Annotated in this window: 47 protein-coding genes, 1 tRNA gene and 3 rRNA genes (2 of these 51 running past the window's edge); 20 read left to right on the top strand and 31 right to left on the bottom strand. The window is 54.2% G+C overall.

From position 1 onward, the window contains the following. From pstB to pstS, 4 genes are all read right to left on the bottom strand, one after another. On the bottom strand, positions 1 to 630 hold the 5' portion of the coding sequence (pstB, locus tag SERAS12_RS25085; RefSeq protein WP_369982368.1) for a phosphate ABC transporter ATP-binding protein PstB. The gene continues 141 nt to the left of window position 1, outside the view; only the first 630 of its 771 coding nucleotides appear in the window; it begins with the start codon at positions 628 to 630; the stop codon falls past the left edge of the window. A gap of 54 nt (positions 631 to 684) precedes the next feature. Next, positions 685 to 1575 (bottom strand): phosphate ABC transporter permease PstA, encoded by an 891-nt coding sequence (gene pstA / locus SERAS12_RS25080; protein WP_013815072.1) that lies wholly within the window; start codon positions 1573 to 1575, stop codon positions 685 to 687. 1 nt (position 1576) lies between these two features. After that, the gene (gene pstC / locus SERAS12_RS25075; RefSeq protein WP_006321788.1) at positions 1577 to 2533 is read right to left on the bottom strand and encodes a phosphate ABC transporter permease PstC; all 957 of its coding nucleotides are present in this window, start codon (positions 2531 to 2533) and stop codon (positions 1577 to 1579) included. An 89-nt stretch (positions 2534 to 2622) separates the two neighbouring features. Then, positions 2623 to 3663, bottom strand: coding sequence for a phosphate ABC transporter substrate-binding protein PstS (gene pstS / locus SERAS12_RS25070; protein WP_004950502.1), 1041 nt, complete (start codon positions 3661 to 3663; stop codon positions 2623 to 2625). Positions 3664 to 3880: 217 nt separating this feature from the next. Here pstS and SERAS12_RS25065 point away from each other — a divergent pair, with 217 nt between their 5' ends. After that, the gene (locus tag SERAS12_RS25065; RefSeq protein WP_013815071.1) at positions 3881 to 4261 is read left to right on the top strand and encodes a hypothetical protein; all 381 of its coding nucleotides are present in this window, start codon (positions 3881 to 3883) and stop codon (positions 4259 to 4261) included. 48 nt (positions 4262 to 4309) lie between these two features. Here SERAS12_RS25065 and glmS read toward each other — a convergent pair whose 3' ends face one another. From glmS to asnC, 15 genes are all read right to left on the bottom strand, one after another. Continuing rightward, the gene (gene glmS / locus SERAS12_RS25060; RefSeq protein ID WP_006321790.1) at positions 4310 to 6139 is read right to left on the bottom strand and encodes a glutamine--fructose-6-phosphate transaminase (isomerizing); all 1830 of its coding nucleotides are present in this window, start codon (positions 6137 to 6139) and stop codon (positions 4310 to 4312) included. Positions 6140 to 6350: 211 nt separating this feature from the next. Then, positions 6351 to 7721: a bifunctional UDP-N-acetylglucosamine diphosphorylase/glucosamine-1-phosphate N-acetyltransferase GlmU gene (gene glmU, locus SERAS12_RS25055; RefSeq protein ID WP_013815070.1), complete on the bottom strand. Its 1371-nt coding sequence runs from the start codon at positions 7719 to 7721 to the stop codon at positions 6351 to 6353. 296 nt (positions 7722 to 8017) lie between these two features. After that, the gene (locus SERAS12_RS25050; RefSeq protein ID WP_004950490.1) at positions 8018 to 8437 is read right to left on the bottom strand and encodes a F0F1 ATP synthase subunit epsilon; all 420 of its coding nucleotides are present in this window, start codon (positions 8435 to 8437) and stop codon (positions 8018 to 8020) included. A gap of 20 nt (positions 8438 to 8457) precedes the next feature. Then, positions 8458 to 9840, bottom strand: a complete 1383-nt coding sequence (atpD, locus tag SERAS12_RS25045) for a F0F1 ATP synthase subunit beta (protein WP_012004485.1) — start codon at positions 9838 to 9840, stop codon at positions 8458 to 8460. A gap of 32 nt (positions 9841 to 9872) precedes the next feature. Beyond that, a complete protein-coding gene (gene atpG / locus SERAS12_RS25040) occupies positions 9873 to 10736 on the bottom strand; it encodes a F0F1 ATP synthase subunit gamma (RefSeq protein WP_013815069.1) in 864 nt (287 codons plus the stop codon). Positions 10737 to 10795: 59 nt separating this feature from the next. Further along, entirely contained in the window at positions 10796 to 12337 is a 1542-nt protein-coding gene (atpA, locus tag SERAS12_RS25035) for a F0F1 ATP synthase subunit alpha (RefSeq protein ID WP_006321797.1), read from the bottom strand. Positions 12338 to 12349: 12 nt separating this feature from the next. Beyond that, positions 12350 to 12883, bottom strand: a complete 534-nt coding sequence (gene atpH, locus SERAS12_RS25030) for a F0F1 ATP synthase subunit delta (protein WP_004950480.1) — start codon at positions 12881 to 12883, stop codon at positions 12350 to 12352. 14 nt (positions 12884 to 12897) lie between these two features. Then, positions 12898 to 13368 carry a F0F1 ATP synthase subunit B gene (atpF, locus tag SERAS12_RS25025; protein WP_004950476.1) on the bottom strand — a complete coding sequence of 157 codons (471 nt, stop codon included), beginning with the start codon at positions 13366 to 13368 and terminating at the stop codon, positions 12898 to 12900. A gap of 57 nt (positions 13369 to 13425) precedes the next feature. Next, on the bottom strand, positions 13426 to 13665 hold the full coding sequence (gene atpE / locus SERAS12_RS25020) for a F0F1 ATP synthase subunit C (protein ID WP_004093904.1): 240 nt from the start codon (positions 13663 to 13665) through the stop codon (positions 13426 to 13428). A 49-nt stretch (positions 13666 to 13714) separates the two neighbouring features. Further along, entirely contained in the window at positions 13715 to 14494 is a 780-nt protein-coding gene (atpB, locus tag SERAS12_RS25015; RefSeq protein ID WP_013815068.1) for a F0F1 ATP synthase subunit A, read from the bottom strand. 21 nt (positions 14495 to 14515) lie between these two features. Next, positions 14516 to 14899 (bottom strand): F0F1 ATP synthase subunit I, encoded by a 384-nt coding sequence (gene atpI / locus SERAS12_RS25010; RefSeq protein ID WP_004950471.1) that lies wholly within the window; start codon positions 14897 to 14899, stop codon positions 14516 to 14518. A gap of 639 nt (positions 14900 to 15538) precedes the next feature. Then, positions 15539 to 16159, bottom strand: coding sequence for a 16S rRNA (guanine(527)-N(7))-methyltransferase RsmG (gene rsmG, locus SERAS12_RS25005; protein WP_006321814.1), 621 nt, complete (start codon positions 16157 to 16159; stop codon positions 15539 to 15541). Between the two features lie 137 nt (positions 16160 to 16296). Further along, complete coding sequence (gene mnmG / locus SERAS12_RS25000; RefSeq protein WP_013815067.1) at positions 16297 to 18186, bottom strand: tRNA uridine-5-carboxymethylaminomethyl(34) synthesis enzyme MnmG; 1890 nt, start codon at positions 18184 to 18186, stop codon at positions 16297 to 16299. Between the two features lie 381 nt (positions 18187 to 18567). Next, the gene (mioC, locus tag SERAS12_RS24995; protein WP_004950463.1) at positions 18568 to 19008 is read right to left on the bottom strand and encodes an FMN-binding protein MioC; all 441 of its coding nucleotides are present in this window, start codon (positions 19006 to 19008) and stop codon (positions 18568 to 18570) included. A gap of 96 nt (positions 19009 to 19104) precedes the next feature. Then, positions 19105 to 19566: a transcriptional regulator AsnC gene (gene asnC / locus SERAS12_RS24990; protein WP_004950461.1), complete on the bottom strand. Its 462-nt coding sequence runs from the start codon at positions 19564 to 19566 to the stop codon at positions 19105 to 19107. 155 nt (positions 19567 to 19721) lie between these two features. Here asnC and asnA point away from each other — a divergent pair, with 155 nt between their 5' ends. Continuing rightward, positions 19722 to 20714 (top strand): aspartate--ammonia ligase, encoded by a 993-nt coding sequence (gene asnA / locus SERAS12_RS24985; RefSeq protein ID WP_013815066.1) that lies wholly within the window; start codon positions 19722 to 19724, stop codon positions 20712 to 20714. Between the two features lie 3 nt (positions 20715 to 20717). Here the strand turns inward: asnA and viaA are convergent, their stop codons facing one another. Both viaA and ravA read right to left on the bottom strand, forming a co-directional pair. Beyond that, positions 20718 to 22181 carry an ATPase RavA stimulator ViaA gene (viaA, locus tag SERAS12_RS24980; protein ID WP_013815065.1) on the bottom strand — a complete coding sequence of 488 codons (1464 nt, stop codon included), beginning with the start codon at positions 22179 to 22181 and terminating at the stop codon, positions 20718 to 20720. 2 nt (positions 22182 to 22183) lie between these two features. Further along, positions 22184 to 23692: an ATPase RavA gene (ravA, locus tag SERAS12_RS24975; protein WP_006329002.1), complete on the bottom strand. Its 1509-nt coding sequence runs from the start codon at positions 23690 to 23692 to the stop codon at positions 22184 to 22186. Between the two features lie 283 nt (positions 23693 to 23975). Between ravA and kup the strand changes: the two genes are divergently transcribed. From kup to rbsR, 7 genes are all read left to right on the top strand, one after another. Next, a complete protein-coding gene (kup, locus tag SERAS12_RS24970) occupies positions 23976 to 25844 on the top strand; it encodes a low affinity potassium transporter Kup (protein ID WP_013815064.1) in 1869 nt (622 codons plus the stop codon). 168 nt (positions 25845 to 26012) lie between these two features. After that, complete coding sequence (gene rbsD / locus SERAS12_RS24965; protein ID WP_013815063.1) at positions 26013 to 26432, top strand: D-ribose pyranase; 420 nt, start codon at positions 26013 to 26015, stop codon at positions 26430 to 26432. Between the two features lie 7 nt (positions 26433 to 26439). Further along, positions 26440 to 27945: a ribose ABC transporter ATP-binding protein RbsA gene (gene rbsA / locus SERAS12_RS24960; protein WP_013815062.1), complete on the top strand. Its 1506-nt coding sequence runs from the start codon at positions 26440 to 26442 to the stop codon at positions 27943 to 27945. 6 nt (positions 27946 to 27951) lie between these two features. Continuing rightward, a complete protein-coding gene (rbsC, locus tag SERAS12_RS24955; protein ID WP_004950441.1) occupies positions 27952 to 28917 on the top strand; it encodes a ribose ABC transporter permease in 966 nt (321 codons plus the stop codon). 23 nt (positions 28918 to 28940) lie between these two features. After that, complete coding sequence (gene rbsB / locus SERAS12_RS24950) at positions 28941 to 29828, top strand: ribose ABC transporter substrate-binding protein RbsB (protein WP_041416663.1); 888 nt, start codon at positions 28941 to 28943, stop codon at positions 29826 to 29828. A 61-nt stretch (positions 29829 to 29889) separates the two neighbouring features. Next, a complete protein-coding gene (rbsK, locus tag SERAS12_RS24945; protein ID WP_013815060.1) occupies positions 29890 to 30816 on the top strand; it encodes a ribokinase in 927 nt (308 codons plus the stop codon). A gap of 5 nt (positions 30817 to 30821) precedes the next feature. Further along, positions 30822 to 31823, top strand: coding sequence for a ribose operon transcriptional repressor RbsR (gene rbsR / locus SERAS12_RS24940; protein ID WP_004950431.1), 1002 nt, complete (start codon positions 30822 to 30824; stop codon positions 31821 to 31823). Here rbsR and mdtD read toward each other — a convergent pair. After that, a complete protein-coding gene (gene mdtD / locus SERAS12_RS24935; protein WP_013815059.1) occupies positions 31820 to 33235 on the bottom strand; it encodes a multidrug transporter subunit MdtD in 1416 nt (471 codons plus the stop codon). The two genes, rbsR and mdtD, sit on opposite strands and share 4 nt — an antisense overlap. Before the next feature lie 60 nt (positions 33236 to 33295). After that, positions 33296 to 33985, bottom strand: a complete 690-nt coding sequence (locus SERAS12_RS24930; protein WP_013815058.1) for a FadR/GntR family transcriptional regulator — start codon at positions 33983 to 33985, stop codon at positions 33296 to 33298. Positions 33986 to 34477: 492 nt separating this feature from the next. Between SERAS12_RS24930 and SERAS12_RS24925 the strand changes: the two genes are divergently transcribed. The 4 genes from SERAS12_RS24925 to rrf all read left to right on the top strand — a co-directional run bounded on the left by SERAS12_RS24925 (position 34478) and on the right by rrf (position 39620). Continuing rightward, positions 34478 to 36019 (top strand): 16S ribosomal RNA (locus SERAS12_RS24925). Positions 36020 to 36164: 145 nt separating this feature from the next. Then, positions 36165 to 36240: transfer RNA gene (locus tag SERAS12_RS24920), tRNA-Glu, on the top strand. Between the two features lie 246 nt (positions 36241 to 36486). After that, a 23S ribosomal RNA gene (locus tag SERAS12_RS24915) occupies positions 36487 to 39396 on the top strand. A 108-nt stretch (positions 39397 to 39504) separates the two neighbouring features. Then, positions 39505 to 39620 (top strand): 5S ribosomal RNA (gene rrf / locus SERAS12_RS24910). The 16S, 23S and 5S rRNA genes sit together here with 1 tRNA gene alongside, the layout of an rRNA operon. 73 nt (positions 39621 to 39693) lie before the next feature. Here rrf and mobB read toward each other — a convergent pair. Continuing rightward, positions 39694 to 40209, bottom strand: coding sequence for a molybdopterin-guanine dinucleotide biosynthesis protein MobB (gene mobB, locus SERAS12_RS24905; RefSeq protein WP_013815057.1), 516 nt, complete (start codon positions 40207 to 40209; stop codon positions 39694 to 39696). Then, positions 40202 to 40795, bottom strand: a complete 594-nt coding sequence (mobA, locus tag SERAS12_RS24900; protein ID WP_013815056.1) for a molybdenum cofactor guanylyltransferase MobA — start codon at positions 40793 to 40795, stop codon at positions 40202 to 40204. The genes mobB and mobA overlap by 8 nt, the downstream gene beginning before the upstream one ends. Before the next feature lie 151 nt (positions 40796 to 40946). Between mobA and SERAS12_RS24895 the strand changes: the two genes are divergently transcribed. The 3 genes from SERAS12_RS24895 (at position 40947) to dsbA (ending at position 42959) form a co-directional block, all read left to right on the top strand. Then, the gene (locus tag SERAS12_RS24895; protein ID WP_004953469.1) at positions 40947 to 41216 is read left to right on the top strand and encodes a YihD family protein; all 270 of its coding nucleotides are present in this window, start codon (positions 40947 to 40949) and stop codon (positions 41214 to 41216) included. Between the two features lie 103 nt (positions 41217 to 41319). After that, positions 41320 to 42306 carry a serine/threonine protein kinase gene (locus SERAS12_RS24890; protein WP_041416662.1) on the top strand — a complete coding sequence of 329 codons (987 nt, stop codon included), beginning with the start codon at positions 41320 to 41322 and terminating at the stop codon, positions 42304 to 42306. A 29-nt stretch (positions 42307 to 42335) separates the two neighbouring features. After that, positions 42336 to 42959, top strand: a complete 624-nt coding sequence (gene dsbA, locus SERAS12_RS24885; protein WP_004953465.1) for a thiol:disulfide interchange protein DsbA — start codon at positions 42336 to 42338, stop codon at positions 42957 to 42959. Between the two features lie 43 nt (positions 42960 to 43002). Here dsbA and SERAS12_RS24880 read toward each other — a convergent pair whose 3' ends face one another. After that, positions 43003 to 43899 carry an acyltransferase gene (locus SERAS12_RS24880; protein ID WP_013815054.1) on the bottom strand — a complete coding sequence of 299 codons (897 nt, stop codon included), beginning with the start codon at positions 43897 to 43899 and terminating at the stop codon, positions 43003 to 43005. Between the two features lie 499 nt (positions 43900 to 44398). Here SERAS12_RS24880 and polA point away from each other — a divergent pair, with 499 nt between their 5' ends. Beyond that, positions 44399 to 47200: a DNA polymerase I gene (gene polA / locus SERAS12_RS24875; protein WP_013815053.1), complete on the top strand. Its 2802-nt coding sequence runs from the start codon at positions 44399 to 44401 to the stop codon at positions 47198 to 47200. 529 nt (positions 47201 to 47729) lie between these two features. Here the strand turns inward: polA and yihA are convergent. Further along, on the bottom strand, positions 47730 to 48380 hold the full coding sequence (gene yihA, locus SERAS12_RS24870) for a ribosome biogenesis GTP-binding protein YihA/YsxC (RefSeq protein ID WP_013815052.1): 651 nt from the start codon (positions 48378 to 48380) through the stop codon (positions 47730 to 47732). A gap of 743 nt (positions 48381 to 49123) precedes the next feature. On the opposite strand from yihA, the gene yihI reads away from it, so the two are divergent. Both yihI and hemN read left to right on the top strand, forming a co-directional pair. Then, on the top strand, positions 49124 to 49672 hold the full coding sequence (gene yihI / locus SERAS12_RS24860) for a Der GTPase-activating protein YihI (protein ID WP_013815051.1): 549 nt from the start codon (positions 49124 to 49126) through the stop codon (positions 49670 to 49672). Between the two features lie 182 nt (positions 49673 to 49854). Continuing rightward, positions 49855 to 51228, top strand: coding sequence for an oxygen-independent coproporphyrinogen III oxidase (gene hemN, locus SERAS12_RS24855; RefSeq protein WP_013815050.1), 1374 nt, complete (start codon positions 49855 to 49857; stop codon positions 51226 to 51228). Between the two features lie 35 nt (positions 51229 to 51263). On the opposite strand, the gene SERAS12_RS26365 is transcribed toward hemN, so the two are convergent. The 4 genes from SERAS12_RS26365 to glnA all read right to left on the bottom strand — a co-directional run bounded on the left by SERAS12_RS26365 (position 51264) and on the right by glnA (position 55568). Continuing rightward, complete coding sequence (locus SERAS12_RS26365; RefSeq protein WP_013815049.1) at positions 51264 to 51386, bottom strand: YshB family small membrane protein; 123 nt, start codon at positions 51384 to 51386, stop codon at positions 51264 to 51266. Positions 51387 to 51499: 113 nt separating this feature from the next. After that, positions 51500 to 52912, bottom strand: coding sequence for a nitrogen regulation protein NR(I) (gene glnG / locus SERAS12_RS24850; RefSeq protein WP_006320184.1), 1413 nt, complete (start codon positions 52910 to 52912; stop codon positions 51500 to 51502). Between the two features lie 8 nt (positions 52913 to 52920). After that, positions 52921 to 53970, bottom strand: a complete 1050-nt coding sequence (glnL, locus tag SERAS12_RS24845; protein WP_013815048.1) for a nitrogen regulation protein NR(II) — start codon at positions 53968 to 53970, stop codon at positions 52921 to 52923. Positions 53971 to 54158: 188 nt separating this feature from the next. Further along, on the bottom strand, positions 54159 to 55568 hold the full coding sequence (gene glnA / locus SERAS12_RS24840; protein WP_013815047.1) for a glutamate--ammonia ligase: 1410 nt from the start codon (positions 55566 to 55568) through the stop codon (positions 54159 to 54161). Between the two features lie 370 nt (positions 55569 to 55938). Between glnA and typA the strand changes: the two genes are divergently transcribed. Next, positions 55939 to 57671: the 5' portion of a ribosome-dependent GTPase TypA gene (gene typA / locus SERAS12_RS24835; RefSeq protein ID WP_013815046.1), read on the top strand. 91 nt of this gene lie beyond the right edge of the window; only the first 1733 of its 1824 coding nucleotides appear in the window; it begins with the start codon at positions 55939 to 55941; its stop codon lies beyond the right edge, outside the window.

The raw sequence follows: 57671 nt of genomic DNA, 5'->3' as shown, positions 1-57671 counted from the left end.
GTTGTGGGTCACAATCACCACGGTGTAGTCAGACTTCAGTTCGCTGATCAGCTCTTCGATTTTTCCGGTGGAGATGGGATCCAGCGCCGAGCAAGGCTCATCGAGTAATAAAACGTCCGGGCGAATGGCGATGCCGCGTGCGATGCACAGGCGCTGTTGCTGGCCGCCGGACAGGCTGTAACCGCTCTGGTGCAGCTTGTCTTTGGTTTCGTTCCACAACGCCGCCTTGGTCAACGCCCACTGGACGCGCTCGTCCATGTCGGCACGCGACAGCTTTTCAAACAGGCGCACGCCGAAGGCGATATTGTCGTAAATCGACATCGGGAACGGCGTCGGTTTCTGGAACACCATGCCGACCTTGGCGCGCAGCAGAGCGATATCCGAGTTATCGGTCAGAATGTTCTGCCCATCCAGCAGGATGCCGCCTTCAGCACGCTGCTCGGGGTACAGCTGGTACATCTTGTTGAAAGTACGCAGCAGAGTGGATTTGCCACAGCCGGACGGACCGATAAACGCGGTGACCTTGTTCTTGGCAATATCCAGCGTGATGTTTTTCAGCGCATGGAATTTGCCATAGTAGAAGTTCAGATCGCGTACCTGAATTTTGCTGCTGGAAGCGTCAGTAACCATACTCATCAAGACTTCTCTCTTTTCATCAGCGCCGCCACGGCAGCGCTCAAAATTTTATGAATGCTTCTGCTTGGCGAAAACCACACGCGCCAAGATATTCAGTAACAGTACACACAGGGTAATCAACAGCACCCCGGCCCAGGCCAGCTGTTGCCATTCGGCGAACGGGCTCATGGCGAATTTGAAAATGGTGACCGGCAGGTTGGCGATCGGCTGCATCAGGTCGGTGCTCCAGAACTGATTCGACAACGACGTAAACAGCAGCGGTGCGGTTTCCCCGGCGATACGCGCAATGGCCAGCAACACGCCGGTGATAATGCCGGAGATCGAGGCTTTCAGCGTGATGGCAGAAATCATGCGCCATTTCGGCGTACCCAGCGCGTAAGCCGCCTCACGCAGCGTATCCGGCACCAGCTTCAACATGTTCTCAGTGGTACGGATAACGATCGGTACCTGCAACAAAGCCAGCGCGATGATCCCGGCCCAGCCGGAGAAGTGCTCCATTTTCGCCACCACAATGGTGTAGACGAACAGGCCCACGACTATCGATGGCGCCGACAGCAAAATATCGTTAATAAAGCGGATGACTTCCGCCAACCAGGATTTACGACCGTACTCCGCCAGATAAATGCCGGCCATGATGCCCAGCGGCGTACCGAACACGGTAGCCCACAGGATCAACAAGCCGCTACCGGCGATGGCGTTCGCCAGGCCACCGCCTGCGGTGTTCGGCGGCGGCGTCATTTCGGTGAACAACGCCAGCGACATGCCGTCGATGCCTTTGGTCACGGTGGAGAACAGGATCCACACCAGCCAGAACAGGCCGAATACCATGGTCGCCATCGACAAGAACAGCGCCAACCGGTTCTTCTGGCGGCGCCAGGCCTGCATTTTGCGGCGGCTTTCTAACAGCGCCACGTCGTTTTGCATTTCCATAGTCGCCACGTTAGCGCCCCTCTTTCTTGGCCAGACGCATGATCATCAACTTCGACAACGCCAGGACGATAAAGGTGATAACAAACAGAATCAGGCCCAGTTCCATCAGCGCGGCGGTATGCACTCCCGATTCCGCTTCGGCGAATTCGTTGGCCAGCGCAGAGGTAATGCTGTTACCCGGCATATACAGTGAAGCACTGTCGAGCTGGTAGGTGTTACCGATAATGAAGGTCACCGCCATGGTTTCCCCCAACGCGCGGCCCAGTCCCAGCATCACGCCGCCAATCACGCCATTCTTGGTAAACGGCAGTACGATACGCCACATCACCTCCCAGGTGGTGCAGCCGATGCCATAGGCGGACTCTTTCATCATCACCGGAGTCTGTTCGAACACGTCGCGCATGACGGCGGCGATATAAGGAATAATCATGATCGCCAGGATAACCCCGGCAGCAAGAATACCGATACCGAACGCCGGACCGGAGAACAGCTCGCCGACAATCGGAATGCCGGACAACACGTCGCCAACCGGAGTCTGGAAATATTCGGCAAACAGCGGCGCGAACACGAACAGGCCCCACATGCCGTAAACGATACTCGGGATTGCCGCCAGCAGCTCAATAGCGATGCCCAGTGGGCGTCTCAACCAGTTTGGCGCCAGCTCGGTCAGGAACAGCGCGATACCGAAACTCACGGGTACGGCAATAATCAGGGCAATCAACGATGTGACGACGGTACCGTAAATCGGAACCAGCGCACCGAACTGCTCGGCAGGCGCGTCCCATTCTTTGGTCCACAGGAAAGAGAAGCCGAATTTCTGCATGCTCGGCCAGGAGGCGAAAATCAGCGAAACAATAATGCCGCCCAGCAACAATAGGGTAATCAGCGCCGCCAGTTTGACCAGCGCGCTGAAGATGACATCACCATTTTTACTCGGTGCTTTAATGGTCGGCTTGTACTCAGCCATAGATCACTCTCTGTTTTAACCCTGGCGAGCTCAATGGGTGAGCCCTGCAAAATAGGCTGGAGCGCGGTGAACCCGCGCCCCTGCGTTCTTTAGTACAGTGCTTTACCGGAACTGTCTTTTACGTTGGTTTTCCATGCTGCACGCACCTGCTCAACCACTTCGTTAGGCAGAGAGGCGTAATCCAGATCGTTGGCCTGCTTGGCACCGGTTTTGTACGCCCAGTCAAAGAACTTCAGCACTTCTGCGCCCTGAGCCGGGTTTTTCTGCTCTTTGTGCACCAGGATGAAGGTGGTGGAAGTGATTGGCCACGCACCATCGCCTTTCTGGTTAGTCAGGTCCTGAGCGAAAGTTTTGCTCCAGTCCACGCCTTTAGCGGCGGCGCTGAAGCTCTCTTCGGTTGGGCTGACCGGCTTGCCGTCGGCAGAAATCAGCTTGGTGTAAGCCAGGTTGTTTTGCTTGGCGTAAGCGTATTCAACGTAGCCGATAGAGCCTGGCAGACGCTGTACGAACGCGGCAATGCCGTCGTTGCCTTTGCCGCCCAGACCAGTTGGCCAGTTAACGGTAGAGCCTGCGCCGATTTTCTCTTTCCATTGCGCGTTGGCTTTAGACAGGTAGCTGGTGAACACGAAAGAGGTGCCTGAACCGTCAGCGCGACGTACCACGGCGATATTCTGATCCGGCAGCTTGACGCCCGGGTTCAGCTTGGTGATTGCCGGGTCATTCCATTTCTTCACGTTGCCCAGGTAGATATCACCCAGCGTTTTGCCGTCCAGAGTCAATTCACCGGATTTGATGCCCGGGATGTTAACGGCCAGCACTACGCCGCCGATCACGGTAGGGAACTGGAACAGGCCATCTGCCGCCAGTTTGTCGTCAGACAACGGGGCATCAGAAGCACCAAAGTCAACGGTGTTGGCGATGATTTGCTTCACGCCGCCAGAGGAGCCGATCCCCTGATAGTTAACTTTGTTGCCGGTTTCTTTCTGATAAGAATCTGCCCACTTGGCATACACCGGAGCGGGGAATGTCGCACCTGCACCGGTCAGGCTGGCAGCAGCGAACGCGGACACGGCGGTCAGGGAGAAAGTCGCTGCCACAATACTGGCGACGGTGGTACGCATCAGTTTCATAATCCCTCCTAATGGGATATTCAAAAATCGACTTCAAGTCGTTTTCATCAGAGTAAGTATTGCTGCAGGAGGGAAAATAGGACAGTTTGGTGACAGTAAAATGTACGAAATATGACAGTTATATTACACGGAACCAAGAGTACAATTAACACCTTGATTAGGCTATTATTTCACCTGAAACATTCTGTTATATCTTGCCCAGGCAAAGGGACTGCATATGAAAAAAATACTTATATTGTCAACGGTTAGCCTTTGTTTGCTGGCTATGGCCAACGCCACGGCGGCGGATGGATTACAGCGCAGCAAGCAATCCAGCGGCAGTACCGATAAGATCCTTCTTTGGAGCCATTACGACCAAGGCTACATTATTTCCAATTATGAGCTTGGAGATTTAGACGGCTTCAAAGAGCAATTAAGGCTTCAGGAACAGACCATCAAGAAACTGCAAGACAAGCTGAGCGATATGGAAAGCGAGAACCGAAATCAAAACAGCGAAATAGACAATCTGAAACGTAAGTTACAAGGGCAAGACCATGCCCAAAGCGAAATCAGCGATCTGAAACGCTCGGTACAAGACCTGAATAACAAGATTAAATGATAAAAAAGCCGGCGCTCAGGCCGGCTTTTCAAACATAACAGCAGCTGATTACTCTACCGTGACGGACTTCGCCAGGTTACGCGGCTGGTCAACGTCGGTGCCTTTGATCAGCGCCACATGATAGGACAGCAGCTGCAACGGCACGGTGTAGAAGATGGGCGCCACGATTTCTTCCACGTGCGGCAATGGAATGATGGTCATGCCTTCGCTGCTGACGAAACCGGCATCCTGATCGGCGAACACGTACAGCTGGCCGCCGCGTGCGCGCACTTCTTCGATGTTGGACTTCAGTTTTTCCAGCAGTTCGTTGTTCGGCGCCACCACGATGACCGGCATATCGGCGTCGATCAACGCCAGCGGGCCATGTTTCAGCTCACCCGCCGCATAGGCTTCCGCATGAATGTAAGAGATCTCTTTCAGCTTCAGTGCGCCTTCCATGGCGATCGGGTACTGATCGCCACGGCCAAGGAACAGCGCGTGATGCTTGTCGGAGAAACCTTCCGCCAGCGCTTCAATGTTTTTGTCCAGCGACAACATCTGTTCGATACGCGCCGGCAACGCCTGCAGAGCATGCACGATTTCATGCTCAACGCTTTCCGCCATGCCTTTCAGACGACCCAAACGCGCCACCAGCATCAACAACACCGCAAGCTGGGTGGTGAAGGCTTTGGTAGAAGCTACGCCGATTTCAGTGCCGGCTTTGGTCATCAGCGCCAGATCGGACTCACGCACCAGCGAAGAACCGGCCACGTTACACACCGCCAGGGAACCGAGATAACCCAACTCTTTAGACAGACGCAACGCCGCCAGGGTATCGGCGGTTTCACCGGACTGTGACAACGTGATGATCAGGCTGCCCGGGCGCACCGCAGATTTGCGGTAGCGGAATTCAGAAGCGATTTCGACGTCGCACGGCACGCCGGCCAACGCTTCAAACCAGTAACGCGCCACCATACCGGAGTGATAGGAGGTGCCGCAGGCGATGATTTGCACATGTTGCACCTTCGCCAGCAATTCATCGGCGCGCGGACCCAGCTCACTCAGATTAATTTGACCGTGGCTGAAACGCCCTTCCAGGGTGTTTTTCAGCGCCAGCGGCTGTTCGTAGATCTCTTTTTGCATGTAGTGACGGTAAGCACCTTTGTCACCGGCGTCATACTGCACTTTGGATTCGATCTCAGGGCGCTCGATGGCGTTCCCCTGTTTGTCGAAAATGCTGACGGTGCGGCGGGTCACTTCCACCACGTCGCCTTCTTCCAGGAAGATAAAGCGGCGGGTTACCGGCAGCAGAGCCAGCTGATCGGAAGCGATAAAGTTTTCGCCCACACCACGGCCGATAACCAACGGGCTACCGGAACGCGCAGCCACCAGCACGCTAGGATCGCGGCTGTCCATGACCACGGTGCCGTAGGCGCCGCGTAATTGTGGGATCACGCGCTGCACCACTTCCAGCAGCGTACCGCCCTGGCGCTGTTCCCAATGCACCAGGTGTGCAATCACCTCGGTGTCGGTCTCAGAGCTGAAGTGATAACCGCGCTCGATCAGCAATTCACGCAGCGGTTCGTGGTTTTCGATGATGCCGTTATGCACCACGGTGATGTAATCAGAAACATGCGGGTGCGCGTTCGCTTCGGTGGGTTCACCGTGCGTTGCCCAGCGGGTGTGAGCAATACCGGTGCCACCGTGCAGTTCGTGTTGTTCTGCGGCTTCGGTCAGTTTATGGACTTTGCCTACACGGCGTAAACGGCTTACGTTACCTTCGGCATCAACCACCGCCAGACCGGCGGAGTCGTAACCGCGGTACTCGAGACGGCGTAACCCTTCCAACAGAATTTCTGCAATATCACGTTGCGCTACTGCGCCTACAATTCCACACATCAGTTGTATTCCTAATTAAACGCCTTTCGGGGCGCTTTCGATGTCTTGACCTGATTTTGCCGGTTTTTACCGTGCGTCCCCGAGCCTGTAGAGAATGGGGATTATTATGTTTTGCCCTGCACTCTGCACCAAAGCACAGGGCAAAACAGGGTGAGGAGCCGTCAGCCCCCTCACCCCGGCCCTCTCCCAAAAGGAGAGGGAGTCTAAGTTGTTACTTCTTCTTGACCGGACGCTGCCAGCCCTGGATATGCACCTGCTTGACGCGGCTCAGCACCAGTTCATCCTCGCCGATATCACGGGTCACCGTAGTGCCTGCGGCAATGGTAGAACCTTTGCCGACAGACACTGGCGCCACCAGTTGAGTATCGGAACCGACAAACACGCCGTCGCCGATAATGGTTTTATGCTTATTGGCGCCATCATAGTTACAGGTGATGGTACCGGCACCAATATTCACATCGTCGCCAATTTCAGCATCGCCCAGGTAGCTCAGATGGCCCGCTTTAGAACCTTTGCCCAAACGCGCCTTTTTCATTTCGACGAAGTTGCCGACATGGGCACCCACCGCCAGCTCAGCGCCAGGACGCAGGCGGGCAAAGGGACCCACGGTGCATTCCGCTGCCAGCACGGCATCTTCCAACACGCTGTAGGGGCTGATTTCGCAGTCATCACCGATCACGCAGTTTTTCAGTACGCAGCCGGCACCGATCTTCACCCGGTCCCCCAGCTTTACCGACCCTTCGATAATGACATTAGCATCAATAGAGATATCGCGGCCGTGCACAAGTTCCCCGCGCAGGTCAAAACGTGCCGGATCCAGCAGCATTACGCCGGCCAGCAGCAATTTTTCAGATTGTTCTGCCTGATAGATACGCTCAAGCCGCGACAGCTGCAGGCGGTTATTCACGCCTTCCACTTCGCTCAGGCGTGACGGGTGCACCGCTTCAATTTTCTTACCGTCGGCATGGGCCAGCGCAATGATATCCGTGATGTAGAATTCACCCTGCGCATTGTCGTTGTTCAACATCCCCAACCAGCGCTTAAGATCGCGCCCGTTAGCGACCAAAATGCCGGTATTTATTTCAGTAATCTGGCGCTGGGCTTCGCTGGCATCCTTGTGCTCAACGATACCCACCACATCGTCGTTCTCACGCACGATGCGACCGTAACCGCTTGGATCAGCCAGCTTCACCGTCAGCAGGCCAATGCCGCCCTGCGGCTTCGCCGCCAACAGGCGCGTGAGCGTATCGACGGAGATCAACGGCACGTCGCCGTACAGCATCAGCACGTCTTCATCATCGGCAAAATGCGGCGCAGCCTGCTGCATGGCATGGCCGGTACCCAGTTGCTCGGCCTGCAACACCCAGTTCAACGCTTCATCGGTCAGGGTACTTTTCAGCAAGTCTCCGCCGTGGCCATACACCAGATGGACGTTTTTCGCGCCCAGTTTCATCGCGGCATCAATGACGTGCTGCACCATAGGCTTGCCAGCCAACGGATGTAACACCTTGGGAAGATCGGAATACATGCGTGTTCCCTTGCCCGCGGCGAGGATCACCACACTCATTGCGCTGTTCGACATAAGCAACCTGATAACTCCATTTTGATGGACGAAAGTAGAACCCTTTGGTGACGATATTACTACATATTTTTCTGCACGAACCCGGCATAAGCCATGTGGCACTAGGCATTCCGCAGCTCAGGCTGACATCCCGTTATCCTGGGTATAACTGTCGGCAATCGGAGACATTTTTAGCCTGTGCCGGGTGTTATACATCACAACGCCCACCGGGTAGAAATGCTTATTTTAAAGCAAAAAAAAAGCGACCCTATAGGCCGCTTTCTTAATTTTAGCTGCGTTATGCACGCGCCAAAATATTACATCGATCTTCTGGTAAGCTCGATAACGCGCAGTTTCGCGATCGCTTTCGCCAGTTCTGCAGATGCCTGAGCATAGTCGACATCGCCATGAGAGCTGCTGATATGCTCTTCAGCTTTACGCTTAGCTTCCAGCGCTCTCGCTTCGTCGAGGTCCGTTCCACGGATAGCAGTGTCAGCCAGCACGGTTACCACGCTCGGTTGTACCTCAAGGATACCACCGGACAGGTAGATGAACTCTTCTTCACCGTGTTGTTTAACAATACGCACCATGCCAGGCTTGATGGCAGTCAGCAGCGGCGCATGGCCAGGGAAAATCCCCAGTTCGCCTTCGCTACCTGTCACCTGGATCTTTTGCACCAGGCCGGAAAACATATGTTTTTCCGCGCTGACTACATCCAGATGGTAAGTCATAGCCATATCACCCTCCTCTCAAGACGTTACAGTTTCTTGGCTTTTTCCACTGCTTCTTCAATGGTGCCAACCATGTAGAACGCTTGTTCAGGCAGGTGGTCATAGTCGCCGTCCATAATGCCTTTGAAACCACGAATGGTGTCTTTCAGCGATACGAACTTGCCCGGAGAACCGGTAAAGACTTCTGCCACGAAGAACGGCTGAGACAGGAAGCGTTGGATTTTACGCGCACGGGATACGACCAGTTTGTCTTCTTCTGACAGCTCGTCCATACCCAGAATTGCGATGATATCTTTCAGTTCCTGGTAACGTTGCAGAATGGACTGCACGCCACGCGCTACATCGTAGTGCTCCTGGCCAACTACCAGCGGATCCAACTGACGGCTGGTGGAATCCAGCGGGTCAACGGCCGGGTAGATACCCAGAGAAGCGATATTACGGCTCAGTACCACGGTTGCGTCCAAGTGGGCAAAGGTGGTGGCTGGTGACGGGTCAGTCAAGTCATCCGCAGGAACGTAAACGGCCTGTACGGAGGTGATAGAACCGGTCTTGGTAGAGGTGATACGTTCTTGCAGAACGCCCATCTCTTCCGCCAGCGTTGGCTGATAACCTACCGCAGATGGCATACGGCCCAGAAGTGCGGACACTTCGGTACCGGCCAGGGTATAACGGTAGATGTTATCAACGAACAGCAGAACGTCGCGGCCTTCGTCACGGAATTTCTCCGCCATGGTCAGACCGGTCAGAGCAACGCGCAGACGGTTACCCGGTGGCTCGTTCATCTGGCCGTAAACCAGGGATACTTTGTCCAGTACGTTGGAGTCGTTCATTTCGTGGTAGAAGTCGTTACCCTCACGAGTACGCTCACCCACGCCCGCAAACACGGAATAACCGGAGTGTTCGATCGCGATGTTACGGATCAACTCCATCATGTTTACGGTTTTACCCACGCCCGCACCGCCGAACAGACCCACTTTACCGCCCTTAGCGAACGGACAGATCAGGTCCATAACCTTGATACCGGTCTCCAGCAGATCCTGGGAGTTGGCCAAATCTTCGTAGCTTGGCGCTGGACGGTGAATTGCCCAACGTTCTTCTTCGCCGATGTCGCCTTTCATGTCGATTGGTTCACCCAATACGTTCATGATACGGCCCAGGGTAGCTTTACCTACCGGTACTTCAATCGGGTGGTCCAGGTCAGTCACTTTCAGACCGCGACGCAGACCATCAGAGGTCCCCATCGCGATACAGCGAACCACGCCACCGCCCAGCTGTTGCTGAACTTCCAGCACCAGCTTATTGGCACCGTTTTCTACCTCAAGAGCGTTGTACACTTTCGGTACGGCATCCTGAGGGAACTCGACGTCCACTACGGCGCCGATTACCTGGATAATCTTTCCAGTAGCCATCTTGAATCCTCTACGTAATTCGTAAACCTAGCTTAAACCGCGGAGGCTCCCGAAACGATTTCGGTGAGTTCCTGAGTGATGCTGGCCTGACGAGCCTTGTTGTATACCAACTGCAGCTCTTTGATCAGGCTACCGCCGTTATCGGTTGCGGCTTTCATCGCTACCATTCGTGCGGCCTGCTCGCTGGCCAGGTTTTCCACGACGCCCTGATAAACTTGCGATTCCACATAGCGGCGCAGCAAGGTATCAAGCAGCACTTTTGGATCGGGTTCATACAGGTAATCCCAGGACGTTTTCTTCAGCTCACCGTCATCGGAAGGCGGTAACGGCAGCAGCTGAACGATCTGTGGTTCCTGGGACATCGTATTGACAAATTTGTTGCTGACAATGTACAGCTTGTCCAAACGACCTTCGTCGTAGGCTTGCAGCATCACTTTCACCGGCCCGATCAGATCCGACAGGGAAGGTTTATCCCCCATGCCGGTCACCTGGGCAACCACGTTGCCGCCCACGGAACCAAAGAAAGAAGCCGCTTTAGAGCCAATCAGCGCCAAGTCAACTTCGACGCCTTTTTCGGACCAGCCTTTCATCTCTGACAACAGCCGCTTGAACAGGTTGATGTTCAAGCCACCACAGAGACCACGGTCAGTAGACACCACCAGATACCCGACGCGCTTAACGTCACGCTCATCCAGGTACGGGTGCTTATATTCCAGATTACCTAACGCAAGGTGACCAATCACTTTGCGCATGGTCTCTGCATAAGGACGGCTGGCCGCCATGCGTTCCTGCGATTTACGCATTTTGGAGGCGGCGACCATTTCCATCGCTTTAGTGATCTTTTGCGTGTTTTGCACGCTCGCGATCTTACTACGTATCTCTTTTGCGCCGGCCATCTCTGCTTCTCCTCATTACCAGACGGCCTGCTGTCTTTCAACAGCAGGACCGTTAGGCGTTACCAGGACTGGGTTTTCTTGAAGGTCTCGAGGATAGCTTTCAGCTTGCCCTCGATCTCATCGTTGAAATTGCCAGTTTGGTTGATGTGGTTCAGCAACTCGGCATGCTCGCGGTCTGCGTAAGCAACCAGCGCGGCTTCGAAGCTCACGACTTTCGCGACTTCAACGTCGTTCAGGTAGCCACGTTCTGCGGCAAACAGCACCAGAGACTGTTGTGCGACGGACATCGGCGCATACTGTTTCTGTTTCAGCAGCTCGGTCACTTTCTGACCGTGGCTCAGCTGTTTGCGGGTCGCATCATCCAGATCGGAAGCGAACTGAGAGAACGCAGCCAGTTCACGATACTGTGCCAGCGCGGTACGAATACCACCGGACAGTTTTTTCATGATCTTGGTTTGCGCTGCACCGCCCACACGGGATACAGAGATACCCGGGTTAACTGCCGGACGAATACCGGAGTTAAACAGGTTGGATTCCAGGAAGATCTGACCATCGGTAATCGAGATTACGTTGGTCGGAACGAACGCGGAAACGTCACCTGCCTGGGTTTCAATGATCGGCAGAGCGGTCAGTGAACCGGTTTGGCCTTTGACTTCACCTTTGGTGAAGGCTTCAACGTAGTCGGCGTTTACACGCGCAGCACGCTCCAGCAAACGGGAGTGGAGGTAGAATACGTCGCCTGGGTAAGCTTCACGACCTGGTGGACGACGAAGCAGCAGGGAGATCTGACGATAAGCGACGGCCTGTTTGGACAGGTCATCGTAAACAATCAGTGCATCTTCACCGCGGTCACGGAAGTATTCACCCATCGCACAACCGGCATAGGGTGCCAGGTATTGCAGTGCAGCGGATTCAGACGCGGTAGCAACCACAACGATGGTGTTTGCCAATGCGCCGTGCTCTTCCAGTTTGCGCACCACGTTAGCGATGGTGGACGCTTTCTGGCCGATAGCCACGTAAACACATTTGATGCCGGAGTCGCGTTGGTTGATGATCGCATCGATGGCCAGAGCGGTTTTACCGGTCTGACGGTCACCGATCACCAGCTCACGCTGGCCACGGCCGATTGGGATCATCGCATCAACAGATTTGTAGCCAGTTTGAACCGGCTGATCTACGGATTGACGCTCGATAACACCAGGGGCGATAGCTTCAACCGGGGAGAAACCGTCGTTATCAACCGGGCCTTTACCGTCGATAGGTGCGCCCAGGGTGTTAACTACACGGCCCAGCAGGCCACGGCCAACCGGAACTTCCAGAATACGGCCGGTACATTTTACCTTCATGCCTTCGGCCAGATCCGCGTACGGACCCATAACCACGGCACCTACGGAGTCGCGCTCCAGGTTCAATGCGATAGCGTAACGGTTGCCTGGCAGCGCGATCATTTCGCCCTGCATAACTTCGGCCAAACCGTGAACGCGGATGATCCCGTCACTGACGGAAACAATGGTACCTTCATTGTGAGCTTCGCTCACCACATTGAACTGAGCAATGCGCTGCTTGATCAGTTCGCTGATTTCGGTGGAATTCAGTTGCATGCTCCAGTCCCCTTAAGACTGCAAGACGTCTGTCAGGCGTTCAAGACGACCGCGAACGCTGCCATCAATCACCATATCACCGGCGCGGATAATCACGCCAGCCAGAACAGACTTGTCAATTTTGCAATTCAGCTTAACTTTGCGTGACAGACGTTTTTCCATCGCAGCGGCAATTTTAGCCTGCTGTTCGTCGTTAAGTACGCTCGCAGAGAGCACTTCGACTTCGACGGTGGATTCCAGCAAAGCGCGCAGTTCGATGAACTGCTGCAGCACCGCAGGAAGAACCAGTAAACGTCCATTTTCGGCCATTACACGGATAAAGTTCTGGCCATGTTCGTCGAGCTGCTCGCCACAAACAGCGATGAACGTTTTGGACAGCGTCTCCGGCGCGACAGCACCAGACAGCAGTTCAGAAATTTGTTCATTGCGAGTGGCAACAGCGGCAAACGCCAGCATATCCTGCCAGCGTTCTACGCTTTGGTGCTCAACGGCAAAGTCAAAAGCTGCTTTGGCGTAGGGGCGAGCTACAGTTACAAATTCAGACATCAGCCCCTCCCTCCTTACAGTTCAGCGACCAGTTTATCAACGATGTCGCTGTTAGCAGCTTCATCCACGGAACGTTCGATGATCTTCTCGGCACCGGCAATTGCCAGCATCGCGACTTGCTTACGCAACTCTTCACGAGCGCGCTTACGTTCGGCTTCGATCTCAGCCTGAGCCTGCGCCACGATTTTGTTACGTTCCTGCTCGGCTTCGGCTTTCGCTTCATCCATGATCTGAGCTTTGCGTTTGTTTGCTTGCTCGATGATCACCTGAGCTTCTGCTTTAGCAGTTTTCAGCTGGTCGGTCGCATTGGCTTGCGCTAAGTCCAAATCTTTTTTGGCACGCTCTGCAGAAGCGAGACCGTCAGCAATTTCTCCCTGACGCTTCTCGATGGCAGCCATAATCGGCGGCCATACATACTTCATGCAGAACCAGACAAACAGAACGAACGCGATGGCCTGGCCGAGGATTGTTGCGTTAAGATTCACAGCACAATGCCTCTTTAAAAGTTAATAGTGTGGTTTCAGTGTAGAGAAATTCTCTACTTACGCGACAGCAAACATCACGTACAGACCCAGACCAACAGCGATCATCGGGATGGCGTCAACCAGACCCATAACGATAAAGAACTGTGTACGCAGCAGAGGAATCAGGTCAGGCTGACGTGCAGCGCCTTCCAAGAATTTACCACCCAGGATGCCGATACCGATCGCAGCACCGATTGCCGCTAAACCCATCATCACAGCGGCAGCCATGTACAGCAGATCCATACTCAGGTTTTCCATGACAGTCTCCAGTTTGTTTCAGTTTAAAAGTGCAAGTGTTTTAAGAAAATCAGTGCTCTTCAGATGCCATCGACAGATAGACAATCGTCAGAACCATGAAAATAAAGGCTTGAAGCGTAATGATCAGGATGTGGAAGATAGCCCAAGGCAAGCTCAGGATCCACTGTGACCACCACGGCAACAGGCCGGCAATCAGGATGAAGATCAACTCACCCGCATACATGTTGCCGAACAGTCGCAGGCCCAGTGAAACAGGCTTGGACAGCAGGCTGACACCTTCAAGAATCAGGTTGATAGGAATGAATACAGGGTGGTTGAACGGCTGCATGGTTAACTCTTTAACGAACCCGCCAACGCCTTTCATTTTGATGCTGTAGAACAAAATCAGGATAAATACGCCCAACGCCATCGACAAGGTCACGTTCACATCCGCGGTAGGCACTACGCGCAGCGCAGGCAGACCGAGGTAACGCTCACCAATGGTTGGCAACAGGTCGATCGGCAGCAAGTCCATCATGTTCATCAGGAATACCCAGACGAACACAGTCAGCGCCAACGGAGCGATCACTTTGCTCTTGCCGTGGTACATGTCACGAACGCTGCTGTCGACGAACCCAACAACCAGTTCCACTGCGGTTTGCAGTTTCCCCGGCACACCGCTGGTGGCGTTTTTAGCCACTTTGCGGAAGATCACCAGGAAGAGCGCTCCGAGGACAACGGAGAAAAACATCGAGTCGATGTTGATCGACCAGAACCCCGTCCCGACCTGAAGCTGCGTCAGGTGGTGACCGATATACTCCTGTGGAGTCAAGACTTCTCCTGCAGACATGATGCCTCTACCCTTATTTAGTTAATTTCGGTAACTGTTAATCACGGCGGGTGCCACAATTTGCACCACTAACACCGCTAAATAGGTCAGGCCAAGCGGTATAAATTCCGCCTTGAACACCCCAAGCGCCACGATCAGCAAAACGATGGTGATCACGACCTTTAGCCCCTCGCCTATGGCGAACGACCAGGCAACCCGACCGGGCGCCGGCGTCTGCGCCTGATGGCGCAAGGCAAACAGCATAAACATTGCACTCGGCAACCAGGCGGCGAGGCCACCTGCCAATGCCGAAGCGCTCCATTCCAGGCTTTTCAGCAAGAAAACAGCGCTGATCAGAACAAAAGTCATTAACTGCAGGAACAGCAGTTTGCGTGCTACTTTTCCGCTGTAAAGGGACACAGACATGACGTTTGTTCTCTCCGTACCCCAGAGGGGGTATGCTGAGTGACGTATAAAACTGTCTTTGCCGTCCTGAGTCAAGCAGCAAAAAACGAGCAAATTATACGGGGCATACCAACGAATTCAATCGATAAGTAGCGAAAAGGTGAACAATTATTTAAATTCCCCCATTTCAGGCCATTTTCACAAGAAAACGGTCGGAATAATAGGGCTAATTTAATTGTCTGATTATTCCAGCATTGCACCAAGAAACGTGGAGCCGCTCACAATAATGCTTCGTTCTGATTTATAGCTCATCGTAACGCAAACAGTCTTTAGCTAATTGGGCGATCAAAAGATATTATAAATCAAAACATTACAAGTTAACTGTTCAAAAACAATCCATACACCCGATAAAAACCTTTTATTGACAGCTTCCGGGCTAATATTACAACAGCCAATTAACATTAGCAGCAAAGCAGAATCGTTCGCCTATCGTTGCTAACGTGACTATTTCAAATGGCAATGACTCTATTGTCGCCAATTAGTGGCTATTTTTGTGTTAATAAAAAGTAAATTAACTAAAGAAACCACCATTTAGTTAGCCTGCTTATCTTTTGCGTTGGACACGGTCTTTAATTCACGCTTCTTTGATCAAAAGCAAACTCAGTTTGCCTTAAGTACCACCAAATGACGTTCACCTTCGAGTTCCGGCACCTGCAGACGCACCACCGACTCCAGCACGATGCCTTCAGGCAGTTGCGCCAGCTCTTCATCCGGGCGTACCCCTTTCAGGGCGTAGAACCTCCCCTGCCCTTTTGCCGGCAGATGGTGGCACCAGGACAGCATATCCTGCAGCGAAGCGAAAGCGCGGCTGATGACACCGTCAAAAGGCGGCTCGGCCGGGAACGCTTCAACACGGCTCTGCACCGGCTCGATATTGGTCAATCCCAGTTCATGCTGCACCTGGCGCAGGAAGCGCACGCGCTTGCCCAGACTGTCGAGCAGGGTGAAATGAGAATCAGGACGAACAATTGCCAGCGGAATGCCTGGCAAACCGGGGCCGGTGCCGACGTCGATAAAACGCGAACCTTGCAGATGCGGGTTCACCACGATGCTGTCGAGAATATGGCGCACCAGCATTTGCTGCGGATCGCGCACGGAGGTGAGGTTATAAGCCTTGTTCCACTTATCCAGCATGCCGACATAACCCAGCAACTGCTGTTTTTGCTGATCGGGAAGCGCAATGCCTGCCGCCGAGAGCAGCGAATCTAATTTTTTCTGCACAACGTGTCCTCTGACAGGCGCGGAACGGCAAGCCTAATCAGGGCTGGCCAATGAGGCGACCATGATAATTCAGGCCCGGGATGATGTCAGCGGCCGTTTGTTCACTGTGTAAACAAACGGCCGTCCAGAAACAGGATTTATGCGCTGCGGCGCAGCAGCCCCTGCTTTTTCAGCCAAATAAGCAGGATCGAGATCGCCGCCGGGGTGATACCGGAGATACGTGAAGCCTGGCCGATAGAGTTCGGTTTATGATCGTTCAGTTTGGCGATCACTTCATTCGACAAGCCGGACACCTGCTGATAATCGAGATCCAGCGGCAGCACGGTATTTTCGTTGCGCTGTTGCTTTTCGATCTCTTCCTGCTGGCGAGCGATATAACCTTCGTATTTTACCTGGATCTCAACCTGTTCGGCAGCCTGAGTATCCGCCAGCGGCGGCGCGAAAGCGGCAACGGTGGTCAGTTGCGCGTAATCCATTTCAGGTCGACGCAGCAGTTCCTCGCCGTTAGCCTCACGTGACAGCGGGGCTTTCAGCAACGCGTTTACCTGCTCGACGTTTTCGGCGTGCGGATGCATCCAAATGTCTCGCAAGCGCTGGCGTTCCTGTTCGATATGTTCCAGCTTCTCGCTGAAACGCGCCCAGCGAGCATCGTCAACCAGGCCCAGTTCGCGGCCTTTTTCGGTCAGGCGCAGATCGGCATTGTCTTCGCGCAGCATCAGGCGGTATTCGGCGCGTGAGGTAAACATGCGGTAGGGTTCTTTGGTGCCCAGCGTGCTGAGATCGTCCACCAGCACGCCCAGATAGGCCTGATCGCGGCGTGGCGACCAGCCTTCGTCTTCGTTGGCGTAACGCCCGGCGTTCAGACCGGCCAGCAGGCCCTGGGCTGCGGCTTCTTCATAACCAGTGGTGCCATTGATCTGGCCGGCGAAGAACAAGCCCTGGATAAATTTGCTTTCTAACGTAGGCTTCAGATCGCGGGGATCGAAGAAGTCATATTCAATGGCGTAACCCGGACGAACAATGCGGGCATTCTGCATCCCTTCCATCGAACGAACGATCTGCATCTGTACGTCAAACGGCAAACTGGTGGAGATGCCGTTTGGATAAATTTCGTTGCTGGTCAGGCCTTCCGGTTCGAGGAAGATCTGGTGCGAGTTACGATCGCCAAAGCGCATCACTTTGTCTTCGATCGACGGGCAGTATCGTGGCCCGATCCCTTCGATGATCCCGGCATACATCGGGCTACGATCGAGGTTATTACGGATCACGTCATGGGTTTTTTCGTTGGTATGGGTGATGTAACACGCCATTTGTTCCGGATGCTGACCGGCGTTACCCATGAACGAGAAAACCGGAATCGGTGTATCGCCATGCTGCGGAGCCAATACGCTGAAATCGATGGTGCGTGCGTCAATGCGTGGTGGCGTACCGGTTTTTAGGCGGTTTACCCGCAGCGGCAATTCACGCAAACGCTGTGACAACGAGATCGACGGAGGATCCCCGGCACGGCCACCGCTGTAATTTTCCAGACCAATATGGATCTTGCCGTCCAGGAAGGTGCCTACGGTCAGTACTACCGCTTTGGCACGGAATTTCAGGCCCATCTGGGTAACGGCACCGACGACTCGATCGTTTTCCACAATCAGATCTTCGACCGGCTGTTGGAAGAGAGTCAGGTTAGGTTGGTTCTCCAGAGCAGTGCGTACTGCCTGGCGATACAGCACGCGGTCTGCCTGAGCACGAGTCGCTCGTACCGCAGGGCCTTTACTCGCGTTTAGTATCCTAAACTGGATGCCGGCATGGTCGATTGCCGTGGCCATCAGGCCGCCAAGTGCATCAATTTCCTTAACCAGATGCCCTTTACCAATACCGCCAATTGCCGGGTTGCAAGACATCTGCCCCAGCGTATCGATATTGTGTGTCAATAATAAAGTCTGATGCCCCATGCGTGCCGCAGCCATAGCGGCTTCAGTACCGGCATGGCCACCACCGATGATGATGACGTCAAATTGATCTGGATAAAACATGGAACTGCACCTCGCCGTATTGCGAACGATCGTTGTTTGCCCTGGGGTGGGAGATTCTACTCAAGTTTAGTCGATCGACCAAGTGGTCAGGATCTTAGGTAATTAAAAGAAGATCTTTTTTATTTAAAGATCTCTTTATTAGATCTCTTATTAGGATCGCGATCCTCTGTGGATAAGTGATTATTCGCGAGTGAGATCAGCGGATTAAGGAGGATCGTTAGCTGTGAATGATCGGTGATCCTGTTGCTTATAAGCTGGGATCTAAATGGCATGTTATGCACAGGACAAAAAGCGACCTAGAGTTGTTATTGGGATAACTACTGCTTTTACCCTGCTTTCCAGCATAGTTATCCACAATCGTTCGCGTGATCTTTGAGCAAATTAGAGTAAATTAACCCAGTTTTTCACCCATTCCTCTGCCGGATCCTCAGGAATTTCGTGTTTAGTCACGTCGATCTCCAACCGATCGCCGATCCTTTTCGCTCCACAGGCGATCAAAAGATCGTTGATCCGTTGGATCGCGCCACAGAAGGTATCGTATTCAGAGCTGCCTAAACCGACTGCACCGAACTGTACTTGTGATAAGTCAGGCTGCTGTTCTTCTATTTGTTCCAGAAGCGGCTGCAGATTATCCGGCAAGTCGCCGGCGCCGTGGGTTGAAGACACCACCAGCCAACGTCCGGACAAGGTCAGTTCATCCAATTCAGGACCGTGCAGCATCTCGGTAGTGAAGCCCGCTTCTTCCAGCTTTTCAGCCAAATGTTCGGCTACATACTCGGCGCTGCCAAGCGTACTGCCACTGATCAGGGTTATATCTGCCATGAATGAATGATCCCAGCCTTCTTAAAGTCGCAGCATTGTACGCTGTGAATCGGCTGGGATCTACCTGTGGATAATATGGGTATACTAATTAACTGACTAAGGCGTGATGGTACGCATGATGGGGTTCTGCAGCGAGATCAGGGTTTCGGTGGACTGGATCTCGTCAATCGTCTGGATCTTGTTGATAAGTACTTGTTGCAATGCATCTATCGAGCGGCACATCACTTTGATAAACACACTGTAGTGGCCAGTCGTGTAGTAGGCCTCGACCACTTCCTCCAGGCTTTCGAGTTTTTTAAGCGCGGAAGGATAGTCTTTGGCACTCTTTAATATAATGCCGATAAAACAGCAGACGTCGTAACCCAGACGTTTGGGGTTCACGTCTACCCGTGCGCCGGTGATGATACCGGCCTGCTTCATTTTCTCTACCCGCACATGAATGGTGCCGGGACTGACGGCAAAGTTCTTCGCCAGTTCGGCATAGGGCGTGCGCGCATTCTCCATCAGGGCGTTGAGGATGCCGCGATCGAGATTATCGATCTGGTAATTTTCCGCCATTTAAACCCCCATTAATTGCTGATTGTTGAATTATCACCGCATCAAAATGAATGATTAAAAGTGAAAAGGCAATATTGATTAGCGGATATTGAATTACACTGCCGTTCTGTTGCTTAATCGATGGCAACAGAGACAGATTTATAAGAGATACGGCAATGAAAAAACAGTTTATCCAAAAACAACAACAAATCAGCCTGGTTAAATCCTTCTTCTCACGCCAGTTGGAACAGCAGCTTGGCCTGATCGAAGTGCAGGCGCCTATCCTCAGCCGTTTGGGCGACGGCACTCAGGACAACCTGTCCGGCAGTGAGAAAGCGGTGCAAGTGAAGGTGAAAACCTTGCCGGATGCCACCTTCGAAGTGGTGCATTCATTGGCCAAGTGGAAACGCAAAACCTTGGGTAGCTATGATTTCGGCGCAGGTGAAGGCCTGTATACCCATATGAAAGCGCTGCGCCCGGATGAAGATCGTCTGAGCGCGATCCACTCGGTTTACGTTGATCAATGGGATTGGGAACGGGTGATGGGCGACGGTGAACGCAGCCAGGATTACCTGCAAAACACCGTGCGCAGCATTTATGCGGCTATTAAGGCTACGGAGGCCGAAGTGAGCCGCGAATACGGCTTAACGCCGTTCCTGCCGGAGCAAATCCACTTCGTTCACAGCGAAACCCTGTTGCAACGTTACCCCGAGCTGGACGCCAAAGGCCGCGAGAGGGCTATTGCCAAAGAGCTGGGTGCGGTATTCCTGATCGGTATCGGCGGTAAACTGTCGCATGGCAAATCCCACGATGTGCGTGCGCCGGATTATGATGACTGGACCACGCCGGCGGCTGAAGGGTTGGCCGGCCTGAACGGCGATATTGTGGTGTGGAACCCGATATTGCAGGATGCCTTTGAACTTTCTTCTATGGGGATCCGCGTTGACGCCGATGCGCTGAAACGCCAACTGTCGCTGACTGGCGATGAAGATCGTCTCAAGCTGGAGTGGCATCAGTCGCTGCTGCGCGGCGATATGCCACAGACCATTGGCGGTGGCATCGGTCAGTCGCGTCTGGTCATGCTGTTGCTGCAACTGTCGCATATCGGCCAGGTGCAATGCGGCGTGTGGTCGCCGCAAGTGCGTGAAGCGGTCGAAGGGCTGTTGTAATATTCAGCGCCGCCAGCGGCGCATTAAACGGCTTTTTAACCCGGTATCGAAGCGCCAGATATGATCGAAGATGCGCATGATGCCGGGTTTGCCATAGGCGGACATCGCCACGGCATGAAAGCGTTGCTGGTGGCTTTGTTGCTGCTGTTTCACCTTCTTTATGACCTCCTCCGGCAACCGCTGGGCAATAAAGTCGGAAATGATCACCGCATCGGCGTCAAACCAGCCGCTGTCTGCCATTTTGGTGACCGTGGCGTTCAGGCAAGCGGCCAGATCGGTGCCGCCGCGAAAATGCTGGCCGAGAAAACGTACCGCCTGCTCGATGCCACTGGCGGCGGTAAGTTCGTAATGCACGATCTGGTTGGCGAACAGCATAATGTAGCAACGGCGGTTATCCGCCAACGCGATGCGCAGCAGCGCCAGGCAAAAAGCCTTGGCGCACTGTTCATTGAACCCTCCCATCGAACCTGAAGTGTCCACGCAGACGATAAACGGCCCGCGCGGCTGCTGATCTTGCTGCTGGTGGGTGACCTGTCGGATGAGGATTTGTTCCTGCCAGACGTCGCCCTGCAAGCGATACGTCAACAGCCGCCTTTCCAGCAGGCGACGGTAAAATTCGAACTCCAGCTCTTCAATGCCCAGCGTGGCCAGTTCCGGCGGCAGCAGGCGCAGAATATCGTCGCTTTGGTGAATACCACTGACCTCTTCCGGCAGCGTGGCCGGCACCTGGACCATTACGCGGAAAGGTTCCGGCAGCGCATCTTGTTGTTGCACCGCCTTGGCCTGATAGCTCCGGCCCAATTGCTGCGCCAATTTTTTCAGCTCCGGCTGCTGTTGCAGGAAATTGCCGTATTCCACCAGCCGCTGGTAGTCGCCGCGTTGCAGGTGGCCTTTGCTCATATCCCACAACCGCCCGGCGGCGGTGTCGTTTTCCGACAACAGCGGCTCCAGCGCGCCGCTCAGCGCCAGACGTTCCTGCAGCTCCGCCATCAGTTGCTCTCGCTCCTGTTCCAGCAACTGGTGGTGCAGCATGGTGGCCTGTAGCGTCAGGCTGATGCGCCAGCGTTGCAGGAATAGGGTCTGGAAACTGTCGTCCAGCGGATGATTGGGCAGATCGGCGGCATCCACCAGCGCACGGGCCTGCTCATAAAACGGGGAAACCAGCTGGCGCAGTAGTTCGAGGGTATCGTTCAGGTGGTGATAGAACTGGGTATTGTTCTCCAACTGGCACTGTTGATAGCGATAAAACTCCTGCGCCAGCGCCGGGGGGACCATGGCTTCATGGATACGCTCTTTCAGTTGCAGCTTCCAGCGCGGCAGGTCGCGATCCAGCGCCCGGCGGATGGCCGGAAATTTCTTGAAGAAAACCGTTAGCTGCGGAGCTGCCAGCATGCCGACGATCATCTCCTCGATCAGTTCACCTTCGGTGATCGCCAGCAGCAGATCGAGCGTTTCCAGGCTGAGCATCGTTACTGGCCGCGCATCTGCTGGTGCTGCTGTTTGATCTGTTCCGCCACCTGCAACAGGCTGGCTTCAATTTTTGCCAGGCCGCCGGCAGGGGTAAACAGGCAGGGCTGGTGTTGGCTGAACAACCGGCGCTGTTCCGCCAGACGCTGTGCCAGCGCGTCCATTTCGTCCAGCATCGCTTGGGGCGTACCGCCGGTCTGTTTACCGGGCAGAGCCAGCAGCGAAGGCTGGCGGCTGACGTCCAGCACCGTCAGATGCAGTTGCTCGTCCACTTCCAGGTCAATCTGCTGGGCAAAGCCGATGCCGTTCAGCTTGGCGCGCACGTCGCCGCCCTTTTGCAGCCAGTTTTCCAGCGCGCTGCTTTCAATGCTCAGATGGTTGACCTGAATATCATGCAGTTGCAGCGGTTTTTGCAGCAGCAGGGTCAGGGTGCCGGTGCCTAACGGCGCCGCCGCCATGTATTGGGGCTTTCTGCTGAACATACCGCCTTTTTTCACCAGCGCTATCGCCTGACGATCGCTTTGCTGCTGTTGGTGTTGCAGCCAGCGGGTGTGGATCTGTTGCAGTTGAATCAACAGCGTCTGCTGCTGATAGGCCGACTCGGTCAGCAATTGGTCGATTTGCTGTTGCAGCAGCTTTAGCGAAGTGAGGTCATGCCACAGACAATCTTTCAACAACATCAGGTCGAGCGGGGCGACGGCGTCGCGGCCGCTGAAGAAGGCGCAGGCCTGCAACAGCCGCAATGCCTTTTTCCAACGACGGTCGGAGACGTAGGGCGCGCTCTCCAGCGCATCCAACCGCTGGCGCAGCTGGAATATCAGTTCAAAACAGCCTTCGGGCAGCTTGACCTTGTCGATCTGCGACTGCCACTGGTGAAACTCTTCGTCGCTGATGCTCAAGGCTTCAGGGACCGGGTTGTCATTCTCGTTCTGGCGGCTGACCAGCAGTGAGCGGAAATTCTGTTTATCCTGAACTTTGTCCAGCCACAGGCGGATCAGCATGCGGTCGTACAGCGCTTCCAGACTGTTGTCGGCCTCAGGCAGTTCGTTAGAGGCGGTAACCAGTAACCGCAGCGGGATCGGCTCTTCGCTGTTGCCGTTGCGGAAGCGGCGTTCGTTGATCGCCGTTAACAGGGTATTGAGGATGGCCGGGCCGGCTTTCCAGATTTCATCCAGGAACACGATCTCCGCCTCGGGCAGATAGCCGGCGGTCAGACGCTGATAGCGGCCTTCATCTTTCAATGCCTGGATAGACAGCGGGCCGAACACTTCTTCCGGCGTCGAGAAACGCGTCATCAGGTATTCAAACGAGCGCGCGCTGCGAAAGGCGAATTTTAACCGGCGGGCAATCAGGCTTTTGGCGATGCCGGGCGGGCCGAGAAGAAACACGCTTTCACCGCTGAGCGCCGCCAGTAAACACAGGCGAATTGCTTCCTGTCGTTCATAAAGACCGCTCTCCAGCGCGCTGCTGAGGCGGGAGATCCGTTCTGCCAGAAGTGATGATGGCGCCATATTATTGTCGTGTTGTCCGAGAGTTAGCCAATCTTGGTGGATAATCCGATGATAAACCACCATTATTTTTAATGGTATAGCTTGTTGATTAGTAAAATCTTTCTATTATCAAAAGAGTGGCTGGTTCACATTTTGTTTATTTTTTGGGGCTGATATAAGAGTAGGCAAGCCGTATAAATCGTGCATACTGTGCGCCTTTTAGTGGGCGTAACGGATCTTAGAGCCCGTATCTCTGGCTGATGCGGATGCATCGCTAACGGATGTTCTAATAAAGAAACGAATTATGAGCTCAGAACATAAACAGTCCTTATCAGCGGTAACTCTGGCGGCAATTGGGGTGGTTTACGGTGATATTGGCACCAGCCCTCTCTATACCCTGAGAGAGTGTTTCTCCGGCCATTATGGCTTCGATGTGCGTCCTGACGTGGTGTTTGGCTTCCTGTCCCTGATTTTCTGGATGCTGATTATCATTGTTTCGCTTAAATACCTTAGCTATGTCATGCGTGCGGATAATGCCGGCGAAGGCGGTATCCTGACGCTGATGTCGCTGGCCGGGCGCAATACCTCGGCGCGCACCACTGCGGTGCTGGTGATTCTCGGCCTGATTGGCGGCAGTTTCTTCTATGGCGAGGTGGTGATCACCCCGGCGATATCGGTGATGTCGGCGATAGAGGGGCTGGAGATCGCAGCACCCTCGCTCGACGGCTATATCGTTCCCTTATCCATTCTGGTGCTGACGCTGTTGTTCGCTATCCAAAAACACGGCACCGGCAGCGTCGGAAAACTGTTTGCCCCGGTGATGCTGCTGTGGTTTATCGTGTTGGCGGTGCTGGGCGCGCGCAGCATCATCGCTAACCCGGAAGTGCTGCAGGCGATGAACCCGAAATGGGCGCTGAACTTCTTTATGGAATATAAGAAGGTCTCGTTCTTTGCGCTCGGCGCGGTGGTGCTGTCGATCACCGGCGTTGAGGCGCTGTATGCCGATATGGGCCACTTCGGTAAATTCCCTATCCGCTTGGCCTGGTTCACCGTGGTGTTGCCTTCGCTGGTACTGAACTATTTCGGCCAGGGCGCGTTGTTGCTGAAAAATCCCGAGGCGATCAAGAACCCGTTCTTCCTGCTGGCGCCGGACTGGGCGCTGATCCCGCTGCTGATATTGGCGACTCTGGCTACGGTCATCGCCTCTCAGGCGGTGATTTCCGGCGTGTTCTCCCTGACCCGTCAGGCGGTGCGCCTGGGGTATCTGTCGCCGATGCGCATTATCCATACATCGGAAATGGAATCGGGCCAAATTTATATTCCGGTGATTAACTGGACGTTGTATATCGCGGTAGTGCTGGTGATTGTGGGCTTCGAACACTCCAGCAACCTGGCAGCGGCGTATGGCATCGCCGTGACCGGCACCATGGTGCTGACCAGCATTCTGGTGACCTCGGTGGCGATCAAAAACTGGCATTGGAACCGCTTCTTCATGGTCGGCATCCTGATTATCCTGCTGATTATCGACGTGCCGATGTTCTCTGCCAATGCCCTGAAACTGTTCTCTGGCGGTTGGCTGCCGTTGTTGCTGGCGCTGATGATGTTCATCATCATGACCACCTGGAAAAGCGAACGTTTCCGTCTGTTGCGCCGCATGCATGAACACGGTAACTCTCTGGAGGCGATGATTGCCTCACTGGAGAAATCGCCGCCGGTGCGAGTGCCTGGTACGGCGGTATTTATGTCGCGCGCCATTAACGTGATCCCTTTTGCGCTGCTGCATAACCTGAAACACAACAAGGTGCTGCATGAGCGGGTAGTGCTGCTGACGCTACGCACCGAGGATGCGCCTTACGTACACAATGTGCGCCGGGTGACCATCGAACAGCTTTCACCGACCTTCTGGCGGGTGGTGGCCAGCTACGGTTGGCGCGAAACGCCGAACGTTGAAGAAGTGTTCCACCGCTGCGGACTGGAAGGGCTGCCGTGCCGCATGACGGAAACCTCGTTCTTTATGTCGCATGAGTCGCTGATCCTGACCAAACGGCCTTGGTATCTGTTCCTGCGCGGCAAGCTGTTTATCGCGCTGAGCCGTAACGCGCTGCGCGCGCCGGACCAGTTTGAGATCCCGCCGAATCGGGTGATAGAACTGGGAACCCAGGTCGAGATTTAACTCCCTCTCAGGGGCTCAGCAATGCTGGGCCCCTTTTGTTTCCGCTTTTTAGTTGTGTGAGCGAAACGTTTCGATAGCGATCACATTTCTGCATTATCCCGGTTGCCTTCCCCTGCCGTTTTTTTAAACTCATCCGATAGCGAAACGTTTCGCTGCTGGAGTGAAAAGATGAAAAAAGGCGTACTGCTGAATGCTGAAGTCTCTGCCGTGGTTTCCCGGCTCGGCCATACCGATCAGATTGTCATCTGCGATGCAGGGCTGCCGATCCCGGCGGTAACGCAGCGTATCGATCTGGCGCTGACCCAGGGAGTGCCGACGTTTTTGCAGGTGGTCGGGGTAGTGACGCAGGAGATGCAGGTTGAAAGCGCCATTCTGGCGGAAGAGATGGTGCATCAAAATCCGCAGCTCCATCAAGCTTTGTTGGCTCAACTGATACAGCTTGGCCAACACCAGGGAAACACCATTAGCGTGAGTTATATCAGCCACCAGGCTTTTAAAGCGCAAACTGAACACAGCCGGGCGGTGATCCGCAGCGGTGAATGTTCGCCGTACGCGAACGTCATCCTCTGCGCCGGCGTAACTTTCTGAGGCATTTATGCAACCTTTACTGCAACTGAAAGGGATCGATAAAGCCTTTCCCGGCGTGAAGGCGCTTTCCGGCGCTGCACTCAGCGTTTATCCCGGTAAGGTGATGGCGCTGGTGGGTGAAAACGGCGCCGGGAAGTCCACCATGATGAAAGTGCTGACCGGCATCTATAACAAAGACGCCGGCAGTCAGTATTTTCTCGGCAAAGAGGTGGCGTTCAACGGGCCAAAGGATTCGCAGGAAGCGGGCATCGGCATTATCCATCAGGAACTGAACCTGATCCCTCAACTGACGATTGCGGAAAACATTTTTCTCGGGCGTGAGTTTGTTAACCGCTTTGGCCGCATCGACTGGAAGCGAATGTACGCCGAAGCCGACAAACTGCTGGCGCGGCTGAACCTGAGTTACAGCAGCCACCGACTGGTGGGCGAACTGTCGATCGGCGATCAGCAGATGGTGGAAATCGCCAAGGTGCTGAGCTTCGAGTCGAAAGTCATCATCATGGATGAGCCGACCGATGCGCTGACCGACACGGAAACCGCGTCTTTATTTAAAGTGATCAACGAGCTGAAGGCCGAGGGGCGCGGCATTGTTTATATCTCGCACCGGCTGAAGGAGATCTTCGAAATCTGCGATGACGTCACGGTGTTCCGTGATGGGCAGTTTATCGCCGAGCGGCCGGTCAGTGAGCTGCAGGAAGACCTGCTTATCGAAATGATGGTCGGCCGCAAGCTGGAGGAGCAGTACCCGCGGCTTAACCTGCCGCGCGGCGAAAAGCGGTTGGAGGTCAGCCAGGTTTCCGGCCCCGGCGTGCATGACGTCAGCTTTACCCTCTACCGCGGCGAAATCCTGGGTGTGGCTGGGCTGATGGGGGCCGGGCGTACCGAGTTGATGAAGATTCTCTACGGTGCCGCACCGCGCAAAGCCGGCACGGTCAGCCTCGATGGCCATGAGGTGGTGACTCGTTCTCCACAGGACGGCCTGGCGAACGGCATCGTGTATATCTCCGAAGACCGCAAGCGTGATGGCCTGGTGCTGGGAATGTCGGTAAAGGAAAACATGTCGCTGACCGCTTTGCGCTATTTCAGCCGCGCCGGCGGAAGCTTGAAACAGGCTGATGAGCGGCAGGCGGTAGGGGATTTCATTCGCCTGTTCAATATCAAGACGCCCTCGATGGAGCAGCCGATTGGCCTGCTTTCCGGCGGTAATCAGCAGAAGGTGGCGATTGCCCGCGGCCTGATGACGCGACCAAAGGTGTTGATCCTCGACGAGCCGACGCGCGGCGTCGACGTCGGTGCCAAAAAAGAAATCTATCAGTTAATCAACCAGTTCAAGCAGGAAGGGCTGAGCATCATTCTGGTGTCTTCGGAAATGCCGGAGGTGCTGGGCATGAGCGACCGCATTCTGGTCATGCACGAAGGGCACCTAAGCGGTGAATTCCCGATTGAACAGGCCACCCAGGAAGTGTTGATGGCAGCGGCCGTCGGCAAGCAATACGGCGTAAAGCAGGAGTAATCAGATATGAGTTCCCAGAGTGTCGCAAAGCGCTGGTTCAGTAAAGAGTGGCTGTTAGAGCAAAAATCACTGATTGCTCTGCTGGTGCTGATTGCCGTGGTCTCTTCAATGAGCCCGAATTTCTTCACCCTGAACAACCTGTTCAATATCCTCCAGCAAACCTCGGTGAACGCCATTATGGCGGTCGGGATGACGCTGGTGATCCTGACTTCCGGTATCGATCTGTCGGTGGGATCGCTGCTGGCGCTGACCGGTGCGGTGGCGGCGTCGATCGTCGGTTTTGAAATTAACGCGGTGGTGGCCGTTGCGGCGGCGCTGGCGTTGGGTGCTGCGGTGGGCGCCTGCACCGGCGTGATTGTCGCCAAAGGCAAGGTGCAGGCATTTATTGCCACCCTGGTGATGATGTTGCTGCTGCGCGGCGTCACCATGGTGTACACCAACGGCAGCCCGGTGAATACCGGCTTTACCGACGTGGCCGACACCTTCGGCTGGTTCGGTATCGGCCGCCCGCTGGGGGTGCCAACCCCGATCTGGATTATGGCGATAGTGTTTATCGCCGCCTGGTACATGCTGCACCACACCCGTCTGGGCCGCTATATTTATGCCTTGGGCGGTAACGAAGCGGCGACCCGCCTTTCCGGCATTAGCGTCGATAAAGTGAAGATTATCGTTTATTCACTGTGCGGGCTGCTGGCGGCGCTGGCTGGCGTTATCGAAGTGGCGCGCTTGTCTTCTGCACAGCCGACTGCCGGTACCGGCTATGAGTTGGATGCCATCGCTGCCGTCGTGCTGGGTGGCACCAGCCTGGCGGGCGGCAAGGGCCGCATCGTAGGCACGCTGATCGGGGCGCTGATCCTCGGCTTCCTGAACAACGGCCTGAATTTACTGGGTGTTTCTTCCTACTACCAAATGATCGTGAAGGCAGTGGTGATACTGCTGGCGGTTCTGGTAGATAACAAAAGCAACAAGTAACCTCCCCTACAGGAATCACGATGATGAAAATGAAAAAACTGGCAATCCTGGCTTCGGCCTTCGCTCTGACCGCCACCCTGAGCGCTAACGCGTTGGCGAAAGACACCATCGCGCTGGTGGTGTCCACCCTGAATAACCCGTTCTTCGTTTCCATGAAAGAAGGCGCACAGCAGGAAGCCAACAAGTTGGGTTATAACCTGGTGGTGTTGGACTCGCAGAACAACCCGGCGAAAGAGCTGGCTAACGTGCAGGATCTGATGGTGCAGGCACCTAAACTGCTGCTGATTAACCCAACGGATTCCGATGCGGTGGGTAACGCCATCAAGATGGCCAATCAGGCCAAGGTCCCGGTCATTACGCTGGACCGCGTGGCAAGCAAGGGCGAGGTGGTCAGCCATATCGCCTCGGACAACCGCGTTGGCGGTAAAATGGCCGGCGACTTTATCGCTAAAAAAGTGGGCACAGACGCTAAAGTGATCCAACTGGAAGGGATTGCCGGCACCTCCGCCGCCCGCGAGCGTGGCGAAGGGTTCAAACAGTCGCTGGATCAGAACAAATTTAAACTGCTGGCCAGCCAGCCGGCAGATTTCGACCGTACCAAGGGCCTGAACGTAATGCAGAACCTGCTGACTGCTCACCCGGACGTGCAGGCGGTGTTTGCACAGAACGATGAAATGGCGCTGGGCGCACTGCGTGCGCTGCAAACTGCCGGTAAAACCGATGTGGTCGTGGTAGGCTTCGACGGCACTGCCGATGGCGTGAAAGCGGTTGAAGGCGGCAAGTTGGCTGCGACCGTGGCGCAGCGTCCGGATCAAATCGGCGTGATTGGCGTGGAAACGGCAGATAAAGTCTTGAAAGGCGAGAAAGTGCCGACCACCCTCCCGGTTGATTTGAAACTGGTCACTAAATAAGTCATACCAGCGCCATCAAAACGGGGCGTTTGTGATGGCGCGCAATTCAGGAATCAATGCGATGGAAACAGGTAAGCTGGTGGTGCTTGGCAGTATCAATGCCGACCATATCCTCAATATTGAGCAGTTTCCCCACCCGGGTGAAACGGTGATCGGGAAACAGTATAAGGTGGCATTTGGCGGTAAAGGCGCGAATCAGGCGGTGGCGGCAGGACGCAGCGGTGCGGATATCGCCTTTATAGCCTGCATCGGCGCAGATGACATCGGTGAACGCATCCGCCTGCAACTGGCGACCGATCGCATTGATACCCAACCGATTGAGGCGATTGCCGACAACACCACGGGCGTGGCGCTGATTTTTGTTAATGCGGAAGGCGAGAACGTGATCGGCATCGATGCCGGCGCCAATGCCGCCGTAACACCCGACTATCTGGCGCGTTATCAGCAACGGGTTATTGAAGCCGATGCTTTGCTGATGCAGCTCGAGTCGCCGCTGGAAACGGTGATGGCCGCCGCTCGCTTGGCGAAGCAGCATCAAACGCAGGTGATTCTCAATCCGGCACCGGCGCGTGAGCTGCCGGATGAACTGTTGGCGTTGGTCGATATGATCACGCCCAATGAAACAGAAGCCCAGCGCCTCACCGGCATAGCTATCGCTAATGATGATGACGCGGCGCGTGCGGCGCAAGCCTTGCACGATAAAGGCATCGGCACGGTGATCATAACCCTTGGCAGCCGTGGCGTTTGGTTGAGTGAGAACGGCAACGGTAAGTTGGTGCCCGGCTTCAAGGTTAAAGCGGTAGACACCATCGCTGCCGGTGATACCTTCAACGGGGCGTTGGTGACGGCGCTACTGGAAGGTAAAACTATGGCGGATGCGGTGCGCTTCGCCCATGCGGCGGCGGCGATTGCGGTAACCCGTCCCGGCGCTCAGCCCTCCGTACCCTGGCGTGAAGAGATCGACGCCTTCTTGCAGCAGCAGGAGTAACGCCTTTGGCCACCATGAAAGATGTCGCCCGCCTGGCGGGCGTTTCAACCTCGACGGTTTCACACGTTATCAATAACAATCGCTTTGTCAGCGACAGCGTGCGCGACAAGGTCATGGCGGCCGTTGAACAATTGAACTATGCGCCCTCCGCGCTGGCGCGCAGCCTGAAGCTGAATCAGACGCGGACCATTGGCATGCTGGTTACCTCCAGCAACAACCCGTTCTATGCCGAAGTGGTGCGTGGCGTTGAGCGCAGCTGCTACGAGCGCGGCTACAGCCTGATCCTGTGCAATACCGAAGAAGATGCCGCGCGCATGAACCGCAGCATGGAGACGTTGTTGCAAAAACGCGTCGATGGCCTGCTGTTGATGTGCACCGAAAACCACCGACCGTCGCAGGACGCGCTGAGCCGCTATCCGTCGCTGCCAATTGTGATGATGGACTGGGCACCGTTCGAAGGGGCTAACGATATCATTCAGGATAACTCGTTGCTCGGTGGGGAGATGGCGACCGATCACCTTATCGCCCGCGGTTATCGCAACATTGCCTGCATCGCCGGCCCGCAGGATAAAACCACCGCACGCCATCGTTTGGAAGGCTACCGCCGCGCCATGCAACGCGCCGGGCTGGCGATCCTGCCCGGATACGAAGTGCATTGCGACTTCGAGTTTGAAGGTGGCGTTGCTGCGATGAAACAGCTGCTGGCGCTGGCTGAACCGCCGCATGCGGTATTCGCCGGTAATGATGCAGTAGCAGTAGGCGCCTATCAGGCGTTGTACCAGGCCGGACTGTCGGTACCGCAGGACATGGCGGTGATGGGCTACGATGATATCGAGCTGGCCAAATACCTCGCGCCGCCGCTAAGTACTATTCACCAGCCGAAGGATTCGCTGGGCGAACTGGCGATTGATGCGTTGATCAACCGCCTGCAGAACCCGGAACGGGAAGCCCAGGTTCTGGTGCTGACCCCGGAGCTGGTGGAACGTGCTTCGGTGGGGCACCGCTAGCTTGCCGCTTTTGCTTCTTTCTTCGCTTCCCGGCCGCCGATCAGATTGCGGCCATCCTTTGTTCTCAACAGCATGAAGACAAACGCCGACGCGACGGTGACAATCCCCATGGTAATAAAGGTGTAGTGGAAGTGATCGATCATGGTGCCGAGCGACATTGACTCGTAGAAACGCAACACTGCCGCGCTGATCGCCACGCCGAAGCTGATGGAAAGCTGCTGGGTGACCGCCAGCACGCTGTTGCCGGAGCTGGCATTGGCATCGTTCAAGTCCGCCAGGCTGATGGTATTCATGGCGGTGAATTGCGTAGACATCGCCATGCCCAAAACGAACAGCGGCAAGATCATCAACCACAGCGGCATCCCCGGGCTTTGTAGCGCGAACTGAGCAATCAACACGCCGATAATCACAGTGATGCCAACCAACGTTTTGCGGTAACCGAACCAGCGCAGCACCTGTGTGACGGTGGATTTTGCCATCAGCGAACCGACGGCGGTCGGTGCCATCATGCAGCCGGCGATAATCGCAGAGTAACCGAAGCCCACCTGCAGCATCAGCGGCATCAGGAATGGCACGCAGCCGGTACCCAGGCGCGAGGCGACGTTGCCGGCAATGCCCACCGAGAAGGTGCGAGTCTTGAACAAGTCCAGGCCAATCAGCGGTTGGGGATGCCTGCGGGCATGAGCGATATAACCGAACAGCATCACCACGCCGCTCAGCAGGATACCCAGCGAGATATAGCTGGCCAGTACCCGTTCGCCGAACAGCTCAAGCCCGGTGGAAACCAGCACCAGACTCAGGCCAAACAGCATAAAACCAATGAGATCGAAACGGCGCTTGGGGGTGGTGAAGTCCGGCATGTATTTACGTGCATAGAAGATGCCGAGCAGGCCTATCGGGATATTAATCAGGAAAATCCAATGCCAGGTGGCGTAGGTCACCAGCCAACCGCCCAGTAGTGGCCCCATGATCGGCCCAACCAACCCCGGCATGGTCACGAAGTTCAGTACCGGCAATAGTTCGCTGCGCGGGTAGGCGCGCAGCAGCGCCAGACGCGCCACTGGCATCATCATCGCGCCGCCGATCCCCTGAATGACACGTGAGGTCACCAGCACGCTCAACGTAGGGGAAAGCGCGCACAGCAGTGAGCCGAGGGTAAACAGCGACACCGCGAGGATAAATACCCGACGGGTGCCGAAGCGGTCCGCCAGCCAGCCACTGACCGGGATCAGCATGGCAACCGTCAACGTATAGCTGATCACGGCAGACTGCATTGCCAATGGCGAGCGATCCAGACTGTGGGCGATCGCCGGCAATGCGGTGTTGAGAATGGTGGCGTCCAGCGCCTGCATAAAGAACGCCATTGCGGCGATCCAGGGTAGCCCTGCCATACTGCGCGCGGATTTGGTCATTGTCGGTCCTGGTTAACTGTCGTATCCGTCTCTCTCATCTTTATATAAGTAGGGGATGAGTTAGTCTTTCTCTTTAAGTAAAACCTGACATGCGGCTAACGCCTGGTTGCTGTCACCGGCCAATATCGCATCTACGATGGCCTGATGGTGTTGGAGCTTAATCACTTCGTTGCCGGTAATGGCGCGGAAGTAGCTTTGATACACCGAACTGAACAGGTTGGCGAATGATGTCAGGAACGGGTTGCCGCTGGCTTCATAGATAAGCTGGTGGAATTGGGTATCGACCTGGATCCAGCGCTCGCGGTCAAACTGGGTATGCAGCGCACGCATCTCCGCCATCAATTCGGCCAGAAGCGCGGTTTGCTGAGCGCTGGCGTTAGCAGCAGCCAGCGAGCAGGCCTGTGGTTCCAATGACGTGCGTAATATAAGAAAGTGTTGCATCACCTGATCGAAGTTCTCCCGAGTCATCCACCAGGTCAGTAAATCCTGATCGAGAAAATTCCACTGGCTTTGCGGCATCACCCGGGTACCGATGCGCGGGCGTGGCAACAGCATACCTTTGGCTGCCAGCATCTTTACTGCTTCGCGCACGGCCGTGCGGCTAACGCCGAATTGTTCTCCCAGTTCCATCTCTCCAGGCAAGATACTGCCCGCCTGATAATCGCCTGCCAGAATTTGTTGGCCGAGTTTCTCTGCAAGCAGATAAGAAAGGTTACGTTGAGCGGCCTGTTGTTGAGCGTTAAATTGCATGGCTGCGGGTCCTTACTGACATCGTTATTCTTATTTTACTCTACGGATCGCCAGCTTTTGTGGCTGTTTGCCGGAAAAAGTGACGGAATCGCTGGCTTGTGCAGCGCTTTGCCGAAAAAATCCGCGCTTGAAAAGTTTTTTGCATTTAGGGGTTGCGGCCTTCTGAGAACTCCCTATAATGCGCCTCCACTGACCGGGAACAACGACTCCTCTAACGAGAACAAGTCGCCAGGTCGGTAAGAGAAAAGCGAAATAAACGCTTGACTCTTCGGGTGAAAAGCGTAATATACGCCACCTCGAGATAGCAAGCTACGGCGGCTAACTCACTGCTCTTTAACAATTTATCAGACAATCTGTGTGGGCACTCCACAAGACGATATCCAGTACCTTCGGGTACGAAAAAATATCAAGTCTTGAAGAGTGACTACTGAAGTAAAATTCATTTAGTAACCTTTGAGCATCGCTTCACGAGTTGAAGCAAATCGAACTTTTAAATTGAAGAGTTTGATCATGGCTCAGATTGAACGCTGGCGGCAGGCCTAACACATGCAAGTCGAGCGGTAGCACAGGAGAGCTTGCTCTCCGGGTGACGAGCGGCGGACGGGTGAGTAATGTCTGGGAAACTGCCTGATGGAGGGGGATAACTACTGGAAACGGTAGCTAATACCGCATAACGTCTACGGACCAAAGTGGGGGACCTTCGGGCCTCACGCCATCAGATGTGCCCAGATGGGATTAGCTAGTAGGTGGGGTAATGGCTCACCTAGGCGACGATCCCTAGCTGGTCTGAGAGGATGACCAGCCACACTGGAACTGAGACACGGTCCAGACTCCTACGGGAGGCAGCAGTGGGGAATATTGCACAATGGGCGCAAGCCTGATGCAGCCATGCCGCGTGTGTGAAGAAGGCCTTAGGGTTGTAAAGCACTTTCAGCGAGGAGGAAGGGTTCAGTGTTAATAGCACTGTACATTGACGTTACTCGCAGAAGAAGCACCGGCTAACTCCGTGCCAGCAGCCGCGGTAATACGGAGGGTGCAAGCGTTAATCGGAATTACTGGGCGTAAAGCGCACGCAGGCGGTTTGTTAAGTCAGATGTGAAATCCCCGCGCTTAACGTGGGAACTGCATTTGAAACTGGCAAGCTAGAGTCTTGTAGAGGGGGGTAGAATTCCAGGTGTAGCGGTGAAATGCGTAGAGATCTGGAGGAATACCGGTGGCGAAGGCGGCCCCCTGGACAAAGACTGACGCTCAGGTGCGAAAGCGTGGGGAGCAAACAGGATTAGATACCCTGGTAGTCCACGCTGTAAACGATGTCGATTTGGAGGTTGTGCCCTTGAGGCGTGGCTTCCGGAGCTAACGCGTTAAATCGACCGCCTGGGGAGTACGGCCGCAAGGTTAAAACTCAAATGAATTGACGGGGGCCCGCACAAGCGGTGGAGCATGTGGTTTAATTCGATGCAACGCGAAGAACCTTACCTACTCTTGACATCCAGAGAATTCGCTAGAGATAGCTTAGTGCCTTCGGGAACTCTGAGACAGGTGCTGCATGGCTGTCGTCAGCTCGTGTTGTGAAATGTTGGGTTAAGTCCCGCAACGAGCGCAACCCTTATCCTTTGTTGCCAGCGATTCGGTCGGGAACTCAAAGGAGACTGCCGGTGATAAACCGGAGGAAGGTGGGGATGACGTCAAGTCATCATGGCCCTTACGAGTAGGGCTACACACGTGCTACAATGGCGTATACAAAGAGAAGCGAACTCGCGAGAGCAAGCGGACCTCATAAAGTACGTCGTAGTCCGGATTGGAGTCTGCAACTCGACTCCATGAAGTCGGAATCGCTAGTAATCGTAGATCAGAATGCTACGGTGAATACGTTCCCGGGCCTTGTACACACCGCCCGTCACACCATGGGAGTGGGTTGCAAAAGAAGTAGGTAGCTTAACCTTCGGGAGGGCGCTTACCACTTTGTGATTCATGACTGGGGTGAAGTCGTAACAAGGTAACCGTAGGGGAACCTGCGGTTGGATCACCTCCTTACCTAATGATATTGATTCGAGTGGCGTGCTCACACAGATTGTCTGATGAAAAAGTAATGAGCAAAAGCGCTACCTGTTGATGTAATGAGTCTCTGACTCATGCTGATACGAACCGATTAAGACGTTCAGTTTAATCGGATTTTCGTGTCCCCATCGTCTAGAGGCCTAGGACACTGCCCTTTCACGGCTGTAACAGGGGTTCGAATCCCCTTGGGGACGCCAATCCGATAATGAGTGAAAGACATTATCACCGGTTAGTCATAACCGAAAAAATCTTAAAGATGACTCTTGCGAGTCGTGTTTAAGATATTGCTCTTTAACAATCTGGAACAAGCTGAAAATTGAAACATGACAGCTGAAACTTATCCCTCCGTAGATGTATTGGGGTAAGGATTAACCTGTCATAGAGTCTCTCAAATAAACAGCACGACAGTGTTTTCTGTTTACAGAAACATCTTCGGGTTGTGAGGTTAAGTGACTAAGCGTACACGGTGGATGCCTAGGCAGTCAGAGGCGATGAAGGGCGTGCTAATCTGCGAAAAGTGTCGGTAAGGTGATATGAACCGTTATAACCGGCAATACCCGAATGGGGAAACCCAGTGCAATTCGTTGCACTATCGTTAAGTGAATACATAGCTTAACGAGGCGAACCGGGGGAACTGAAACATCTAAGTACCCCGAGGAAAAGAAATCAACCGAGATTCCCCCAGTAGCGGCGAGCGAACGGGGAACAGCCCAGAACCTGAATCAGTTTGTGTGTTAGTGGAAGCGTCTGGAAAGTCGCACAGTAAAGGGTGATAGTCCCGTACACTAAAATGCACATTCTGTGAGTTCGATGAGTAGGGCGGGACACGTGACATCCTGTCTGAATATGGGGGGACCATCCTCCAAGGCTAAATACTCCTGACTGACCGATAGTGAACCAGTACCGTGAGGGAAAGGCGAAAAGAACCCCGGCGAGGGGAGTGAAATAGAACCTGAAACCGTGTACGTACAAGCAGTGGGAGCCTACTTTGTTGGGTGACTGCGTACCTTTTGTATAATGGGTCAGCGACTTATATTTTGTAGCAAGGTTAACCGTATAGGGGAGCCGTAGGGAAACCGAGTCTTAACTGGGCGAATAGTTGCAAGGTATAGACCCGAAACCCGGTGATCTAGCCATGGGCAGGTTGAAGGTTGGGTAACACTAACTGGAGGACCGAACCGACTAATGTTGAAAAATTAGCGGATGACTTGTGGCTGGGGGTGAAAGGCCAATCAAACCGGGAGATAGCTGGTTCTCCCCGAAAGCTATTTAGGTAGCGCCTCGTGAACTCATCTTCGGGGGTAGAGCACTGTTTCGGCTAGGGGGCCATCCCGGCTTACCAAACCGATGCAAACTCCGAATACCGAAGAATGTTATCACGGGAGACACACGGCGGGTGCTAACGTCCGTCGTGAAGAGGGAAACAACCCAGACCGCCAGCTAAGGTCCCAAAGTCATGGTTAAGTGGGAAACGATGTGGGAAGGCATAGACAGCCAGGATGTTGGCTTAGAAGCAGCCATCATTTAAAGAAAGCGTAATAGCTCACTGGTCGAGTCGGCCTGCGCGGAAGATGTAACGGGGCTAAACCATGCACCGAAGCTGCGGCAGCGACGCTTAGGCGTTGTTGGGTAGGGGAGCGTTCTGTAAGCCGTTGAAGGTGGCCTGTGAGGGTTGCTGGAGGTATCAGAAGTGCGAATGCTGACATAAGTAACGATAAAGCGGGTGAAAAACCCGCTCGCCGGAAGACCAAGGGTTCCTGTCCAACGTTAATCGGGGCAGGGTGAGTCGACCCCTAAGGCGAGGCCGAAAGGCGTAGTCGATGGGAAACAGGTTAATATTCCTGTACTCGGTGTTACTGCGAAGGGGGGACGGAGAAGGCTAGGCTAGCCGGGCGACGGTTGTCCCGGTTTAAGCGTGTAGGGGGAGAGAATTGGTAAATCCGTTCTCTTATTCAACCCTGAGGCGTGATGACGATGCACTACGGTGCAGAAGTAGTTGATGCCAAGCTTCCAGGAAAAGCCTCTAAGCATCAGGTAACACAGAATCGTACCCCAAACCGACACAGGTGGTCAGGTAGAGAATACCAAGGCGCTTGAGAGAACTCGGGTGAAGGAACTAGGCAAAATGGTGCCGTAACTTCGGGAGAAGGCACGCTGGCGCGTAGGTGAAGAGACTTGCTCTCGGAGCCGAAGCCAGTCGCAGATACCAGCTGGCTGCAACTGTTTAATAAAAACACAGCACTGTGCAAACACGAAAGTGGACGTATACGGTGTGACGCCTGCCCGGTGCTGGAAGGTTAATTGATGGGGTCAGCCGCAAGGCGAAGCTCTTGATCGAAGCCCCAGTAAACGGCGGCCGTAACTATAACGGTCCTAAGGTAGCGAAATTCCTTGTCGGGTAAGTTCCGACCTGCACGAATGGCGTAATGATGGCCAGGCTGTCTCCACCCGAGACTCAGTGAAATTGAACTCGCTGTGAAGATGCAGTGTACCCGCGGCAAGACGGAAAGACCCCGTGAACCTTTACTATAGCTTGACACTGAACATTGAGCCTTGATGTGTAGGATAGGTGGGAGGCTTTGAAGCGTGGACGCCAGTCTGCGTGGAGCCAACCTTGAAATACCACCCTTTAATGTTTGATGTTCTAACTCGGCCCCGTAATCCGGGGTGAGGACAGTGTCTGGTGGGTAGTTTGACTGGGGCGGTCTCCTCCCAAAGAGTAACGGAGGAGCACGAAGGTTAGCTAATCACGGTCGGACATCGTGAGGTTAGTGCAAAGGCATAAGCTAGCTTGACTGCGAGAGTGACGGCTCGAGCAGGTACGAAAGTAGGTCTTAGTGATCCGGTGGTTCTGAATGGAAGGGCCATCGCTCAACGGATAAAAGGTACTCCGGGGATAACAGGCTGATACCGCCCAAGAGTTCATATCGACGGCGGTGTTTGGCACCTCGATGTCGGCTCATCACATCCTGGGGCTGAAGTAGGTCCCAAGGGTATGGCTGTTCGCCATTTAAAGTGGTACGCGAGCTGGGTTTAGAACGTCGTGAGACAGTTCGGTCCCTATCTGCCGTGGGCGTTGGAAGATTGAGAGGGGTTGCTCCTAGTACGAGAGGACCGGAGTGAACGCACCACTGGTGTTCGGGTTGTCATGCCAATGGCATTGCCCGGTAGCTAAGTGCGGAAAAGATAAGCGCTGAAAGCATCTAAGCGCGAAACTTGCCTCGAGATGAGTCTTCCCTGGGCCTTTAAGGTCCCTGAAGGAACGTTTAAGACTAAGACGTTGATAGGCTGGGTGTGTAAGTGCAGCGATGCATTGAGCTAACCAGTACTAATGATCCGTGAGGCTTAACCTTACAACACCGAAGGTGTTTTAGAGAGATTGGTGTAGATTTTCAGCGAAGTTCCGAGATTGGTTTCAATGGCGACACGAGAGTGAAGCGGTTGGAATGAAACAGAATTTGCCTGGCGGCAATAGCGCGGTGGTCCCACCTGACTCCATGCCGAACTCAGAAGTGAAACGCCGTAGCGCCGATGGTAGTGTGGGGTCTCCCCATGCGAGAGTAGGACACTGCCAGGCATCAAACAAAGTCGAAAGCCTCATGCGAAAGCATGGGGCTTTTTGCTTTGCGGTCAGGAAATATCGGGCGCAGCTACGCTGCGCCTTTCAACCACTCGACGATAAACTCAGCTATTGCCTCAGGCTGGTTAATATCCAGGGATTTAACCCCTGCAACAGACCGATCGCAGGCTACCGCAATGACAAACTTATCCAGCATATCCTCCAGCGGCCTGCCTATATTTTCACGATACAGAATGATCTTACTCACTGGCTCGTGTTTAAATCCTTCCACTAAAATCACATCCACTTTGTCACGATCAAATCGGCTGGCCAGATAGTGCAGATTAAGCGGCAATTGCTCCGGTGTTTCTGTCATCAGTGCCCAGCGGCGATCGCTGGCGACCAATGTTTGATCGGCGCCTGCCTTACGTAATTCATAACTGTCTTTGCCTGGCGTATCTACATCCATATCATGATGCGTATGTTTAATCAGCCCTACGCGGATTTCCCGCTGTCTCAATAACGGTATTAGCTGCTTAAGCAGCGTGGTTTTACCTGTACCGCTATAGGCAGCAATGCCCAGCAAAGGAGGGTGGGGGTTATTCATGGGGGAATCCTTTTTCCTGCTGCCAGCGCAGGCAGTCTTCTCGCGTATTAAGGTTGTGGAATGCGGCTTGCTGACCAGTGAACGTTACCTGGCGCGCGCCTGCTGCGTCCAGAAACAGCATTAGCTTGCGATCCCCTCTAGCCAGATAGCCTGCTAACTGGGGCGCCAGGCTGATATGCAACAGTGCCAGAGTTGGGTGGGCTCGTTCTCCATCGCTGGCATAGGCGGCCAGTGAGCGGCCTTTTTGCTGCCAGAGTTGTTCGACCAACGTGGTGGGAAAATCGGGCACATCGCAGGGAACAAAGGCCACCCATTCAGTGGCGGCATATCTCAGCCCGGCCAATATACCGGCCAGCGGACCGGAAAAGTCAGTGGTCAGATCGCCGATCGTCGGCAGGCCGCTTTCCTGATAACGGGCCTGATTGCGGTTGGCGCTGATGGCAATCTGGCCCACCTGCGGTTGCAATCGGGCAAGCACGTGCTGATACAACGGTATTCCGGCAACCTGAACCAAGCCTTTATCTTCCCCGCCCATTCGCGTGGCGCGTCCCCCGGCCAGAATAATGCCGGTAATGTCCTCGTGCATATTTCTCATCCTGCATTGTGGCTAACGTCCTGATTGTAGCGCTAAAGCCGGTGCGGCATCAGGATTTACCTTTATTGACAAGCTGCTTCTTTCACTGCGTTGGTAAGCCTGTTACTTTGTGTGCTTATTTATTCTATTGGACGGTATTGCGATGAAAACGCACCGCGTAAACGAGCTGATTGAATTGTTACACCCGGCCTGGCAGGAAGATCCTGATCTCAACCTGATTCAGTTTTTGCAAAAGCTGGCGCAAGAAGCCGGTTTTCAGGGTGATTTGGCTGAACTGAGTGATGATATTCTTATCTACCATCTGAAAATGCGCGGCAGCGCCGGCACGGAACAGATCCCAGGGCTGAAAAAGGATTACGAAGAAGACTTTAAAACGGCCTTGCTGCGCGCCCGTGGCGTTATAAAGGATTAGCATTTGTGCGGTACGGTGAACCAGTGCTCGTGAAATTTGTCATTAATGCTACTATTTCTCATTCCCGGCACGGTGCTGTCACCCAATGAAACTGAATGTTGTTATGAACAACTCCGCTTTTAATTTTCAAACCCTGTCGCCCGACCTGATTATGGACGCGCTGGAAGGGGTTGGCCTGCGTGTAGATTCCGGGCTAACGGCGCTGAACAGTTATGAAAACCGCGTCTACCAGTTTATGGACGAAGATCGTAAGCGCTACGTGGTGAAGTTTTACCGCCCCGAACGTTGGAGCGCCGCGCAAATTATTGAAGAACACCAGTTCTCCGAGGATCTTGCCCAGGCGGAGATCCCGGCAGTTGCGCCACTGGCCCTGCAGGGCAATACGCTACATACGCACAGCGGTTTCTTTTTTACCGTATTTCCCAGCGTTGGTGGGCGGCAGTATGAGATAGACAATCTCGATCAACTGGAGTGGGTTGGCCGTTTCCTGGGGCGTATTCATCAGGTGGGCAGTGAAAGCCTGTTTGTGGAGCGTCCTACAATGGGGATTGAAGAATATCTCACCGCGCCGCGTGAAGTGCTGGCTGGCTGCAAACTGTTGCCCAAGGCACAGCGTGACAGCTTCCTGAACGCGACGGACGCTCTGATTGAGGCGATAAAACACCATTGGCATCTGGACTGGCAGCCACGGCGTTTGCACGGTGACTGTCACCCAGGCAATATCCTGTGGCGCGATGGTCCACTGTTTGTCGATCTTGACGATGCGCGTAATGGGCCGGCGGTACAGGATCTGTGGATGTTGTTGCACGGTGAGCGCCGTGATCGCCTGATGCAGCTGGATGTTTTGCTGGAGGCTTACTCAGAGTTTGCTGAGTTTGATCAGAGTGAGTTGGCGTTGATCGAACCTTTGCGTGCCATGCGAATGGTGTACTACCTGGCATGGGTAGCTCGCCGTTGGCAGGATCCCGCATTTCCTAAAAGTTTTCCGTGGATGGCGGAGTCTGATTTCTGGTTATCTCAGACCGCGGCATTCACTGAACAGGTTAAGCTGTTGCAGGAACCTCCTCTGCAGCTGATGCCAATGTATTGAAGCTTTAACACAATGGAGAGTTTAGTCTTATGAAGAAAATATGGTTGGCGCTCGTTGGCATGGTAATGGCATTCAGTGCCTCGGCTGCGCAGTTTAGCGATGGTTCTCAGTATGTAACTCTGGACAAACCTGTGACCGGTGAACCTCAGGTGCTGGAGTTCTTTTCCTTCTATTGCCCGCACTGCTATCAGTTCGAGCAGGTTTACCACGTTTCCGAGAACGTGAAAAAAGCGCTGCCTGCAGGCACCAAAATGACCAAATACCACGTTGAGTTTCTGGGACCGCTGGGTAAACAGCTGACTCAGGCCTGGGCGGTTGCTATGGCGCTGGGTGTGGAAGATAAAGTGAGCCCGCTGATGTTTGAAGCCGTACAAAAAACTCAGACCGTGCAAACCCCTGATGATATCCGTAACGTGTTTGTCAAAGCCGGTGTGAGTGCGGAAGACTATGATGCGGCCTGGAACAGCTTTGTGGTGAAATCCCTGGTGGTTCAACAGGAGAAAGCTGCGGAAGATCTGCAGCTGCGCGGTGTTCCGGCAGTATTTGTGAACGGTAAGTTTATGGTTAAAAATGATGGCCTGGACACCAGCTCGATGGATGCTTACGTGAAGCAATTCGCCGACGTGGTTAAATTCCTCAGCCAGCAGAAATAACTGAGATTTAAAGTGAAGAACGCCGGCTCAGCCGGCGTTTTTTTTAACTGTATTGCCGCTTTAACTTATCCAACAGCCTGTCTTTTTCCTGCCATAGCGTATTCAGCCACAGTTGGAAACGCCGTTTAAAGAGCTTGTCGTTAAAGTAATCGCCATGCAGGGTTTCATCGATCGGCAGCAGCTCGATTCTTACCACAATGCGCTTTAATCGGCCGCACAGCATATCCCTAAAAGGCCGTTCGCTATTCTCCGGATAAAGCAGGGTGACATTTAACACTTTATCGAACTGCTTGCCTAATGCACTGAGCGTAAAAGCAATGCCGGCGGCCTTTGGGGCCAGTAAATTGCGATAGGGGGAGTGGGTTTTAATTTTCTTGGCTTCAGTAAAGCGGGAACCCTCCACAAAATTGACGATAGTGGTCGGACGTTTTCGGAATTTCTCGCAGGAGCGGCGTGTGGCTTCGATATCCCTACCGCGTTTTTCCGGATGTTTGAGCATATAGGCGCGTGAATAGCGCTTCATAAATGGCATATCCAACGCCCAACAGGCGAGGCCGACAAAAGGCACCCAGGCTAACTGTTGCTTGAGAAAGTATTTATTCATGGGAATATGGTTACGGAGCAGCACGCACAGCACGACAATATCCGACCAGCTTTCGTGATTGCTGATAAGCAGATACCAATTTTTACGGTCCAGCCCTTCCAGCCCTTCAATATCCCAACGTAGCTGCCAGTTAATGCGCAATAACAGCGACAATCCCTGACACCAGCACCACATCATAAAATCGGCAAAGGCGGAGGTCTGTCGCCAGATGACAGGATTGGGGATCAATAGCTTAACGATACCGGCCAATGTGATGGGGATCGAACACAGCATGGTCACCAAAATGGCAAGCAGGGCTGAAAATATAAAAATAACAGGGGATAGCAGTCTAGGCATGATTATGGGCTGATGGTCATTGGGAACAGCGTTACATGCCGATATGCATGAACAAAAAAATATTTTAACAGAAAATATGGGGAGAAAGCGCTCACTTACAGCAACAGTTTTTATAGATGAATAAATAATCATTTGCTGCGTTTTCGTGCAACTTGCTCATCTTGTGCTAGGGTAATTGAGTTGCCAAATTCGATTAATAGTGCGATTAAAATCGAGCGCAAGTTATATCCACAAATTGTGTAAAAGTCGATAAATACCTTTCTTCAAAATAACACCATTTAACACTGTGATTTCAATAGGAATTTTATTTTCAATTATAACGATAAATGCATCGTTATAATCTGTTGTCTTTTCTATGCACAAAGTTATCCACAGGTAGGATCTTGCGGATCGCTTCGCATAATCACATCATTTTCATCCGCAATGCACGCTAAGGTTCGTCTCAGGCGGCCAGCTATGGCATGCTTACCGTTATGTCCGATCACGATAAAGAAACGCTATGGCCCAGATTGCAGAAAACCCATTAATCCTGGTTGACGGTTCCTCTTACCTCTACCGCGCTTATCACGCCTTCCCTCCGCTGACCAATTCCGCGGGCGAACCGACCGGAGCAATGTACGGCGTACTGAATATGCTGCGCAGCCTGCTGTTGCAGTACCAACCGAGCCATGTTGCGGTGGTGTTTGATGCCAAAGGGAAAACCTTCCGTGATGACCTGTTCGCAGAGTACAAATCACATCGGCCACCGATGCCGGACGATCTGCGCGCTCAAATCGAGCCACTGCACAAAATGGTCAAGGCCATGGGCCTTCCGCTTTTGGTCACGCCTGGCGTAGAAGCGGATGACGTTATCGGCACGCTGGCTCTGGAAGCCGAAAAGGCCGGTCATGCGGTGTTGATCAGCACGGGCGATAAAGATATGGCGCAGTTGGTCACACCGAACGTGACGCTGATCAACACCATGAATAACACCATTCTTGGTCCGCAAGAGGTGTGCGATAAGTACGGCATTCCGCCGGCGCTGATTATCGACTTCCTGGCGCTGATGGGCGACTCCTCGGATAACATCCCAGGTGTGCCCGGAGTGGGTGAGAAAACCGCGCAGGCGCTGCTACAGGGGCTTGGTGGGCTGGATGCACTCTATGCCAACCTGGACAACATCGCCACGCTCAACTTCCGTGGCGCCAAGACCATGGCAGCCAAGTTGGAACAGAACAAAGAGGTGGCGTACCTCTCCTATAAGCTGGCGACGATTAAAACCGATGTCGAGCTGGATCTTTCCTGCGCAGAACTTGAAGTCTCTCCGCTGGACGTTGACACGTTGCAACAGTTGTTCAAACAGTACGAATTCAAACGTTGGCTGGCGGATGTTGAAGCCGGTATCTGGCTGGAAGGCAAAAAAGGCACCGGCGCGAAAGCGGTCAGTGCGGCGAAACCTGCCGGCGTTGTCGCAGACACCCCAAAAGTTGCTGCGGAAGCGACGCTGTCGCAAGACGGCTACGTCACCATATTGGATGAGAAGACCTTCGCTGATTGGCTCAAGAAGCTGAAAAACGCCGAAGTATTTGCCTTCGATACCGAAACCGACGGTCTGGATACCCTGACCGCCAACCTGATCGGCCTGTCCTTTGCCATTGCGCCGGGCGAAGCCGCTTATTTGCCGGTGGCGCATGACTATCTCGATGCGCCGACGCAGTTGGATCGCGCTTATGTGCTGGAAACGCTGAAACCGTTGCTGGAAGACGAGAAGGCGCTGAAGGTCGGTCAGAACCTGAAGTTTGATATGGGCTTGTTGGCGCGTTACGACATCACTCTGCGCGGCATTGCCTTCGACACCATGCTGGAATCCTATGTGTTGGACAGCGTGGGCGGTCGCCACGACATGGACAGTCTGTCCGATCGCTATCTCGGCCATAAAACCGTTACTTTTGAAGAGATCGCCGGTAAGGGCAAAAAACAGCTCACCTTCAACCAGATTGCGCTGGAGCAGGCGGCGCCTTACGCGGCTGAAGATGCCGATGTCACGCTGCAACTGCATTTGGCGATGTGGCCGCAGTTGAAAGAAAGCGCCGAGCTGCTGACGGTGTTCAATGAGATTGAAATGCCGCTGCTGCCGGTACTGTCGCATATCGAGCGCACCGGGGTGCTGATTGACCAAAGTATTTTGGCCGCCCACTCCATCGAGTTGACCAAGCGCCTGGCCGAACTGGAAATTCAGGCGCATGAACTGGCGGAAGAGCCGTTCAATCTGGCGTCGACCAAACAACTGCAGGCGATCTTGTACGAAAAGCAAAAGCTGCCAGTCCTGAAGAAAACCCCTGGTGGCGCACCATCGACCAACGAAGAAGTGTTGGCCGAGTTGGCGTTGGATTATCCGTTACCGAAGGTGATTCTGGAATACCGCGGGCTGGCGAAGCTGAAAACCACCTACACCGATAAGCTGCCGTTGATGATTAACCCGTTCAGCGGGCGGGTACACACCTCCTACCATCAGGCGGTGACGGCCACCGGACGCCTCTCCTCCAGCGATCCTAACCTGCAGAATATTCCGGTGCGTAACGACGAAGGACGCCGTATTCGGCAGGCATTTATTGCCCCTGAAGGCTACCGCATCGTCGCGGCCGACTATTCGCAGATTGAACTGCGCATCATGGCCCACCTGTCGCAGGACGAAGGGTTACTGAAGGCTTTTGCGGCCGGTAAAGACATCCACCGGGCTACCGCCGCCGAGGTGTTTGGCCTGCCGCTCGACAAGGTGACGAATGAGCAGCGTCGCAGCGCCAAGGCAATTAACTTTGGTCTGATTTATGGCATGAGCGCATTCGGCCTGGCACGTCAGTTGGGGATCCCGCGCGGCGAAGCGCAGCGCTATATGGATCTTTACTTCGAGCGTTACCCGGGCGTGCTGGAGTATATGGAGCGCACCCGCCAGCAGGCTGCCGAACAGGGTTATGTCAGCACGCTGGATGGTCGTCGCCTCTATCTGCCGGACGTCAGTTCCAGTAATGGCATGCGTCGCAAGGCCGCCGAACGTGCGGCGATCAACGCCCCGATGCAGGGGACGGCTGCCGATATCATCAAGCGTGCGATGATTGAGGTGGACGCCTGGTTGCAAGGTCAGGATGAGCCATTGGTGCGCATGATCATGCAGGTGCACGATGAACTGGTGTTCGAGGTGCATGAGTCAGTGATTGAAGCGTCCAGCCAGCGCATCCGCGAGTTGATGGAAAACAGCATGACGTTGGCGGTACCGCTGAAAGTGGACGTCGGCGTGGGGGCTAACTGGGATGAAGCCCATTGATAATGCGGCTGCTCACCCGTTAATCCCTCGCTGAGGCGCTAACTGGTGATAACCTAAGCACTTTTCGTAATTTAGCTACAAGATGCGGCGATTGTTTCCCCAACCTCGCCGTTATTACGCGCTAAGTTGTGTAAGTAAACTACAAAAAATTCTTTTGCACTGCGAAAAAATCATGTAGAGTTACAGGCGTAGGGTACAGAGGTAAGATGTTCTATCTTTCAGACCTTTTACTTCACGTAATCGGATTTGGCTGAATATTTAGCCGCCCCAGTCAGTATTGACTGGGGCGTTTTTTATTGTAAAAACAACGCCAAGCCATAGTTTTTTCCTATTCCTCCCCCCGTTTTTCTCCCTGACGATCTTCTGTTATTGCCCGCTAACTCTGTCGTTGCCAATAAGTCATCATAAGAATTTATGATGGGTTTTTGTCAAAACTGTAATTAGATAACGAAAACGCCAAAGGCTTTGAAAATTGGGCATAAAAAAACCGATGTGTTTCCACATCGGCTATCTCGGCATCTGCGGCAGATTACTCGCCGGCGGCGTCGTCGTCTTCCGGCAGAACTTCCGGCGGGATCTCGTTAAACCAGGTATTCAGCTTCTGGCTCAGCTTGTCGACACCGATTTTTTTCGGTGAGGAGAAGGCTTCTACCTGGATATCGCCCATAAACGGCACTACCGCTTCACGCACCATATTGAGCTGCGCTTTACGCGCGCCGGAGGCCAGTTTGTCCGCTTTGGTCAGCAGAACCAGCACCGGCGTACCGACATCCACTGCCCATTGAATCATCTGCTGGTCGAGATCTTTCAGCGGGTGGCGGATATCCATCAGCACCACCAGGCCTTTCAGACAGTTGCGCATCTGCAGGTATTCACCCAGCGCACGCTGCCACTTGCGTTTCATCTCTTCAGGAACTTCGGCATAGCCATAACCTGGCAGGTCGACCAGGCGAATGCCCTCTTCCACTTCAAACAGGTTGATGAGCTGAGTACGGCCCGGCGTTTTACTGGTACGTGCCAGGCCTTTCTGATTGGTCAGGGTATTTAACGCGCTGGATTTACCGGCATTGGAACGACCGGCGAACGCAACTTCAATACCTTCATCCCCCGGCAGATGGCGAATATCGGGCGCACTGGTGACGAAATGGGTCACATGATAATTGTAATTCTTGCTGGTCAAAATTTTTCGTCTCCGCGAGGATGGCTAACTGGTTGGCGATTATAACTGCATCAGCGGCAAAAATGGTGTGTTTCTCTGTTTTTAAGCGCCGGGCCAGCAGGGCGTGGCAGCCACGTCGCCTTGAGCGTGTGAGACATTTGCCATTCGAATAGTGGGTAATGTCGCTTTATTCGAAAGTGACTTTTATTCTTTTTATTAAAAAACAAAAAGTTAAAATTTCTCTGTGTTATTGAGGATTGGCATTCCACGGCAGATACCTTGAGCGTCACCCTTGATCGCGTAAAGTAGATCGCAGCACAAGGCTGTGCAGGAGTAAGGAACATCCGGGAAGGGTGACAAATCTCAGGGAGCGCACGGGAAGTGCAATGAGTGCCAGGATGACCCCAGCAGGAATGCCTTGTTTGCACCCGAATGTGTGAACAGCACAAGGATGGTGAAGTTATTGCAATTAGGATGCCCGCAGGAAGCGCGCTCAGGGAGAGCGGATGCGAACGGATTGCGCCACGGACGATTTCCCTTTCAGGATGAAGGACGTAGTAGCAGGGAATGCGTTTATAGCAGAGGGAAAAACCAGGATGTTGAGTGTGCGCATGGAGCGCGTGGCAGGAATATCCTTCGAAAGAGGGTGAGAAATAGGCGGCAGGTTTAACCTGCCGCCTTTTTTCTTTGTCCGCTTTCTGCTAGATTCCGCCGCAATCGTATAGCATCTCTATACTGAATCTACATACCTAAGAGCGTACGCTATGAACCAGCCATCAAAAGCACCTCGCGCCCCACGCAGCAGCGCGGCGACGTCGAAATCAAAAAAGAAAAGCCGTGTGGAGCTCGATCAGGAAGCCCGTGAACGCAAGCGCCTGAAGAAACGCCGTGGTCTCGCTTCCGGTTCTCGCACCCAGGTTGAGTCTGCTAATCAGAAAAACAAGGCCGGGGCACAGGTCAAAGATCCGCGTATTGGCAGCAAAGTGCCGGTAGCGCTGGTGGCTGAAGCTAAACCAAAAGCCAAACCGCAGCCTAAGCCGAAGGCCGAAGCCAAACCACGCCTGTCGCCGGAAGAAGAGCTGGCGAAACTGGAAAATGATGAGCGTTTGGATGCGCTGCTGGATCGTATCGACGACGGCGCGACGCTGAACGCCGAAGACCAGGCTTACGTTGACCAGACGCTGGATCGCATCGATGCGCTGATGGAGCAATTGGGCATTGAGCTGGGCGACGACGAAGACGATGAAAAAGAAGAAAAGCAGGAAGACATCCTGAAACTGCTGAAAAGCGGTAACCCGAAAGACGTATTTTAACGTGCAATGTGGCCGATCCTGGTAATAGCCCTACTCTTGATGTGTTATCTGCTGTGGTTATTCGGTAAACTATGGCGGCTGTCTAAACGTAAAACGCGTTTTCGCAGCGCTTCCGCGGCCAGACAGCGTAGACAACTGCCCATTTCCCGGCCCGGTAGGAAAAAATATCGGAAGGAGTGAGCATGTCAGAGCAGGCAATCGTCTGGGATCTGGCCCTGATCCAGAAATATAACTATTCAGGGCCGCGTTACACCTCATACCCCACGGCGCTGGAGTTTAACCAGGGCTACGACGAAGCGGCGTTTCAACGCGCCGCGGCGCGTTATCCTGAACGTCCGTTGTCACTGTACGTACATATTCCGTTCTGCCATAAACTCTGTTATTTCTGCGGTTGCAACAAGCTGGTGACGCGTCAGACCCACAAGGCTGATGAGTATCTGGCGGTGCTGGCACGTGAAATCGCCGAGCGTGCCCCGCTGTTTGCCGGGCGTAAGGTTGGCCAGATGCACTGGGGCGGTGGTACGCCCACCTACCTAAGTAAGTCGCAAATCAGTAGATTGACGGCGATGCTACGGCAACACTTTGATTTCTTGCCCGATGTGGAAATGTCGATCGAGGTTGATCCGCGTGAAATTGAACTGGACGTACTCGATCATTTACGCAGCGAAGGTTTCAACCGCCTGAGCATGGGAGTGCAGGACTTCAATAAAGAGGTTCAGCGGCTGGTTAATCGTGAGCAGGATGAAGAGTTTATCTTTGCCCTGATCGCCCGCGCCAAGGCGCTGGGATTTAACTCCACCAATATCGATCTTATTTACGGGCTGCCAAAACAGACGCCGGAGAGTTTTGCTTTCACCCTGGAGCGGGTGGCGGAGCTAAGCCCGGACCGCCTAAGCGTGTTCAACTATGCGCATTTGCCGAGTCTGTTCGCCGCACAGCGCAAGATCAAGGATGCCGACTTGCCAAGCGCACAGCAGAAACTGGATATCCTGCAACAGACCATCGCTTCCCTGACCGAGTCCGGTTATCAGTTTATCGGCATGGATCACTTTGCTCGCCCGGACGATGAGCTGGCGGTAGCCCAGCGCGAAGGCAAACTGCACCGCAATTTCCAGGGCTACACCACCCAGGGCGACAGCGATCTGTTGGGATTGGGCGTTTCCGCCATCAGCATGTTAGGCGACAGCTATGCGCAGAACCAGAAAGAGCTGAAGACCTATTACAGCAGCGTTGAGGCGCAGGGCAATGCGCTGTGGCGCGGCTTGACGATGACGGAAGACGATTGCCTGCGACGTGAAGTGATTAAAACGCTGATCTGCAATTTCCAGTTGGGTTATCGCGCGATAGAACAGCAGTTCGCCATCGACTTCGCCGCTTACTTTGCCGAAGACCTGCAGTTGCTTGCGCCGTTTGAACGCGATGGGCTGGTGGAGCGTGATGAACAGGGAATTCGCGTAACCCCGCGCGGTCGTTTGCTGATCCGCAATATTTGCATGTGCTTTGATCTCTATCTGCGTCAGCAGGCGCGCACTCAGCAGTTCTCGCGGGTGATTTGATGCATAAAAAAACGGCCGCTGATGCGGCCGCTTTTTCAACTGAAGAAATTAATCAGTGCTGCGCACAGCACCGCAGCAACGGCTGCCTGCGGTGTGTGGCTGGCGGAAGAGCCAAGCTCTGCGCTTTGGGAAATAAATACGATGAATGAGTCCAACATCCTGAGCCTCCAGAGTGTGCGACCCGATCATACTGCGACCATGCAGGCTGTAAAGCCTGAAATAGCCGTTTTTTTGTGCGCTTGATTGTGTTTTTTATAATCAATTACGCAAACTATTCCATTCCCAACTCTTTCAATTTCCGCGTTAAGGTATTGCGGCCCCAGCCCAGCAGCCGGGCGGCTTCTTGCTTATGCCCCTGAGTGTGACGCAGCGCGGTAGTGAGCAGCGTACGCTCCATCTCCGGTTGTGCTTCCGACAACAGGTTTTGATGACCGGAACGCAGGGCGCGATCGGCCCACTGCGCCAGCAGCGTAGCCCAACTGTCCGGCAGGCTGTGGCCGGCGGCTTCCGGTGCGGAGGTTTCAAACAGTTCGCTCGGCAGATCCTGAATTAACACTTCCTGTCCGGCGGCCATCACGGTTAACCAACGACAGGTATTTTCCAACTGGCGCACGTTCCCTGGCCATGGCAGGCGGGTCAGCGCGGTTTCGGTTTCCGGATGCAGATTCTTCGCTTCAACGCCCAGCTCTTTTGCCGCTACCTGCAGGAAGTAGCGCGCCAGGCGCGGGATATCCTCCCGGCGCTCGCGCAGCGGCGGCAGGTGCACGCGGATCACGTTCAGGCGGTGGAACAAGTCCTCGCGGAATTTGCCTTCCTGTACCCGCAGCTCCAGGTTTTGGTGCGTGGCGGCGATGATACGCACGTCCACCTTCACCGGCGCATAACCGCCGACCCGGTAGAATTGACCGTCTGCCAGCACGCGCAGTAAGCGGGTTTGAACGTCCAGCGGCATATCGCCGATTTCGTCCAGGAACAGCGTGCCGCCGTCTGCCTGTTCAAAACGGCCCTGGCGGATCTGATTGGCACCGGTAAAGGCACCTTTCTCATGGCCGAACAGTTCGGATTCGATCAGATCTTTGGGGATCGCCGCCATGTTCAGCGCGATAAACGGCGATTTGGCTCGCGGGCTGTGGCGATGCAAGGCATGGGCCACCAACTCTTTGCCAGTCCCGGATTCGCCGTTGATCAGCACGCTGATCGACGAGCGCGACAGGCGGCCGATGATGCGAAACACATCCTGCATCGCCGGCGCTTCGCCGATGATGTCCGCCGCCGGATCGTTGGCCGGCTGGCTACGCGCCGGCTGCTGTTGTTCCTGATAATGGCTGATGGCGCGTTCGACCAGCGCCACCGCTTCGTCGATATCAAACGGCTTGGGCAGGTAATCGAACGCCCCTTGCTGATAGGCGCTGACGGCGGCGTCCAGATCCGAATGCGCGGTCATTATGATGACCGGCAGCATAGGGTGGCGCTGCTTGATCTGCTTGAGTAACGCTAAACCATCCATACCCGGCATGCGGATGTCAGACAGCAACACGTCGGGAGTTTGCGTGGCCAATGCTTCCAGCACTGCATTGCCACTGTCGAAGGTGGCGCAGCTTACACCCGCTCCAGTGAGCGCGCGTTCAAGCACCCAGCGGATGGAGCTATCGTCATCGACGATCCAGACTATCCCTCGTTGCATAGAAAACCTCACTGGCGAATAGGCAGGTAAACCGAGAATTCGGTATGCCCTGGCCAACTGTTAAATTCAATTTTTCCGCAATGCTGATCGATAAGATTACGGGCGATGGATAAACCCAGGCCGGTACCGCCTTCGCGGCCGCTGACCATCGGGTAGAACAGGGTGTCCTGTAACTGCGCCGGTACGCCGGGGCCGTCATCTTCTATATCGATGCGTGCCGCCAATCGGTAGCGAGTGCCGTGCAGAGTGATCTGGAACGCGGTGCGGGTGCGCAGCGTGATAGTGCCACCTTCAGCGCCCAGCGCCTGCAGGGCATTGCGGGTAATGTTCAGTAATACCTGTTCGATCTGGTCCGGGTCGTGCGCCATTTCCGGCAGGCTGGGGTCATAGTCGCGCACCAGCGTCACGTTGTCCGGTTTCTCCAGCGACACCAGTTGACATACTCGTTCCGCCACCTGATGAATGCTCTGGGTAATGTGCTGGCCGGGCCGCTGAGGCCCCAGCAGGCGATCGACCAGGTTGCGCAGGCGATCGGCCTGTTCAATGATCACTTTGGTGTATTCGGTCAGCGCCGGATCGGGGAGTGCCTTGGCCAGCAATTGCGCCGCGCCGCGCAGGCCGCCAAGCGGATTTTTGATTTCATGTGCCAGGCCGCGGACCAGATCGCGGGCCGCCACCTGCTGGGCGTGTTGCAATTGTTCCTGGCTCAAACGGCGTTGGTTATCCATTGGCGCCAGCTCAACCAGAATAAAGCCTTCAGGCAGAGCCTGAGCGGTCAGGGAGAGGATATGCGCACGGCCGTCAACCACCAGGGTCACTTCGCTATCGGTAAAGCCCTGGCCGGCCCGCAGGCTCTCACGCATCAGATCGACGTTCAGCGAGAAATAGCCGAGCAGCTCGGGTAGCGGTGTACCGAAAAGTTTACGGGAACTTTGCGCCAGCAGTTGTTGTGCTGCCGGATTGGCGTAATGAACCGCCAGATCATCATCCAACAGCAGGATGCTGTTGATGAGAGAATTGAGGATCTGCCCAGCATCGGGCAGCTTGCCAGTTGCCATACAGCAGACTCCTGCACCTTTTTAGTGCATCTATGCTACTCCATCCGTGATGCGAGCGGTATGGAATAGTGTTGCAGAAAATACGGTGGAGAAAAAAACCCATCCGAAGATGGGCTGAAAGTTTCCACGGCAACAAAAAAACGACAAATAAAATTTGGTGCGCCATCCGCAGATGGCGCGGTAAAGGCTTAAACGCTGTAGTACAGTTCGAACTCAACCGGGTGTGGCGTCATGCGAACGCGGTCCATTTCTTCTTTACGCAGGTCGATGTAAGCGTCGATTGCGTCGTCGGTGAATACGCCGCCACGGGTCAGGAACTCGCGGTCTTCGCTCAGTGCAGCCAGCGCTTCGTCCAGAGAGCCTGCAACTTTTGGAATTTCAGCTTCTTCTTCCGGTGGCAGGTCATACAGGTTTTTGTCCATGGCATCGCCAGGGTGGATTTTGTTAATCACACCATCCAGGCCTGCCATCAGCAGAGCCGCGAAGCACAGGTATGGGTTAGCCGCTGGATCCGGGAAACGGGCTTCGATACGGCGCGCTTTCGGGCTGGCAACCACTGGGATACGGATGGAAGCGGAACGGTTACGGGCTGAGTAAGCCAGCATGACCGGCGCTTCGTAGCCTGGGACCAGACGCTTGTAAGAGTTGGTGGTCGGGTTGGCCAGGGCATTGATCGCTTTAGCGTGCTTGATGATACCGCCGATGTAGAACAGGGCAGTTTCAGACAGGCCGCCGTATTTGTCGCCAGCGAACAGGTTAGTGCCGTTCTTGGACAGTGACATGTGGCAGTGCATACCTGAGCCGTTATCACCGTACATAGGTTTCGGCATGAAGGTCGCGGTTTTGCCAAATGCGTGAGCCACGTTGTGAACCACGTATTTGTAGATTTGGATTTCGTCGGCTTTCTTGGTCATGGTGTTGAAGCGGGTTGCCACTTCGTTCTGACCTGCGGTTGCCACTTCGTGGTGGTGCGCTTCGACCACCAGACCCATTTCTTCCATGGTCAGGCACATGGTAGAACGGATGTCTTGTGAAGAATCGACCGGAGGAACCGGGAAGTAACCGCCTTTTACTGCCGGACGGTGGCCTTTGTTGCCGCCATCGTATTTGGTGCCGGAGTTCCATGCGCCTTCGATATCGTCGATAGCCACGTGGGAACCACGGATGCTGCTGCCGAAACGAATATCGTCGAACAGGAAGAACTCAGGTTCTGGCCCGAACAGCACGGTATCCGCGATGCCGGAAGAGCGCAGGAAGTCTTCTGCACGCTTGGAGATGGAGCGCGGGTCACGGTCGTAGCCCTGCATGGTGCCTGGCTCGAGAATGTCGCAGCGAATAATCAGGGTGGATTCTTCGAAGAACGGATCCAGCACCGCAGTGCTGGCGTCTGGCATCAGCACCATGTCAGATTCGTTGATGCCTTTCCAGCCGCCGATCGAGGAGCCGTCAAACATTTTACCTTCTTCGAAGAAGTCGGCATTCACCTGATGAGCAGGGATGGTGACGTGTTGCTCTTTACCCTTGGTGTCAGTGAAACGCAGGTCTACGAATTTCACTTCATGCTCATTCAGCATCGTCAAAACGTGTTCAGCGGACATACTTAACTCTCCCGGATTTATTATTGTCGTCGTCGTGGAACGAATCTGTGGAACTGGCTGTTTTTGCCTTGAATAGACTAAAGCGAAAACTGTGCCAACTTTGCAAAAGCGCTTTAATCGCCTTCCTGCGCGGGTTTTGCACAGAATCAGTATGCACCATCAGTGACGCATTGCACTTATATGGTGCAAATAACGTGGCGTGGGGCACCGTAATGGTGCAAAAGTGCACCAACTGCTGCTTTTTGCACCGTGAAAGGGATCACAAACTGACCTGTACACAGTTGTTTATAAGAGACTGTTGTGATCTTGTTTAGTACCTCGCTTAATACGTGTACAATAGCGCGCTATTTCTAATGCCTGAGGCAAAGCTGTGATCGAAAATTTGCGTAACATCGCCATTATTGCCCACGTTGACCATGGTAAAACCACCCTGGTTGATAAGCTGCTGCAACAATCCGGTACTTTCGGAGAGCGTGTAGAAGCCACCGAACGCGTAATGGACTCCAACGATTTGGAGAAAGAGCGTGGGATTACCATCCTCGCAAAAAACACCGCCATTAATTGGAAAGACTACCGCATCAACATCGTGGATACCCCAGGACACGCCGACTTCGGCGGCGAGGTTGAGCGTGTGATGTCAATGGTTGACTCGGTGCTGCTGGTTGTGGATGCAATGGATGGCCCAATGCCGCAAACCCGCTTCGTGACCAAAAAAGCCTTCGCTAATGGTCTGAAGCCGATCGTGGTAATCAACAAGGTTGACCGTCCGGGCGCGCGTCCTGACTGGGTTGTTGATCAGGTCTTCGACCTGTTCGTTAACCTCGACGCGACCGATGAGCAACTCGACTTCCCAATCATCTATGCTTCTGCATTGATGGGTATCGCGGGCACCGACCACAACGAGATGGCGGAAGACATGACCCCGCTGTATCAGGCGATCGTAGACCACGTGTCTGCGCCGCAGGTTGAGCTCGAAGCGCCGTTCCAGATGCAGATCTCTCAGCTGGACTACAACAACTACGTTGGCGTTATCGGTATCGGCCGTATCAAGCGCGGTAAGGTTAAACCTAACCAGCAGATCACTATCATTGATAGCGAAGGCAAAACCCGTAACGGTAAAGTGGCTAAAGTTCTGACCCACATGGGTCTGGAGCGTATCGAAGCTACCGTGGCTGAAGCTGGCGACATTATCGCTATCACCGGTCTGGGCGAGTTGAACATCTCTGACACCATCTGCGACACCAACGCCGTTGAAGCGCTGCCGGCACTGTCTGTTGATGAACCGACCGTAACCATGTACTTCAACGTCAACACCTCTCCGTTCTGTGGTAAAGAAGGCAAGTACGTGACTTCACGTCAGATCCTCGACCGTCTGAACAAAGAGCTGGTGCACAACGTGGCACTGCGCGTTGAAGAAACCGAAGATGCTGACGCATTCCGCGTATCGGGCCGTGGTGAACTTCACCTGTCGGTTCTGATCGAAAACATGCGTCGTGAAGGTTTCGAGCTGGCGGTTTCCCGTCCTAAAGTTATCAACCGTAAAATCGATGGCCGCATGCAAGAGCCATTCGAGAACGTGACGCTGGATATCGAAGAACAGCACCAGGGTTCAGTCATGCAAGCCATGGGTGAGCGCAAAGGTGACGTTAAGGACATGATCCCAGACGGCAAAGGTCGTATTCGCCTGGATTACCTGATCCCTGCGCGTGGCCTGATCGGCTTCCGTACCGAGTTCATGACCATGACTTCCGGTACCGGTCTGCTGTACTCCACCTTCAGCCACTACGACGATGTACGCCAGGGCGAAATCGGCCAGCGTCAGAACGGCGTGCTGATCTCTAACGGCCAGGGTAAAGCGGTAGCGTTCGCCCTGTTCGGTCTGCAAGATCGCGGCAAGCTGTTCCTGGGCCACGGTGCGGAAGTGTATGAAGGCCAGATCATCGGTATTCACTCACGTTCCAACGACCTGACCGTAAACTGCCTGACCGGTAAGAAGCTGACCAACATGCGTGCTTCCGGTACTGACGAAGCCACTACTCTGGTTCCGGCTATCAAGATGTCTCTGGAGCAAGCTCTGGAATTCATCGATGATGACGAACTGGT

Origin of the sequence: Serratia sp. AS12, assembly GCF_000214195.1 — a bacterium.
GTDB classification, from domain to species: Bacteria; Pseudomonadota; Gammaproteobacteria; order Enterobacterales; family Enterobacteriaceae; genus Serratia; species Serratia plymuthica.
The sequence above is the reverse complement of the archived record's forward strand: the minus strand, read 5'-3'. Positions and strand labels throughout refer to the sequence as shown.

Bases quoted from the DNA above. Each gene is read 5' to 3' on its own strand.
- pstC (WP_006321788.1), bottom strand. From the start codon at position 2,533: ATGGCTGAGTACAAGCCGACCATTAAAGCACCGAGTAAAAATGGTGAT.
- pstS (WP_004950502.1), bottom strand. From the start codon at position 3,663: ATGAAACTGATGCGTACCACCGTCGCCAGTATTGTGGCAGCGACTTTC.
- SERAS12_RS25065 (WP_013815071.1), top strand. From the start codon at position 3,881: ATGAAAAAAATACTTATATTGTCAACGGTTAGCCTTTGTTTGCTGGCT.
- glmS (WP_006321790.1), bottom strand. From the start codon at position 6,139: ATGTGTGGAATTGTAGGCGCAGTAGCGCAACGTGATATTGCAGAAATT.
- glmU (WP_013815070.1), bottom strand. From the start codon at position 7,721: ATGTCGAACAGCGCAATGAGTGTGGTGATCCTCGCCGCGGGCAAGGGA.
- SERAS12_RS25050 (WP_004950490.1), bottom strand. From the start codon at position 8,437: ATGGCTATGACTTACCATCTGGATGTAGTCAGCGCGGAAAAACATATG.
- atpD (WP_012004485.1), bottom strand. From the start codon at position 9,840: ATGGCTACTGGAAAGATTATCCAGGTAATCGGCGCCGTAGTGGACGTC.
- atpG (WP_013815069.1), bottom strand. From the start codon at position 10,736: ATGGCCGGCGCAAAAGAGATACGTAGTAAGATCGCGAGCGTGCAAAAC.
- atpA (WP_006321797.1), bottom strand. From the start codon at position 12,337: ATGCAACTGAATTCCACCGAAATCAGCGAACTGATCAAGCAGCGCATT.
- atpH (WP_004950480.1), bottom strand. From the start codon at position 12,883: ATGTCTGAATTTGTAACTGTAGCTCGCCCCTACGCCAAAGCAGCTTTT.
- atpE (WP_004093904.1), bottom strand. From the start codon at position 13,665: ATGGAAAACCTGAGTATGGATCTGCTGTACATGGCTGCCGCTGTGATG.
- atpB (WP_013815068.1), bottom strand. From the start codon at position 14,494: ATGTCTGCAGGAGAAGTCTTGACTCCACAGGAGTATATCGGTCACCAC.
- atpI (WP_004950471.1), bottom strand. From the start codon at position 14,899: ATGTCTGTGTCCCTTTACAGCGGAAAAGTAGCACGCAAACTGCTGTTC.
- mnmG (WP_013815067.1), bottom strand. From the start codon at position 18,186: ATGTTTTATCCAGATCAATTTGACGTCATCATCATCGGTGGTGGCCAT.
- mioC (WP_004950463.1), bottom strand. From the start codon at position 19,008: ATGGCAGATATAACCCTGATCAGTGGCAGTACGCTTGGCAGCGCCGAG.
- asnC (WP_004950461.1), bottom strand. From the start codon at position 19,566: ATGGCGGAAAATTACCAGATCGATAATCTCGATCGCGGCATCCTCAAC.
- asnA (WP_013815066.1), top strand. From the start codon at position 19,722: ATGAAAAAACAGTTTATCCAAAAACAACAACAAATCAGCCTGGTTAAA.
- viaA (WP_013815065.1), bottom strand. From the start codon at position 22,181: ATGCTCAGCCTGGAAACGCTCGATCTGCTGCTGGCGATCACCGAAGGT.
- ravA (WP_006329002.1), bottom strand. From the start codon at position 23,692: ATGGCGCCATCATCACTTCTGGCAGAACGGATCTCCCGCCTCAGCAGC.
- kup (WP_013815064.1), top strand. From the start codon at position 23,976: ATGAGCTCAGAACATAAACAGTCCTTATCAGCGGTAACTCTGGCGGCA.
- rbsD (WP_013815063.1), top strand. From the start codon at position 26,013: ATGAAAAAAGGCGTACTGCTGAATGCTGAAGTCTCTGCCGTGGTTTCC.
- rbsA (WP_013815062.1), top strand. From the start codon at position 26,440: ATGCAACCTTTACTGCAACTGAAAGGGATCGATAAAGCCTTTCCCGGC.
- rbsC (WP_004950441.1), top strand. From the start codon at position 27,952: ATGAGTTCCCAGAGTGTCGCAAAGCGCTGGTTCAGTAAAGAGTGGCTG.
- rbsB (WP_041416663.1), top strand. From the start codon at position 28,941: ATGAAAATGAAAAAACTGGCAATCCTGGCTTCGGCCTTCGCTCTGACC.
- rbsK (WP_013815060.1), top strand. From the start codon at position 29,890: ATGGAAACAGGTAAGCTGGTGGTGCTTGGCAGTATCAATGCCGACCAT.
- mdtD (WP_013815059.1), bottom strand. From the start codon at position 33,235: ATGACCAAATCCGCGCGCAGTATGGCAGGGCTACCCTGGATCGCCGCA.
- SERAS12_RS24930 (WP_013815058.1), bottom strand. From the start codon at position 33,985: ATGCAATTTAACGCTCAACAACAGGCCGCTCAACGTAACCTTTCTTAT.
- mobB (WP_013815057.1), bottom strand. From the start codon at position 40,209: ATGAATAACCCCCACCCTCCTTTGCTGGGCATTGCTGCCTATAGCGGT.
- mobA (WP_013815056.1), bottom strand. From the start codon at position 40,795: ATGCACGAGGACATTACCGGCATTATTCTGGCCGGGGGACGCGCCACG.
- SERAS12_RS24895 (WP_004953469.1), top strand. From the start codon at position 40,947: ATGAAAACGCACCGCGTAAACGAGCTGATTGAATTGTTACACCCGGCC.
- SERAS12_RS24890 (WP_041416662.1), top strand. From the start codon at position 41,320: ATGAACAACTCCGCTTTTAATTTTCAAACCCTGTCGCCCGACCTGATT.
- dsbA (WP_004953465.1), top strand. From the start codon at position 42,336: ATGAAGAAAATATGGTTGGCGCTCGTTGGCATGGTAATGGCATTCAGT.
- SERAS12_RS24880 (WP_013815054.1), bottom strand. From the start codon at position 43,899: ATGCCTAGACTGCTATCCCCTGTTATTTTTATATTTTCAGCCCTGCTT.
- polA (WP_013815053.1), top strand. From the start codon at position 44,399: ATGGCCCAGATTGCAGAAAACCCATTAATCCTGGTTGACGGTTCCTCT.
- yihI (WP_013815051.1), top strand. From the start codon at position 49,124: ATGAACCAGCCATCAAAAGCACCTCGCGCCCCACGCAGCAGCGCGGCG.
- hemN (WP_013815050.1), top strand. From the start codon at position 49,855: ATGTCAGAGCAGGCAATCGTCTGGGATCTGGCCCTGATCCAGAAATAT.
- SERAS12_RS26365 (WP_013815049.1), bottom strand. From the start codon at position 51,386: ATGTTGGACTCATTCATCGTATTTATTTCCCAAAGCGCAGAGCTTGGC.
- glnG (WP_006320184.1), bottom strand. From the start codon at position 52,912: ATGCAACGAGGGATAGTCTGGATCGTCGATGACGATAGCTCCATCCGC.
- glnL (WP_013815048.1), bottom strand. From the start codon at position 53,970: ATGGCAACTGGCAAGCTGCCCGATGCTGGGCAGATCCTCAATTCTCTC.
- glnA (WP_013815047.1), bottom strand. From the start codon at position 55,568: ATGTCCGCTGAACACGTTTTGACGATGCTGAATGAGCATGAAGTGAAA.